Source organism: Nocardiopsis sp. TSRI0078 (genome assembly GCF_001905145.1).
Classification (GTDB): domain Bacteria; phylum Actinomycetota; class Actinomycetes; order Streptosporangiales; family Streptosporangiaceae; genus Nocardiopsis.
Window position 1 is genome coordinate 1 of sequence record NZ_LWLB01000014.1, and the last position, 54,446, is coordinate 54,446.

At 69.9% G+C, this 54,446-nt stretch carries 46 protein-coding genes and 3 pseudogenes; 29 read left to right on the forward strand and 20 right to left on the reverse strand.

Annotation, left to right across the window (positions count from 1 at the left end):
- Positions 1-793 precede the first annotated feature (793 nt).
- Positions 794-979, forward strand: coding sequence for a PCP reductase family protein (locus A6A08_RS13025; RefSeq protein ID WP_073702898.1), 186 nt, complete (start codon positions 794-796; stop codon positions 977-979).
- A 150-nt stretch (positions 980-1,129) separates the two neighbouring features.
- Here the strand turns inward: A6A08_RS13025 and A6A08_RS13030 are convergent.
- The 3 genes and pseudogenes from A6A08_RS13030 to A6A08_RS13035 form a co-directional block, all read right to left on the reverse strand.
- A pseudogene (locus A6A08_RS13030) lies at positions 1,130-1,832 on the reverse strand (DDE-type integrase/transposase/recombinase); the annotation flags it as partial.
- Positions 1,833-1,921: 89 nt separating this feature from the next.
- A complete protein-coding gene (locus A6A08_RS27560) occupies positions 1,922-2,278 on the reverse strand; it encodes a hypothetical protein (RefSeq protein WP_143181754.1) in 357 nt (118 codons plus the stop codon).
- 295 nt (positions 2,279-2,573) lie between these two features.
- On the reverse strand, positions 2,574-3,224 hold the full coding sequence (locus tag A6A08_RS13035) for a hypothetical protein (protein ID WP_073702863.1): 651 nt from the start codon (positions 3,222-3,224) through the stop codon (positions 2,574-2,576).
- Between the two features lie 1,049 nt (positions 3,225-4,273).
- Here A6A08_RS13035 and A6A08_RS13040 point away from each other — a divergent pair.
- A complete protein-coding gene (locus A6A08_RS13040; protein WP_073702864.1) occupies positions 4,274-6,253 on the forward strand; it encodes an AAA family ATPase in 1,980 nt (659 codons plus the stop codon).
- Positions 6,254-6,265: 12 nt separating this feature from the next.
- Positions 6,266-7,924 (forward strand): ABC transporter substrate-binding protein, encoded by a 1,659-nt coding sequence (locus tag A6A08_RS13045; protein ID WP_073702865.1) that lies wholly within the window; start codon positions 6,266-6,268, stop codon positions 7,922-7,924.
- Between the two features lie 60 nt (positions 7,925-7,984).
- Here the strand turns inward: A6A08_RS13045 and A6A08_RS28795 are convergent, their stop codons facing one another.
- Positions 7,985-8,302 carry a hypothetical protein gene (locus A6A08_RS28795; RefSeq protein WP_242422519.1) on the reverse strand — a complete coding sequence of 106 codons (318 nt, stop codon included), beginning with the start codon at positions 8,300-8,302 and terminating at the stop codon, positions 7,985-7,987.
- Positions 8,303-8,382: 80 nt separating this feature from the next.
- Between A6A08_RS28795 and A6A08_RS28420 the strand changes: the two genes are divergently transcribed.
- On the forward strand, positions 8,383-8,892 hold the full coding sequence (locus A6A08_RS28420; protein ID WP_206780074.1) for a transposase family protein: 510 nt from the start codon (positions 8,383-8,385) through the stop codon (positions 8,890-8,892).
- A gap of 387 nt (positions 8,893-9,279) precedes the next feature.
- Complete coding sequence (locus A6A08_RS27970) at positions 9,280-9,429, forward strand: hypothetical protein (RefSeq protein ID WP_158069278.1); 150 nt, start codon at positions 9,280-9,282, stop codon at positions 9,427-9,429.
- A gap of 432 nt (positions 9,430-9,861) precedes the next feature.
- On the opposite strand, the gene A6A08_RS29355 is transcribed toward A6A08_RS27970, so the two are convergent.
- From A6A08_RS29355 to A6A08_RS28205, 5 genes are all read right to left on the reverse strand, one after another.
- Positions 9,862-10,533 (reverse strand): DnaJ domain-containing protein, encoded by a 672-nt coding sequence (locus A6A08_RS29355; protein ID WP_083609098.1) that lies wholly within the window; start codon positions 10,531-10,533, stop codon positions 9,862-9,864.
- Complete coding sequence (locus A6A08_RS27565; RefSeq protein WP_143181755.1) at positions 10,521-11,477, reverse strand: hypothetical protein; 957 nt, start codon at positions 11,475-11,477, stop codon at positions 10,521-10,523. The genes A6A08_RS29355 and A6A08_RS27565 overlap by 13 nt, the downstream gene beginning before the upstream one ends.
- A gap of 2,846 nt (positions 11,478-14,323) precedes the next feature.
- Positions 14,324-15,964, reverse strand: a complete 1,641-nt coding sequence (locus tag A6A08_RS13075; RefSeq protein ID WP_242422522.1) for a PQQ-binding-like beta-propeller repeat protein — start codon at positions 15,962-15,964, stop codon at positions 14,324-14,326.
- Between the two features lie 137 nt (positions 15,965-16,101).
- Positions 16,102-16,269, reverse strand: coding sequence for a hypothetical protein (locus A6A08_RS27975; protein ID WP_158069279.1), 168 nt, complete (start codon positions 16,267-16,269; stop codon positions 16,102-16,104).
- Entirely contained in the window at positions 16,266-16,643 is a 378-nt protein-coding gene (locus A6A08_RS28205; RefSeq protein ID WP_073702870.1) for a hypothetical protein, read from the reverse strand. Before A6A08_RS28205 ends, A6A08_RS27975 begins: the two co-directional genes overlap by 4 nt.
- A gap of 603 nt (positions 16,644-17,246) precedes the next feature.
- Here A6A08_RS28205 and A6A08_RS13090 point away from each other — a divergent pair.
- Complete coding sequence (locus A6A08_RS13090) at positions 17,247-17,888, forward strand: dihydrofolate reductase family protein (protein ID WP_073702871.1); 642 nt, start codon at positions 17,247-17,249, stop codon at positions 17,886-17,888.
- A gap of 170 nt (positions 17,889-18,058) precedes the next feature.
- On the opposite strand, the gene A6A08_RS13095 is transcribed toward A6A08_RS13090, so the two are convergent.
- Together A6A08_RS13095 and A6A08_RS29135 are read right to left on the reverse strand one after the other, a co-directional pair.
- Positions 18,059-19,852 carry a calcineurin-like phosphoesterase family protein gene (locus A6A08_RS13095; protein ID WP_073702872.1) on the reverse strand — a complete coding sequence of 598 codons (1,794 nt, stop codon included), beginning with the start codon at positions 19,850-19,852 and terminating at the stop codon, positions 18,059-18,061.
- 789 nt (positions 19,853-20,641) lie between these two features.
- Positions 20,642-20,773 (reverse strand): hypothetical protein, encoded by a 132-nt coding sequence (locus A6A08_RS29135; protein WP_274534037.1) that lies wholly within the window; start codon positions 20,771-20,773, stop codon positions 20,642-20,644.
- Between the two features lie 643 nt (positions 20,774-21,416).
- Here A6A08_RS29135 and A6A08_RS13105 point away from each other — a divergent pair.
- The 4 genes from A6A08_RS13105 to A6A08_RS13115 all read left to right on the forward strand — a co-directional run bounded on the left by A6A08_RS13105 (position 21,417) and on the right by A6A08_RS13115 (position 24,184).
- Entirely contained in the window at positions 21,417-21,698 is a 282-nt protein-coding gene (locus A6A08_RS13105) for a hypothetical protein (protein WP_073702874.1), read from the forward strand.
- Entirely contained in the window at positions 21,691-22,629 is a 939-nt protein-coding gene (locus A6A08_RS13110) for a polyprenyl synthetase family protein (protein WP_242422525.1), read from the forward strand. Before A6A08_RS13105 ends, A6A08_RS13110 begins: the two co-directional genes overlap by 8 nt.
- Complete coding sequence (locus A6A08_RS27575; protein WP_242422527.1) at positions 22,626-22,973, forward strand: hypothetical protein; 348 nt, start codon at positions 22,626-22,628, stop codon at positions 22,971-22,973. The genes A6A08_RS13110 and A6A08_RS27575 overlap by 4 nt, the downstream gene beginning before the upstream one ends.
- Positions 22,974-23,608: 635 nt before the next feature.
- The gene (locus A6A08_RS13115) at positions 23,609-24,184 is read left to right on the forward strand and encodes a snapalysin family zinc-dependent metalloprotease (RefSeq protein WP_073702875.1); all 576 of its coding nucleotides are present in this window, start codon (positions 23,609-23,611) and stop codon (positions 24,182-24,184) included.
- Positions 24,185-24,389: 205 nt separating this feature from the next.
- Here A6A08_RS13115 and A6A08_RS13120 read toward each other — a convergent pair whose 3' ends face one another.
- Genes A6A08_RS13120 through A6A08_RS13130 form a run of 3 tightly spaced genes read right to left on the reverse strand, consistent with a single transcriptional unit; the run spans position 24,390 to position 27,167 of the window.
- Entirely contained in the window at positions 24,390-25,136 is a 747-nt protein-coding gene (locus A6A08_RS13120; protein ID WP_073702876.1) for a cupin domain-containing protein, read from the reverse strand.
- Entirely contained in the window at positions 25,133-26,038 is a 906-nt protein-coding gene (locus A6A08_RS13125; protein ID WP_073702877.1) for a PmoA family protein, read from the reverse strand. The genes A6A08_RS13120 and A6A08_RS13125 overlap by 4 nt, the downstream gene beginning before the upstream one ends.
- On the reverse strand, positions 26,031-27,167 hold the full coding sequence (locus A6A08_RS13130; protein ID WP_073702899.1) for a Gfo/Idh/MocA family protein: 1,137 nt from the start codon (positions 27,165-27,167) through the stop codon (positions 26,031-26,033). Before A6A08_RS13130 ends, A6A08_RS13125 begins: the two co-directional genes overlap by 8 nt.
- A 115-nt stretch (positions 27,168-27,282) precedes the next feature.
- Here A6A08_RS13130 and A6A08_RS13135 point away from each other — a divergent pair, with 115 nt between their 5' ends.
- The 4 genes from A6A08_RS13135 to A6A08_RS13150 all read left to right on the forward strand — a co-directional run bounded on the left by A6A08_RS13135 (position 27,283) and on the right by A6A08_RS13150 (position 32,972).
- Positions 27,283-28,302: a LacI family DNA-binding transcriptional regulator gene (locus A6A08_RS13135; RefSeq protein ID WP_073702878.1), complete on the forward strand. Its 1,020-nt coding sequence runs from the start codon at positions 27,283-27,285 to the stop codon at positions 28,300-28,302.
- Positions 28,303-28,856: 554 nt separating this feature from the next.
- Positions 28,857-29,864 carry a glycoside hydrolase family 11 protein gene (locus A6A08_RS13140; RefSeq protein WP_073702879.1) on the forward strand — a complete coding sequence of 336 codons (1,008 nt, stop codon included), beginning with the start codon at positions 28,857-28,859 and terminating at the stop codon, positions 29,862-29,864.
- Between the two features lie 350 nt (positions 29,865-30,214).
- Positions 30,215-31,870, forward strand: a complete 1,656-nt coding sequence (locus A6A08_RS13145) for an MFS transporter (RefSeq protein ID WP_073702900.1) — start codon at positions 30,215-30,217, stop codon at positions 31,868-31,870.
- A gap of 130 nt (positions 31,871-32,000) precedes the next feature.
- Positions 32,001-32,972: an Lrp/AsnC family transcriptional regulator gene (locus tag A6A08_RS13150; RefSeq protein ID WP_073702880.1), complete on the forward strand. Its 972-nt coding sequence runs from the start codon at positions 32,001-32,003 to the stop codon at positions 32,970-32,972.
- A gap of 88 nt (positions 32,973-33,060) precedes the next feature.
- Here the strand turns inward: A6A08_RS13150 and argG are convergent, their stop codons facing one another.
- Positions 33,061-34,518 (reverse strand): argininosuccinate synthase, encoded by a 1,458-nt coding sequence (argG, locus tag A6A08_RS13155; protein WP_073702881.1) that lies wholly within the window; start codon positions 34,516-34,518, stop codon positions 33,061-33,063.
- 121 nt (positions 34,519-34,639) lie between these two features.
- Entirely contained in the window at positions 34,640-35,407 is a 768-nt protein-coding gene (locus A6A08_RS13160; protein ID WP_073702882.1) for an enoyl-CoA hydratase/isomerase family protein, read from the reverse strand.
- Positions 35,408-35,564: 157 nt separating this feature from the next.
- Between A6A08_RS13160 and A6A08_RS13165 the strand changes: the two genes are divergently transcribed.
- From A6A08_RS13165 to A6A08_RS13205, 9 genes are all read left to right on the forward strand, one after another.
- Positions 35,565-35,909, forward strand: coding sequence for a UBP-type zinc finger domain-containing protein (locus A6A08_RS13165; RefSeq protein WP_073702883.1), 345 nt, complete (start codon positions 35,565-35,567; stop codon positions 35,907-35,909).
- Between the two features lie 170 nt (positions 35,910-36,079).
- Entirely contained in the window at positions 36,080-37,300 is a 1,221-nt protein-coding gene (locus tag A6A08_RS13170; protein WP_073702884.1) for a cation:proton antiporter, read from the forward strand.
- 236 nt (positions 37,301-37,536) lie between these two features.
- The gene (locus A6A08_RS13175; protein ID WP_242422551.1) at positions 37,537-38,004 is read left to right on the forward strand and encodes a universal stress protein; all 468 of its coding nucleotides are present in this window, start codon (positions 37,537-37,539) and stop codon (positions 38,002-38,004) included.
- A 9-nt stretch (positions 38,005-38,013) separates the two neighbouring features.
- Positions 38,014-39,603 (forward strand): sodium/solute symporter, encoded by a 1,590-nt coding sequence (locus A6A08_RS13180; protein WP_073702886.1) that lies wholly within the window; start codon positions 38,014-38,016, stop codon positions 39,601-39,603.
- Positions 39,604-39,787: 184 nt separating this feature from the next.
- Positions 39,788-40,441 carry a hypothetical protein gene (locus A6A08_RS13185; protein ID WP_073702887.1) on the forward strand — a complete coding sequence of 218 codons (654 nt, stop codon included), beginning with the start codon at positions 39,788-39,790 and terminating at the stop codon, positions 40,439-40,441.
- Between the two features lie 11 nt (positions 40,442-40,452).
- Positions 40,453-40,905, forward strand: a complete 453-nt coding sequence (locus A6A08_RS13190; RefSeq protein WP_073702888.1) for a phage holin family protein — start codon at positions 40,453-40,455, stop codon at positions 40,903-40,905.
- Positions 40,881-41,456 carry a DUF3618 domain-containing protein gene (locus tag A6A08_RS13195; protein ID WP_073702889.1) on the forward strand — a complete coding sequence of 192 codons (576 nt, stop codon included), beginning with the start codon at positions 40,881-40,883 and terminating at the stop codon, positions 41,454-41,456. Before A6A08_RS13190 ends, A6A08_RS13195 begins: the two co-directional genes overlap by 25 nt.
- Before the next feature lie 109 nt (positions 41,457-41,565).
- Positions 41,566-42,585, forward strand: coding sequence for a YihY/virulence factor BrkB family protein (locus A6A08_RS13200; RefSeq protein ID WP_073702890.1), 1,020 nt, complete (start codon positions 41,566-41,568; stop codon positions 42,583-42,585).
- Between the two features lie 526 nt (positions 42,586-43,111).
- Positions 43,112-44,758 carry a glycoside hydrolase family 10 protein gene (locus A6A08_RS13205; RefSeq protein WP_073702891.1) on the forward strand — a complete coding sequence of 549 codons (1,647 nt, stop codon included), beginning with the start codon at positions 43,112-43,114 and terminating at the stop codon, positions 44,756-44,758.
- 128 nt (positions 44,759-44,886) lie between these two features.
- Here the strand turns inward: A6A08_RS13205 and A6A08_RS13210 are convergent, their stop codons facing one another.
- The gene (locus tag A6A08_RS13210; RefSeq protein ID WP_073702892.1) at positions 44,887-45,339 is read right to left on the reverse strand and encodes a GNAT family N-acetyltransferase; all 453 of its coding nucleotides are present in this window, start codon (positions 45,337-45,339) and stop codon (positions 44,887-44,889) included.
- Positions 45,340-45,392: 53 nt separating this feature from the next.
- Positions 45,393-45,560 (reverse strand): annotated as a pseudogene (locus A6A08_RS29360) (YciI family protein); the annotation flags it as partial.
- A gap of 362 nt (positions 45,561-45,922) precedes the next feature.
- Between A6A08_RS29360 and A6A08_RS13220 the strand changes: the two are divergent.
- Positions 45,923-46,717 carry an SDR family NAD(P)-dependent oxidoreductase gene (locus tag A6A08_RS13220; protein WP_073702893.1) on the forward strand — a complete coding sequence of 265 codons (795 nt, stop codon included), beginning with the start codon at positions 45,923-45,925 and terminating at the stop codon, positions 46,715-46,717.
- Between the two features lie 308 nt (positions 46,718-47,025).
- Here A6A08_RS13220 and A6A08_RS13225 read toward each other — a convergent pair whose 3' ends face one another.
- The gene (locus A6A08_RS13225; RefSeq protein ID WP_073702901.1) at positions 47,026-47,994 is read right to left on the reverse strand and encodes a YafY family protein; all 969 of its coding nucleotides are present in this window, start codon (positions 47,992-47,994) and stop codon (positions 47,026-47,028) included.
- Positions 47,995-48,056: 62 nt separating this feature from the next.
- Between A6A08_RS13225 and A6A08_RS13230 the strand changes: the two genes are divergently transcribed.
- From A6A08_RS13230 to A6A08_RS13245, 4 genes and pseudogenes are all read left to right on the forward strand, one after another.
- A complete protein-coding gene (locus A6A08_RS13230; protein WP_073702894.1) occupies positions 48,057-50,351 on the forward strand; it encodes an excinuclease ABC subunit UvrA in 2,295 nt (764 codons plus the stop codon).
- A 329-nt stretch (positions 50,352-50,680) separates the two neighbouring features.
- Positions 50,681-51,046: a hypothetical protein gene (locus A6A08_RS13235; RefSeq protein WP_073702895.1), complete on the forward strand. Its 366-nt coding sequence runs from the start codon at positions 50,681-50,683 to the stop codon at positions 51,044-51,046.
- A 430-nt stretch (positions 51,047-51,476) separates the two neighbouring features.
- Positions 51,477-51,788: a sensor histidine kinase gene (locus A6A08_RS13240; protein WP_338013127.1), complete on the forward strand. Its 312-nt coding sequence runs from the start codon at positions 51,477-51,479 to the stop codon at positions 51,786-51,788.
- Positions 51,779-52,424: pseudogene (locus tag A6A08_RS13245) on the forward strand (response regulator). The gene A6A08_RS13240 and the pseudogene A6A08_RS13245 overlap by 10 nt, the downstream one beginning before the upstream one ends.
- 252 nt (positions 52,425-52,676) lie before the next feature.
- Here A6A08_RS13245 and A6A08_RS13250 read toward each other — a convergent pair.
- Positions 52,677-53,351, reverse strand: coding sequence for a lytic polysaccharide monooxygenase (locus A6A08_RS13250; RefSeq protein ID WP_073702897.1), 675 nt, complete (start codon positions 53,349-53,351; stop codon positions 52,677-52,679).
- A gap of 855 nt (positions 53,352-54,206) precedes the next feature.
- Between A6A08_RS13250 and A6A08_RS13255 the strand changes: the two genes are divergently transcribed.
- A partial coding sequence (locus tag A6A08_RS13255; RefSeq protein ID WP_199866921.1) for a cellulose binding domain-containing protein occupies positions 54,207-54,446 on the forward strand: 240 nt, incomplete at its 3' end.

Sequence of the window (54,446 nt, forward strand, 5' to 3'; positions counted from 1 at the left end):
GCAGGATGAAAAGCGCTCAGTAAGCGCCTTTCCTGAAGTTCTGCACTTAATCTCAGGTCAGGACACAGCGGCGGGCGCATGTTAACAAGCACCCCGCCGGGAGTCGGACCGAGGTTTGAAGACCATCCGACCACCCGGCGAGGTCGTGATCAGCGCGCTCACCCACCGTATTTACCCAAGCCCCCATAAGCGACATCACCCAACTCCATTGCCAGCTCGAAGGCCAGCGGAGGACGACCCTGCCAACAGTGAGGATCCCGCTGTCCTTGCGCGGCCTGCCACCCGACCAGATCCCCGCTCTGCTGGACCACGGCCCCGCCACCATGCGCCGCTGGATCAACCGCGACAGCCACAAAGGCATGAACGGGTTCGCGGTCCGCTCCCGTCTGGACGGATCGCACCTGTCCACACGCATCACCACGCTGCTCCGACATCCCGCTACGAAACACTTCCGGACCAGGCCGTGGCTGAGTGGACAAAAGACGTGGTAGCTCCTTCCTCGTCCATGACGAGTCCGAAGCCGTCCGTGACGACTCGGGGAACGATCTCCGCCTCCGCCACCTCGTCCTCACCGGACTTTGCGTCGAGGAGCACCGGCACGCCATTTGCTTCGCCGTAGACCAAACCCTTGTGTGCAGTGTGCAGCGTGGGTTTGATCCGGCCACCGGTGAACCTCCACAGCTCCTCGTGTGTTGAAGTTGCTTCAGGCGCGGCGAAGCCCCGGTTCAGGTCGGGGCTACTGAGTGGCGAGCCCCCCAGGCCACCTGAGAGACGCATGGATAGGCTGGGTGGCATGAATGGCAAGACGCCCCAGGAGATCTCTGCCGAGTTCGCAGCGATGATGCTCGGCGGCACAGTGAGCTATGACCCTCCGCCTGCCGACTCCCCGCTCGGACGTCTGGAGGCCTACGCCGAGGAGCACGGGGAGGATGCAGTGACCCCGGAGATCGTGCGCCTTGCGCGGGAGGGGAAGCTCTAGGTCGCCGTCGCCCTGAGGCTCATAACAAAGCCCCCGGCCTTCCAGGGGGCACTGAGCTAGCTAGTGGTCACTGGCTCCCGACAGTACGGAAGCGCTCTCGCAGAGCCCCCGTGACAGGCATCGTGAGCTCAACCCTGCCAACGGCAACCCTCAGCGTGCCCCCTTCGGGGTTGGAGTGATAGCCGTCGAAGATGTCCGGCTCCAGCTGTACTGACCTGAGAGGTTAGGAACGCGGGAGGGCCGCCGATCGCGGTGTGGAACCGGTGGACCAGCCACCCCAGGACTCACAGTGATGGTAGTGATGCAGCCACCCCGTGAACGCCTCCCGGCGCTCGGCCCCGGGCCGGTAGGGGCGGGCGTAGGCCCATTCGTCGGTCAGGGTGCGGTGGAAGCGCTCCACCTTGCCGTTGGTCTGGGGCCGGTAGGGGCGGGTGCGCTTGTGCTTGATGCCCTGGCCGCGGAGCAGGTCGCGCCAGGTGTGGGACTGGTAGCAGGCCCCGTTGTCGGTCAGCACCCGCTCCACCGCGATGCCCGCCGAGGCGAAGTAGGCGTGCGCCCGCTCCCAGAACCCTGCGGCGGTCTCCTTCCTCTCATCGGCCAGGATTTCGGTGTAGGCCACACGGGAGTGGTCGTCGATGGCGGTGTGCAGGTAGCCGTGGCCGAGCTTGGGGTTGCCGTGGGCGTTGCGCGAGGTGTCCGCCGCTGTGGCGGTGCGGTTGCGTCGCCCCTGGGCTCGTCCCTGGGTGCGGTCCCCTCCCCCGGTGGGGATGTTGCCGAGCTTCTTGATGTCCACGTGCACGAGCTCGCCCGGTTGGGCGCGCTCAAAGCGGCGCACCGCCCGCCCGGAGGCCCTCTTCGCTTGGTGTCAGGCGGGGTGGGTGTTACCAACCTCCATGGTCAGTACACGGCGATCCCAGAACATCCGGTACAAAACCGTTCCACCTACTCGACGATGCCGTGTTCGATCTTGTTGCGGCACTCTTCCGATAGCCCTGTCTGTTCGATGCATTGCTGGATCTGCTCTTCAACCGAGGGCACACCTTCTGTCACATCTGGGGCTTCGGGCTCGGGCGCAGGTGTTGAAGGAGCAGACGGCGGCTCGTAGCGGCTCTTCCCCGTTGCCGTCGCCGTCGCAGGGGGCATGGACTCTGGGCGCGTCTTGGGAGCAGGCGGGCTCTCGGACTGGGTGAAGAACTCCTCTGGCCTTTGCTCCGGCGCCGGGGTCGTTTCACCATCGGCGCCAGAGCTGCAGCCAGCAGTAAGCAGGGTGAGCATCATCGCGAAGAGCAGAACCCTCATACCTGAAAGACGTCTCCAGGTCAGGCAGCGGTTGCCTGAGCAAGCACCGTGAACCTCCGCTGTGCTGCCGCAGCGGCAGAGAAGACCCTGCCCTATATGTGATCGGTGTCCAACGCTCTTGGAGGAGCCACACGGTTTCTTCGGGTTCCCTCCTGACTCGATCAGGAACCTCGGGGATTTTCCAGGTCAATCGTCCCGCGCAGCCTGGCCGGGGAAACGTAGCGCTGGCTCATCGTCCACGCCTGCGGCCGACCAGAAGCCGTCACCGTGTCATTGACTACCGGGGCGTCCAGCTTCACCGTGTCCGGATCTTCGGGGCCGGAGAACAGGAATACCATGTACCCCTCATCCTCCTCTCGTGCCCCTCAGCTTCGATACGGGCGGTCTCGGGCTGGATGGCCTGCTGAGCGTAGAAACCCATGTGGGCCAACCCATCCCGGAAGGAACGGCGGGATTGGCGGATGTAGGCGCCGGTCTCCAGGTACTCGGCATAGGCCAGGCCGGCGGCGACGATGACCACCTCGTCGGTGGTGAGAAGGCCGTCGTCGTCGAACAGGGCCTGCAGTTCCCGCAATAGGAACCGGTCCAGCTCGGACGGGGCGAGCAGGGCATCGTCCAGGATCGCGGTGATGGCGTCGTGCAACGCGGCGAAGTTGAACCACACCACCCGCTGGCCCTCCGGGGAGGCGGTCACCGGCGGCCGTGTCGCATCGGGGGTGAGGACGAACAGCAACTGCCCCGGCCCCTCCCCCAGAGCTTTCAAGTGGGCGCGCAGTTGTTTCTCGTCGACCGTGCCGCGGGCGGTCTTGACCTCGAACAGGTAGGTGAAGTCAGCGGAGATCCGGGCGTCGGGGACCGAGCCCGTGCCTTCTAATCCGATGGCCGCAGGTTCGAATCCTGCCGGATACGCCACAAAAACCAGTTCAGACGGGACGTGCTGCTTCACTTTCGAGGAACCGCCGCACTGATGGGACCAAGGTGGGACCGAGATGGGACCAACCCCGCCTTCACCCTTCGTGCCCGCCCCCGCTGATGCGTCCCGCCAGAATCGCGCAACAATGGTCCAACCCCAGCGAGACGTACCAGCTCCCGTGCCCCCGCCGCGACAGCGCAGGACATCGACCCTCTCTGGCTTTCGCGCCCCTGGTACCGCAGCATCCACACCGCTTGTACACCCAACCCGGTCCAGACATGGCCAACACCCCTGAAACCAGTCTCCCCCGAGCGGAAGCCAGGAGCAGCCCATGTGTGGGGCAGTGCTGGTCAAGCTACTCCCCCCAGCCTTCCTGACGATTACCGAATGGCGGAAGCGATCCCAGGGCCCACTTCGGTGTCCATCCCGTCCGACCCGAGACACCACCTCTCGCACCGGATGAGCCGGTTTCCACCGAACCGCGGACGAGTCAGCGATAGGGCTGTCCGCCACGGGTCGCCAGCACGAGTGCCCGCACACAGTCCTCGCACCCGCACTGCCCCGGGAATTCCCACTCGGGGTCGTGCGCGGCGTCAGGGCGGGTGAGGAGGTAGTCCTCGACCTCCCGGGCCGTTCCCTGGAGACGCCAGGGGCGTCGCCGTCCATGCCTCCATCTTGTGGAGGCATGGCGGACACGGTTCCGCAAGCGATCGTCTAGCTCAAGGCATCAATCTCGGCCACGAATCCGGCAGTTGCCACCAAAGCATGGATTCCGGTCACATCCGTGTAGCGAGTACCCCAAACAAGCTCTGACACAAATAATCCCCTGGCAGAAAAGTCGACCACCGCGGAGGGCTGCCGCGCCAAGGGCTCTGATGCTGTCCTACGCGAACTCCGCTGAGCAATGTCTGCCGGGGCTGAGGCGATCAAACAGATCGATCCCCTCGTCTTGACCAGGGATCTCGAAGCATTTGCGCGCAGGAGTCCGCGGGTACCGGACTCACGTGATCAATAATCGGCCAGCGAATCCCGCCACCGTGGAGTACCCTCGATCAAAAGCCGATCCAGGAGATCACCCCCAGATGAAACTGCGCCCCATGGCCACCCAGGTCGACGTCTCCGGATCGACCATTCTCCGCGACCGCCCCCTGGACGAAATCCTCGATTCCTGCCGGGACGACTCCGACCGGCCCGGGAGCCTCATCGTCCACGGTCCCTCCGGGAGCGGCAAGACCACCCTGCTCACTCAGTCCAACGAGATCATGCGGCTGATCACCCCTACCGCGTTCGTCAACTGCAACGAATACCGCCCGGAGACCGTGCCGGACCTCTTCCGCGATATTCGGGATCAGTTGAGCGCGAAGATACCGGGACTGCCGCGTTGCCACTTTCCAAGGTTGGACCTGGTGCTCACCGCATTGAGCAAGGATCTCACCCCCGTCAGTGACTACACCAGATTCTGGCCCGAGCTGGTCAGACACTGGAGGCAGCAGGTACGTTCCAACCGCGGAGCCCGACGCGAGCGTCGCGACGGCGCCGCCACGTCCGTCAGCCTCGTGGTAGAGGTGAATCTGGTCTTCGTCAAGTTCCAAGTCGGCGCCGTCCGTCCGGTCGGCCCCGCCCTCGCGCTACCGCGCAGGAAGATCGACACCGCCGTGGAGCAGTGGTTCAAGGCCCGGGCCTGGGGCTCGCTCATCAACCCCTATCCGGAACACGCCGGAACCGAGAAGGCGGAACGGGACCGCGAGACCGAGTGGAGGATCCAGACCAGCCACAACGAGTGGCTCGTCCACGCCTTCCTCGCCGATCTGCGCGACCAGGCCGAAGACGCCGACCAGTACCGGCGCGTGGTCTTCCTGGACGACGTCGACGCTTTGAAGCAGCCGGCCAGCAGAGGCGGCGGGCTGCTCGCACTGTTCCGGTCCGCCCAGTCCTCGCCTGCCCACCAGGGTGCCGGCCGGACACCGCTGCTGCTGGTGAGCAGCAGTCCCGAGAAGCCTCTCTTGACCAGGGCGAAGGCGGTCCCGGCCCCGGACTTCAGTCCCACCGAGGTACGCGAGCTGGCGGACCGCACACCGCACCGCATAGACGACTACTTCCCCGAGCTCATCTTCGGACTCACCGGGGGATACGTGGCCGCCACCAGCTATCTGCTCCAAGACCCGGCGATCGATGGACTGCGCGCCTACAACGGCCTCCAGCACCTGCTCCGGCAGAAGCGCGGCGGCGCCGAGGACGCCCCGACACTGAAGGAGCACCTCGGTGACACCCTCATCAAGGCCCTGCTGAAACACTCCGAGCTCGACCTCGCGAGTCGGACGCTCGAAGCGCTGACGATCTGCTCGCTCGCCAAGGACCTCCAGGACGTCGAGTACCTCGTCCGGACCTACGACCTCGGCGAGGACCTCACCGGGCTCGACGACCGCCGCTGGCTGGCATGGAACGAGAACTCCGGGGCGGCACGCTCGGCCCGGGCACTGATGATGCGGTTGCTGCTGCGTCGCTGGCAGAAGGAACCTACATGGGTACGCTGCGACCGCGACGAAGCGTTCCGCCGACTCGCGAGGCGGTCCGACGAGGGCGTGAGCGGTCACACCCCGAACTGGTACTACTACACGCTCGGGTCCGGCGACCTCATGGCGGTGTGCCGGGAGCTCGACGCGCTGCTCGACCTGCCGGGCCGTGAGTCCGAGGTGCTCGACCTCATCCGCCACACCACGTCGGTACCGCAGCCGCCGATCGACGACCCCGGTGCGGACGGCTTCACTCCGCTGCAGCGATACGGGTTCCTCGTCCGGAATCGGGGGCCTCGTCGGTCGGACGGAGCTCCGCTGGGCCACCGGTTGTCGAGGATCCTCCGCATTGTCGCTGGCAAGTGGGTCATCGAGGATCCCTTCGAGAGCATGTACACCAGGGACGTGCACCTGCGCGTGAGGACCGCGTTCCACGAGCTGGGAGCCGTCTGCGAAGACTCCCGCCCGTTCCAGTCCGAGGCCGAGTTCCACGAGAACATCTCGCTGGAGCGCCCGGTGAATCCGCTCGACGCCGATATGGACTTCTGAGAAGGAGGATTCATGGAACAGGGACGATCCTCCATCGGCGGCCTCGAGTTCCCGCTCACCCGAGCCGAACTCGTGCGCAGGATCGGTTCACAGCTCCAACGGCGGCGGTTCAGGCGAACCCGGGCGGCTGTGGTCCTGTCGACGGCCGTGGCGATCGTCGCCACCGTGGTCGGGGGCGTGTTCGGTTGGCCGCACCTGGTCTGCGGGACGGGCCTACAGCAGATCCGGGGCGAATGTGTCGGCGTCAACGACGGCTCCTATTCCTTCGACGCGGGCCTCGAATGGGTCACCGGCCGGATCCACAACATGAACACCGAGGTCGAGGAGCTCGCCGCCTCCCGGGACGACGTCGAGGCCTTCCGTATCGTGATGATGACTTCGTTCTCGCTCGGCGGGAACACGGACCTGAGCGGGGAACAGATCATCCGCGCCGTCGAGGGGACCTATGTCGCGCTCATGCGACAGAACGGGTTCGCGGAGACCGGATCCGGCGTCGAGGTGGTCGCCGAGCAGAGCCGGATCTTCCAGCTCTACCTGGCCAACGAGGGGAGCGTGCAGCAAGGCACCGATGCGGTCGTCGACGACCTCGAATCGATGGTCGACGACGACATCCCCCTGTCCGTGGTCATCGGGCAGTCTTCGACCACCACCGAGACCGAGGAAGTCGCCCGGGAACTGTCCGAGCGCAGGATTCCCATGGTCGCCAGTTCCTCGACCTCCACCACGATCAACAATGTGCACTCGCCCGGGCTCATTCGATCGGCGCCCAACAACGAGGACTTCGCGGCGGCTCTGCGCGACCACCTGGACCGTCAAGCCGAGTCGGACCAGGAACCGGTCAGGGGCCTGCTGCTCGCCGACGAGAACGAGACCGACACCTTCTCGCTGGATCTGGCCGATCAGTTCCGCCGATATCTCGATCCCTATCTCGTCCAGAACTCGCTGACGTTCCACGGCAGCGCCGGCTCGGGGAACACGACCGTCTACTTCGATCACATAGTCAACGAGATCTGCGCGAACCCAGGGACCAACGCGGTGTTCTTCGCCGGACGGTACTCCGACCTGGGGACCTTCCTTCGATCCCTGGAACTGCGCGGTTGCAGGGCCGAATCCGACACCCCGATCACGGTGTACTCCATGGAGCTCGGGTTGCTTCCGGGCATGACCAGGTCCTACTCCGGCACGGAGTGCGAGCCCGCCGACGACGACTCGGCCCCGGAGCACTACCGCCTCGTCCAAGCGAGTGCCTTCGATCCCTCCTGGCTGGAGGAGCACGCTTGGAGCCCGGCGGGATTCCACGACTACAAAACGGCCATCACCACGACGGTGAAGGCCGAGACGGAAAGCACCTCCGCTCCGGAGGACTTCTACAGCGGTTACAGCCTGGTCTACTACGACGCGGCCACGATCGCGGCCCGCGCAACGCTGCTGGGCTTCGAGGCGAGCGACGAGAGTACCCTGGCCGCGAGCGTCCGGAACCACCTGTTCCGGGTCACCCGTGAACCGACCGGCAGCGGACGTCTGGACTATCTGGAGGAGCTGGAGGGCCGGGTGACGGGCCGACACATCCCGATCCTCAGTTCCGACTGCTCGGTGAAGACGCTGGACGCGGATCCGTTCCGGACACCCGACGTCCCCTACGACGAGCTATACCCGGACCTGGCAGACTGATCGGCCGCCGCTCGTTGCACCCCTTACCGTCGGTTCCGGTGTCCCGAACCCTCACGCTGATCAAGTGGGTGCAGGCCAAGCCGTTTCCCACATGCCCATTCCAGACTGTCCAGGGCCCGAGCGTGGAGTGAGGTCGAGCGTGATCGGATGCACTACAGGAATTGTCTGTTCGCCGCCACAGTTGGCGGCCAACCACGCCCGGTAGGGGACCGCGACCCGTTCAGGGATCGCGACCGCCCGGTAGCGTCCCGCCCCGCAGGCGTGCTCCACCAGGTAGTGGCCGCCCTCCCACGCGAGAATCCGGCGCAGGCGGGCTCCGGCTTCGGCCACCTCCCCGATCGCCTTGGCGTCGTCGTCGGTGAGCGGGAAGTAGGTCACGTCCACACTCGTGGGCGGGTAACGAGTTGGTGCGTGACAGCGGGTGAGGCTTCACCGGAGGGCCGTGGCATCCTCTGGTCGTGACGATCAAGGTCAATCGTGCGGTCCCGGCCCATCCCTGGCTCACCGGCATCTCCCAGCACCACCTGGCCGCGCTCATCGAGGAGCTGGCCCGCCCCTGGGAAGCGGTGGTCGAGGGTCGCCGGCACCGGGTCCGGGGTGGCGAGAGGAAGCGGGCTGCCGGGGCGGGCGCCCGGCACCGCCTGGTCCTCGCCGACCGTCGGATGGCCACCCTGATCCATGTGCGCCACGACCTGCCGCACGCGGTTCTGGGCCTGCCGTTCGGTGTGGACCGCTCCACCATCAGCCGTGCCGTCGGCCAAATCCGAGCTCTGTCGGCCGAACGGGGGTACGCGGTCCCCCATCGTCCGGGGGTGCGTCTGCGCACGGTGGAGGACGTGTTCGCCTACGCCCGAGCCGAAGGAGTCGGGCTTCGGTGGACGCCACCGAGGTCCAGGTACGTAGGCCCCGCGCGGGCCGGGGCGGGCGACGGGCGTTCGTCCCGGGCAAGAAGAAGCAGAACACCATGAAGGCCACCGTCACGCGCACTCCTCAGACCGCATCACCGTCGAGCACGCCCTGGCCGACCACAAACGTTGGAAGCGACTGATGCGCTGGACCCACCGGCGGGAGAACCTCCCGGTCACCTATCGGGCCATCGCCGGTCTGGTCTGCGACCGCACCGCGAACATCTGGAAAGCGCCGCGCGCGGGATCACCATGCCTCACCCGCCTATCACGCACCAACTCGTAAGCGCAGCTGCCATTTTGGACTGCGGCCACCGCCTGGACGTTCATGCCGTGCTGCTCGTGCTTGCCCGGATGGAACGGGCGGTCGGCCGTCTCCGCTTTCGGACCCGAATCGGTCCACGGACTGGCTGCGGCGCGGATCCACGTCCTATCCACACCGTACGCCGGGTGCCTGGAAAGGCTGTGGCGCCGGCCAACGGCGACTATGAGGGCGCTGGCATCGGAGTTGCCATGCCCTTCAAGCAGCCGTCGCACGGGTCCGTCCTGACCGTGGACAACCAGGCCTTCGACCGGATCCAGCGGGTCTGCACTGCCTGAGCGAGCGGGGCTTCACGCTGCTCACCCGGCGGTGAAGGCTGCTCCAGCCCGCCACCGCCGGCCCCGGCGGGACCGACGACATCGCCAAGGCCGCACTCCTCATCACCCATTTCGAACACGGGCGCCAGGAATGGAACTCGCTGAGACCACCTAATTTCGCTTCGCCCCCACCAGCCTGCCCCCATCAATGAAACCTTGAATACAAATCACGATCACGCCACGAATCGGAAAAAGAACCCAAAATAGCTTCATGGAGCCTAAGGTCACTGACATCACGACCTGAACAATCCACCCGCCTCCTCACCTCCTCTTCAATAACCTGCCACCGCAGCTCACGCATGAGGAAGGAAACCAATTCGACCACGCTCAGCCGGGTGACGGGAAGCGATCCTGGCACACACCAGAGTCCCGTCACACCCGGGACGAAGCACCTCATTCCCCACCGTTCATGACGGCAAGGCCGATAGCCACGCCTCCCACCAGAGTGATCACAATGGAAATCCACGCGTAGCGCTCGTACCGGACTGCCTTCTCGTGATCGTGCGACCGGCTGAGAGCCATTATCGCCAAGATGACGCTGGGCACCGCGAAGACGAAGAAACAGCTCAGGACCATCAGAATCGCTGTAACCAAGGCGGCGATCGCGCTTCCCTGTCCTCGCGGAGGGGGTGCCGAGTAGACACGGTACGAAGGTTTGGGGGCGGAGCCGGAGAACGGGTCCCGGTAGCCGCCTGGTTGGGCCGGGCGCGTAGCGTGGGGCGGCCCCTGATCCCACGGATCTGGGGGGGCCTGCGGCTCGGCCCCAGGCGCATAAGCCGACTCGCCAGTAGTGTGCGTTGATCCCCACGGGCTCTCTGGTTCCGGTTCGGGCGGTGGGGTAGGAATGGTGGGCTCGGTTCTCGGCGAGCGGAGCTCCTCCAGGAGAACCTCACGGGCCCGGGTAATACGGTTGAACATCTCCGCTGCCCGTGGATCCGGATTCCTATCGGGGTGCCACTGTGGGGCCCTGAGTCGATAGGCCCTGAGCACCTCGTTCTCTCCGGCATCCGGGCTCACCCCAAGCAGCATCCGCGCCTCATCCGGATCGGGAATCAGGTTGGGCATGTCTCAGCGGTCACCCCACTCGTCCCTCTTTGCGCGGTAACACCGCAGGTTCCGATGGCCGGTGGCTTCTCACAGGCCCACGCGTTACTCGGCTTACGGCCGAGCAAGAGTCCCGTTGGTACGTCCTGGTGAAAACGGTGTCGGCGCGAGTCGGGCTCACTTTGTTGTGAGGCTTCTCCATCCTGTTTCTCGGAGTTGAAGCACCAGCACGGCCTGGGTGGTCTCTCCGGCTCGCTGCGGGCACCACCCCACCCCCCACCCAGTCGTATCGGCGTGACCCGCGTCGACCCGTCCGTGGTGGTTGACACCAGCGGATGGCTCCCAGGAGCGCATATGTCTTCGGAAATCTCGATGAGCCCGTAGACGACCTCGCCCGACCCCCGAACGGCGGACCCGTCCAGATCGGCGGAGACGAAGTGGGTGCCGTCCGGCGCCAGGGCAGTGATGGCTTTGACGCACTCGGTCTCGGCGACGGTGAAGTCTTCCACCACACGGGCGGTGTCGACTTGCAGGACGGCGAGTTCTTCGACCTTGTCGTTGCCACCGCCGGAGATTCCGTCCCGACACCAGCCTTCATCGCCTTCGGTGGAGGTCAGGAACGCCCGAGCCCGGGCACATAGCAGGAGCATGCAGGAGCAGATCTTGCGAGCGGTCTCAGTGATAGCTTCCAGGGCCGTGGCAGCCGCACTCAGGGCTCCCTCGGCGTCGTTTGTGGCCATCGGTTGGAAGACTGCACAGGGGATGACGTCCTCAGGTGCGGAGCAGTAAGCGGAGGGAGCGGACCAGAAGCTGGTGATGTCGTGGCCAGTGGTAGAGACGTCCTCGCCGATGGTACGCAGGTCGGTGGTGTCGGCTTGGAACAGGTGGGGCTTGGTGTCGGGAACGAGAACCGTGTCGAGGTCGATGGGGCTAGTGAATCCTGGTCTACCGTTCTTGCCTGTCACTGATCGCTTTCAGCGGAGAGGAAAAGGGGGGCGGAGTTTCGATGGTGATCCGAACGCACTTTTTGTCTTACCAGCGGTCGGTGACAGATCCGACACTCTGGATGGGCGCACGGGAATGAGCGGAAGGCGGGCACAGGCACGGCTTCGCCCAGGTGGAACCCAGTATCCGAGGAAGTTCCGGACGTACGGGCGGTATCTTGTGTGTCGAGAGCCACCGACCGAAAGCGGCCAAAGATGCGTCCCGGACCGAGCTCGGATCTGCGCTTAGCCCAGCCCCGGAAGAGGTCGAACCCCAGCGGGACAAGAGCATCCTACTGATCCGGCCGCCGAGTCAAAGTCGACCTACCCGAGCGGCCAGCGCAGCGGCCGCGCGATAAGGACCTCACGAGGTGCCATCGGACGCCGCCTGCACACAGTTCGTACTCCGTTCGTGCTCCGCAGCTTTGGACCGGGGCGACAGCGGGCGGCACCCCTTGACACGAAACGACAGCGGTGTTCGGATGGATTGGGACGAAACGGCGCCCTGTGGCACGTAGAGGCACGAAAAAATCGCCTTTCTCATCCGATGGCCGCAGGTTCGCGTCCTGCCGGGTGCGCCACAAAACCCCAGTTCAGACGGGTCATGCGAGCCGAACAGACGAGGCACCGGGTCTGGTTCGGGGCCTGACATGCTCCCCGTGTGCTCCGCAGTGCAGGGTCCAGTACAGGTGGGGGCGCACCTCGCGGGGCATTTTGCCATCCCGTGACCGTGGCGGCCATCGCCCGGGGCGCCCCGTGTCCGCCCGCAGTGCCCCGCAGCCGCACTGAATCCCAGCAGGGGCATACGTGTGCCCCCTTCGGGCCCAACAGCCGCCCACACACCCCAGAACACCCGCCCCGCACCGGGTCAGGCAGTGGCCAGCGCTGTCACCGATCGGCGCTAACCTGCCCCGGCACCACACCCTCCCCCACGATCGAGGCACCCTGTGTCCAGCCCCGACCCCACGACGAAGCGCGACCGGCTCCTCACCGCGTTCCCCGAACTACGCGAGCACGGAAAACCCGCGCTCCTACTCCACCCCCACCTGGGAGCACCAACATCCCGGGACAGCTCGGTCGGTGGCCCGCTTCTGTGGCCCGCCGACGAACCCTGGCCCACGTGCGACCTCGTCCACTACGACTTCACCGCCCCCGGGGGAGCCGAAGAGGTCCGCTTCAACGAACCGGTCGCACTCCAGCCCGTACTCCAACTCCTCGCCCGGGATCTGCCCGAGGGACACACCCTCCCCGTGGAGGCCGAACTGCTCCAGGTCCTGTGGTGCCCCAACCGCCCCCCAGCCACCCGACGCCTTCGGCCACGGCTACACCCCCTGGCTCACACTGCGCTGGCGGGACGACGCCTCCACGCTGCGACCACTTCAGGGCCAACCACACGCGCACACCGCTGAGGAGGAGTACACGCTTCCGCCCTGTGCCCTGACCATCGAGGAGATCACCGACTACCCCTCCGACGACGAACTTCCCGAGAACCTGGCCGACCGCATCCAGGCATGGCAGGACGACGTACCCGAGTCCGGACACGTGACCCCCAAACCCAGCTACTTCTACGATGTCGCCCACCGAAGAGGCATGAAACTCGGCGGCTGCCAACGGTGGAGCCTGACCGACTCGGCTCCCGTGAAATGCGCGTGCGGCACCCCCATGGAACTCCTGCTCCAGATCGACAGCATGGAGCCAGGCGGGCTGGAAAGACTCGTGATCGGCCGCGGCTACTCCCTCAGCGTCCACCGCTGCCCAGCCTCACCGAACCACCCCCACAAGACCGTTATGAAGTGATACACATTAATCACAGAAGTAAGCCAAAGGAAGAGAATAGGATCCGCACCGGGAAGTAGAGCGGTCAGCAGGACCGCAGTCAACATGACACGGATTCTTCTGTAAGGCCATGGACACGTCGTTCAAGAGATCGACGGTTCCAACGACTTCGGCGAAGACTTGTACGTCACCTTCGCCCAAGGCGGGGAGCGAACATCCGACATTATCGCCATCCAAGTCAGGGGGATCATCTTACCGAATGAGAAGGGGGTCCTGAATTCCAGTGGGGAATCACACGCAACAGTGGGAATCCAGCGCCATGCCAGTCATCTGCATCGCGTATGGCCCAGAGTCCCACAACCTCTACTGGACCAATGCCACCGAGACTCTCGAGAACGCACGATTCACAGGAAAGCAGTTGAGGTCGACCCCCATTAGCCGGGAGAGTGTTCTAGACATAGCCGACCCTGGTGCGCGGACGCAGCCGGGTCCGGTGCCCAACCAGTGCTGGCGCCACTCCCCTACCATCCACACCACCAGGCCTGTCGCGTCTGTTTCGACGCCCTGGGCCCCGTGCAGCACCGCGCGAGCGGCCTCACGGGAGGCGAACCCACCACGACGCATCCGGTACCGCCGCCCCGGAACATGCTCCAACTCCACCGAGAAGTGCCAGCTCCCATGCCCACGAGACCGCAACCGCGGACACCCACCCCCGACCTTCCTCGAGGTACCAGGCAAACGACACCCACACCGCTTGAACGCCGAACCAGACCCGAACATCACCACCACCTCCAAGCCCAGCCTCGTCCCACACAGACGTGCCCGAAGAAGGCGAATGATGGGAGACGATCCCGGCACACACCAGGGCCTCCAACGACCTCAGCACGAAACACATGCCGTGTAGAACGTCTCAACACGTTTTGCAGCTTCCGGTCGCCGACTACATCGACTGCGGAATCGGGGAATGGCCACCGCTCCGTGAAGCGTGGAGCCTGCCTGAGTGCCCCACGGAAACCAGGCGTCTCCGCTGCGTTCCGCTACCCGGCCCGGGCTCAGGCCACCGCCACTGCGGATGTGATCATGCCGGAGTCGACCGCGTAGACGATGACACCTCCCGGGACCACACGGACCCCGGCCGCCTCCTCCTCGGACAGCTCCCGGCCCAGGACGTTCTCGACCGTGCGGGAAGCCGCGCCGTCCCAGGGGTGGACCGTCAGTTCCACCGCCCGGTCACCGCTCCCCGGCCATGCGACCGCGTAGAGGTCCTCGTCCGTGGTGGCGAACCTCCGCTGCCCGTCCGTGGAAGGAAGCTCCAGCGTGTACTCGGGTTCTCCGCGGGCATCGGTGAGGGTCAGGGTCGGGTCCGACCCCAGGAGCACGCCGTCCCCGATCACGTCCTCCCAGAGGTCCTCCTCCAGCCGTTCCCCACTCGGACGGGGGTCCTCCCACGTTCCGGCGGCGAGTTCCTCACCCGTGCGGGTGTCGACGGTGAGGTACGCGTCGGAGTGGACGTCGTAGCGGTAGAGCAATGAGCCGTCGGAGGAGGCCGTGATAGCACTGCCGGCGGGGTCGTTGGGATTCGCAGCCTCGTGCGTCCACAGCAGGTCACCGGTGACCGAGTCGAAAGCGTGCACCACGGGAATGGTCCCATCGGCTCCGCCGCCCTCACCGAGGCATCGGAGCGAGGCGAGGACCTGGTCGTGTGTGACCTCAAGGTCGAGAACGGTGTCCTCTCCGTCGGGAACACATTCCGGTGATTCCTCGAACCTCCACAGCAGGGCGCCCGATGATGCCCCGTACACCTCCAGCGGAGCACTCGCCCCCGTCCGCACGGCGACGCTCTCGTCTTCCGGGGGCTCCGCGTTCTCGGAGTCATGTGCCACCGCAGCGACCTCGTCCGTCAGGAGCTTCTGGAGGTCCTCGGAACGGTGCAGGATCCGGCCGCTCATCGCATCGAGGGTGACCCTCACCGTCGCGGGGGCGGGGTCGTCATCGGTCGGGGGAGGATACTCCTCGAGTACGAGCGAGTCTCCGTCAGGAGCGACCAGGATCCGGATGTCCGATCCAGGCGTGCGGTACCGCCACAGTTCGTCACCGGTGAGGGGATCCACCACCATCGCCCCGTCCCCGAGCTGCAACAGCGCTCCCGAGGTGACCGCCTGCAGCCCTCGGACCGCGTCCTGCGGAAGGTCCAGTGCACGCGGCACGCCCTCGATCCCGGCCGGAATCTCACGGGCCGGAGGCTCGACGCTCGCGGTGAGATGTTCCGCCCCCGGCCGCGGGGGCCGGAGCGCCCCCTCGGCCACCACGCCGGCTCCGGCGGGAACCACCAGGGTCGACACCAAGGCCAGGAACAACACCACTCCCGCCCCGGGCACACCGTGTTCCCTGCGGTCGAGCAGGATCGCGGCCGCCGCGAAGAGCATCTGGAGGCCGCCCACCGCGGCGGTGACAGCCACGGTCGGCATGAGCCGATACCGCTCCCCGGGAAGGAGTTCGGCCTCCGAGTAGCCGCTCAGGTGGGAGAAGGCGACGGCCACGACCAGGACCGCGACCCCCAGAGCCGCCCAGAGCAGGACCGACCTCACAGTGGAAGCCTCATCGGCCTCCGCCCGCACGTCCCGGAACCAGGAGACCACGAACAGAACCGTGGCGACCAAAGGCCCGTAGAGCACGTACGGCGGAGCCGACACGTGAGGCGTTCCGACCCACGTGAGGACGAGATGGAGAAGGAAGGGCAGGAGGCCGATCAGGCATCCCGACACGGGCAGGCGTCTACGGACTGTCTTCATGGTTCTACTGGTTCATCCTCGGGCTCTGGCCGGCCATGTCAGTTTCGACGTTCAGGGTTGATGTGCGTGTTGCACTCATCGGTGTCATCCGCTCGAAGGTTCCCTCCCTCGAACGAGCTGCTTCCATCATCGAATTGCTCCGTATATTCACCAGCCAGTTTCTCGTCGCTCTCATCGAGAACCTCGTCGGCGAGGAGCTCGATCAAAGAAGCAGGGCTATTCCCACGGGCATCCACCTCCTCGTATGAGCAGGCCACAGATCTTCATAGAAGGCCACGCCGTAAAGGGGTGACTCGACCTGCTCCTGCACCATGGCGCAGGACCCGTTATCATCGCCGATCTTCTCGGCGGTGAGGAGGTCCTGGTCGATGGTGCGCGACAGCGCCGAGGCGTCGGGAGGGCAGTTCAGCAGGAAGACGGTGCGGCCCGCCTGCGCGCTTTGCGCCAGGTCCTCGTGTGCGCTGGTCCGGAGCACCACGCGGCGGGGCCGGTACAGGTGAAGCCAGGTCCTGGTCGCGTTCACCGCCTCGGCGGTCGCTCGCGACAGGTCCTCGGCCCGAAGGCACAGCACGGGCGGCACCGGGATCCCGAGTTCCGCGGCCTCGCTCAGCCGGGCGGCCTTGAACCCCCGTGGTCGGCGTCCAGTCGTTGAGTCAGCAAGTCAGCGGCCACCGGCACACCCGCCCGAGCCGAGCCGCTTCCCAGCCTTCCTGACGATTACCGAGTGACGGGAGGCGCTCCCGGCACACGTCAGGGTCGCCCCTGGATCCCGAGCGAAACAGCCGACCAGCGACGCGGGCCCGGTCGGTATCACCGAAGGCTGTGACGGCGCGCTGTGGTTCGTGGAGACCACAGCAGGCCGGATCGGGCGCCTCACCACGAACGGACGTATCCGGGAGTTCCCACTCCCCCAGCGGGACTCACGCCCCCACGCGATCATCGCCGATCCCAAGGGAGGGTGCTGGTTCACCGAACGGGGCGCGAACGGGATCGGCCACATCACGGCAGAGGGCGGCATCGACCTGTCCGCCCCTTTCCCACACCCGCCGGCGATGATTTCGCCTAGCCTTCCTGGTCTGTCTACGAGAAGCCGTCAGCGAGGAGCCGTCATGAAGTCCGTGCCGCCCCGCCCTGACTGCTTCGGCCCCATACGCGTCTGTAGAACAAGGAAAGCAGGAAGACCATGACCAAGGTGGTCGTCGACATCTCCATGTCCCTCGACGGATACGTCACCGGACCGGATGCCGATTCCTCACAGGGTCTGGGCCGGAACGGGCAACCCATCCAGGGCTGGGTCACATCTGCCGAGCACTCCCCCAAGGACGCCGCCATCCTCGAGGAAGGCTTCCATTCCACCGGCGCGGTGATCATGGGACGCAGGACCTTCGACTTCATCGACGGCTCCCAAGGATGGGAGGGCGACCGCGGATACGGCTACGAACAGGACCAGACGCAGGCCCCGCACAATTTCGTCATCACCCACCGGGCCCCGCAGCGGACCCGCCACGTGGCCGGCTTCACCTTCGTGACCGGCGGTATCTCTTCCGCCATCTCCCAGGCGGCGAAAACCGCTGGGGACAAGGAGGTCGTCATCATGGGGGGAGCCGATGTGGCGGGGCAGGCACTCGCTCTGGGAGCGGTCGACGAACTCCGCGTCCACCTGTCACCCGTTCTCATGGGATCGGGAACACGACTGTTCGACCACATCACGGAGCAGACCCTGCTCACACAGCAGAACGCTGTCGTCACGCCCTACGCAACGCATCTGACATACCGTGTGGACCGCGCTCCGGGCACACGAACCCATGACCGGGTAGAAGGCTGAGACCTGCAGGGCAGAGCGCCGCGTTTCCAGCGGGCCTTCGACCCGATCGGCCACCGGCCCCGGGCACGGAAGAACCCCGCACCAGAGACGCTGGACCCGATGCGCGGCTGGACAGCCAAGAAGGAGGGCCGTCACCCGCGGGTGGCGGCCCTCCGAACGGCAGGGTCCGGTTACCGTCGCCCCACGACCTCGAACTCGAGGACGTCGGTGAACTCGCGGCCGTAGGAGTCGGTCGCGGTCACCTCGGCGGTGTGCTGACCGTTGCGGAGATTCCTGGGCAGGTCGAACCGCCACAGGTGCATCGTCCGGTCGGCGATGCTGCCGCCGTGGACCAGCTGCTGGGAGACCGCGTACGGGTCGGAGTACTCGGCGCCGACGTTGACGGCCTCGCCCTCCATCCGCTGGGTACGCGCAGCCTCCTCGGCCGGCCCGCCGTCGATGCTGACCTCGACCGTCGAGCCGGTGGAGCCGAAGAAGAAGTTGGTCGTCAGCCAGCTGCCGTGGGCCAGGTCGGCGCGGTCGACCACCAGGGGCTCGTCCAGCTCAGGGGCCTCACCGACGGGGTCGTCGTTCCACTCCTGGCGCTCTTCGAACCACTCGCGGTAGGTCGGGGTGTTGATGCCCAGCTGCGTCTGCACGTCGTCGGACTCACCGGTGACGGTGTAGCGCGCCTGGAACTCGTTGCCCTCGATGTCCAGCGTCACCACGCCAGGACGGCCGCCGTCGCGGCCGATCGCCGCCGGGTAGCCCTCCTCGCCGACCGCGCCGGAGTACCAGTCGCCCGAGATCGCGCCCGCGGTGATGTGCGGGAACGGCAGGCCCTCGACACCGAAGATGTCGCGCCAGCCTTCGACGTCGTCGCCGGCCTCGAGGTTCTCGATGCTGTGGCTGTGGCCGGACAGCGCCACGGCCCTGCGGCCCTGCAGCAGCTCGTGCACGCGGTTGACCTGGTCGACCTGGTGCACCGGGGAACCCTCGTCGGCGTAGTTGAGCAGGCTGATGTGGCTGGCGACGACGATGAGCTTGTCGCGGTCGACGTTGTCCAGGTCGTGCTGGAGCCATGTGAGCTGGTCGTCGTCGATCCGGCCGTTGTACGCCGGGGCGCCCTCCGGGTCGGCGCAGCGCTCCTCGATGCCTTCGGGGCTGTCGTCGGCCGCGGTGCACGGGTAGTCGACGGTGTTCAGCGCGATGACGTGCACGTCACCGACGTCGAAGGAGTAGTACTCCGGCGCCAGCTGCGCGCGGAAGGTGTCGAAGGAGTGCTCGGCGCTCGGGGTGTCGAAGTCGAGGTCGTGGTTGCCCGGCAGGAAGCGGACCGGGCCGTTGGTCTCGCTGACCAGGTCCTTGACGTCGGGGTAGAGCGACAGGTCGTCACCGACGACGTCGCCGACGAACAGTGTGCCGCAGCCGGCGTAGTCGTCGCGGTCGGACAGGTCCTTGATGGCACCGGCGCGCGCGTACTCGATCTCCTGCTTGTCGTAGGTCTGCAGGTCTCCGGCGATGACGCAGCTCTGCGCGGCGGAGGCGGTCTCAGCGCTCTCAATGATCGGGAAGTTGACCGCGGACGGCAGTGGGCCGGTCGGCGCGATGCCGCCGTAGCGCAGGTCCGGGGACCCCTCGGGCAGGTGGTTGTAGTGGAACTGCGGGATGTTGTGCTCGTCCAGCGGCACCTGGTAGCCCGAGGGCTGCGTGATCGACACCGTCATGTTGTCGAACGCGGGCAGCCGATAACGGCCCTCACCGTCGGTCCGCACCACTTCGCGACCGTTGGTGACCATGACGCCGGGCAGGCCGGCCTCGCCGCCGTCGCTGGCGCTGTTCTGGTTGGCGTCGACGAACACCCGGCCGGTCAGCACCGAGTCGTCGGCGGCGCCCATCGGTGTGCGGACGACTTCGACCTCACCGCGGTAGGCGGTGTCGTCGCGGCTTTCCGACGGCGCTGCCGCGGCCGAGGTGGGCACCATGGTCAGGGAGCCGGCGATGGCGGCGGCCGTCGAGACCGTCAGCGCGGTACGAAGATAGCGGTGTGCCCTCAGGGCACGCCGCGTTCGCGCATGTCGTGGATATGCCGTTGGCATGCGGTTGCCTCCGATATGCGGGGGAGGGGAACAGAACCGGCCGGGGGGACCGGCGGAAGGCAACCTTTCTCGACACGGCTGAACAAGGACCCAGGTGCCGACCAACAGCCGACCACCGACCGGTGACGAATTGCGCGGCACACTGAGTTTTCTCAGCGAGTTCTTTCTCCATGGGTTGTTAATGACCGGGGCCGCCTGATGATCGCTCCGATCCGGCCTGGGCCCGGAGGCTGCTTTCGGGATGATCGCGAAGTTCGCCCGTCTTCCCTAGTCACGCACCGCCGGGAAAACCCCGCCGCCGAGTCCAGACATCCGCTTCGGACCGTGTACGCACGTCATTTCAGGAAGCGGAGCGCGACTCCGCCCAGTCCGGAGAACCTGACGAGGCGCCGTCGGATGCCATCAGTCACCGATGTGCGCCCCGGTTGTGCTCCGCGGTGCCGTACTGACACGGGACCATGCGGCATCACACGGCCTCAGACGGCACCACCGATCGGACGAGGTCCCTTCCCTCCGAGGGTCGCAGGAGGGTGACCCACGACTGGATCGCCGCGTCCGCCGAACAACCCGCGAAGCCCTGCCCCAGGGACCGTCGGGGCGTGTCGACCGCACACACGTCCCGGCAACAGCACCGCAGCCCAGACCCGAGCCCGGTACGGTGATGTGCCGTCCATGTCACGGGCCCGCCGGGTCGGGGACCGCGCCCTCGACCAGCCAGGGCAGTCGCGTCGCACCCCCGGTCACTCGAAGGAGATAGTCCACCAGCGAGCACTCCTCACGCCACAGGAACCCGCTGTAAGCGATCACCACCGGCCAACCATCCGGTTCGCCCACAGCATGCCAGTACCCCGTCGCCCCGGATTCGGGGTACACGTCCGGGGCTCGTCCACCACCTTTTCCGCGCAGAGACTCCAGGGAACCCACAGGACGAACACAAAATCCGAGAACAATAAAATCCCCCACATTGCCTTCATCTTAGACAGAAGGGAATGTGAGGCCACAACCCCGGAACGCGGGTTCGAAAAGACTCCCCGTGGCCTGGGCGCGCTCACCCGCACCCGAAGGCGACCGACCCGGACATGGCTTTTCCTCACGTTTCGGACACGCCTCCAGTAATATTCACCCTGGCTTGAACCCTGTTCTGGCGCGGCTACCTCGCCACATGGAGCAGACCCACTGCCTGCGAAGGCACGGACCGGACCAGGGCACCCCCGCGCCCTTGCCGACTTTTTCTCCGAACTGCCCGTTTCTGTCGGGGCCCACATCTTCGCCGAACACCGACAAAGCGAGCCAGACCACATCATCGCGCTGACAAAAGCGGTGATTGCAGAAGATGATCAACCCACAAGGACCCAGAACGGCCCCGGATGCCCGGACAAAGCTCTCCCCGGAACCGCCGCGCGTTTTCCGCCACGGTCCTTTCCGTGTCAGCTGGAGACGGGGGAACGCTGTGTCGTACACCGGTGACGGTGCGAGGAGCGGCCATGCGGGCGAGCCGGTGCTGGTCGCGGCCGGGATCGCCGGCCTGGCGTTCAGTGGTATCGGAACGGCTCTGCAGAGAGCGGGGGAGCTGCTGAGCCGGTCGGGCCTGGCCGAACTGGCCCAGGACGGCAGGGGGGAACTGAGGCAGCGGGGCCGGCTGGCGCTGCGACGGTACGCTCCCGCGTCCGAGTCCCACATGGAACTGCCTACTCGGCGGGCCGCTTCCCGGCCCGGTCAGAGCGATGTCTGAGATCGAGGAGCAGATCCTGCCCCATACCCGGGTGGACTCTGCGTCGCAGGAGTTCGCACGGCAGGAGACGGACCGGCTCCTCGCCATCGACGCCGACCTGCTGCCGGTGGCCGAGCAGCTGGCCGTGGCGGTGGCCGACGGCAAGCGCCTGCGCGCCGCGTTCTGCTACTGGGGATGGCGCGCGGCCGGGCAGCCGGACAGCGATGCGCTGGTCAGGGCCGCCGCCGCGATGGATCTGGTGCACGCCGCGGCCGTCGTCCACGACGACCCCATCGGCGAGAGCCCGATGCGACACGGCGTGCCGAGCGCTCATGTCGCCCTGCGCGCCGCGTTCACCGGCAGGGCGCGGCCGCAGGCCGGGGGCCGCTCCCTGGCCCTGCTGACCGGGGACCCGCTGATGTCGTGGGCCGCGCAGCTGTTCCTCCTCTGCGGCCTGCCCGCGGCCTACCTGTCCCGCGCACGCGAGCTGTGGGCGGTCATGGCCAGGGAGCTGATCGCCGGAGAGTGCCTGGAGGTCCTGCGCACCGGTTCCCGGCCCGACACGGGCCGATCACTCCAGGTCATCCGGCACAAGACCGCCAAGTACACGGTCGAGCACCCCCTGCGCGCCGGTGGCGCGATGGCCGGTGCTCCGGGCACGCTGATGGAGGCCTTCACCGCCTACGGACTTGCCCTGGGGGAGGCCCTCCAGCTGCGGGACGACCTGCTGGGGCTCTTCGGCGATCCGAAACGCACGGGCAAGGCGAACCTGGACGACGTCCGAGGCAACCGGCCGACCGCCCTGCTCGCCGAGATCTGGTCGACCGCCACCGCGGCCGAACGCCGGGAGCTACGCGGCCTGCTCGGCCGACGCGGCCTGGGCGCCGACGGCCTGTCGAGAGTGCGGGCGATCACGCGACGCACCGGGGCCCCGACCGTGTCGAGGAGATGATCGCCCAGCGCGTCCAGGCCGCGACCGCCGTCCTCGCCCACATGGAAGCGCTGCGGCTCATGGGAGGCGAACTCGCCGACGCGACGGTGGACGCACTGTTCGCACGCGGGGAGGCCGGCAAGTTCAACACCCTCATGCGCTACTTCTCCACAGCCGGCCAGGACCTGCCCGACGGACTGCCGGACGTCGCCCGCGAATACCTGCACGCCACCGCCACACCGCCGGCCTGGGTCGACTGGGGCGAGATGGAGAGGGCCCGGCTGTTCTCCATCGACGCCAAGGTGCACATCTCCGCCCACCGCGCCGACCGCTGGACTCCACCGCCCCTGACGCTCCGCACCTGAGCAACGGCCCCTTGCGAGCAGCGGCACGCCCGGCACCGGTCCCGGTCACGTACCCGAGCAGATTCGCGCCTTGCCCGCACCGGGCCTCGCCCTGCCGCCGTGGGGGCCTTCCGCGCGTGTCCGCATCCGTATCGCGGACGCCGCAAGCCTGGCCGAGGCCGACCGCGCCTTGCCCACTGAGCGCACCGACCATCTGGAGCAGCAGGGCAGGGCCTGGGGGTCCGCACTCCTCCGAGGCGCTCCTCAGCCGTGTTCCGCAGGTTCTCAGCCCCAAGGCCGGCGGTGGGCCCGAAGAGGATGACCGGCCGCACACCCAGGGGCGGCAGGAGCCGGCCCGGGGACCTGGGGCACGGCCTGGCCGGAGTCGAGCACGGCCATGGGGAACCACCGGCACCCGGGCCCGCAGTGCCGGGCACGCCACCCCGTGCTGCCCCGGCAGAGCCGGCCGACGGGCGAGCGGATCCCCGCGGAGCAGATCCCAGCAGTTCTCCCCGCCCCGGGACCTCCAGGTCGGTGTACAGCGCCGAAATTAGGCGTTCTGCACATCTTGTGGCGATACGTCACTACACATAGCATCATGGCGACCTCACCGGGTCACCAAAAGAATCAGCACCCCACCCCCAGGGAGACCCCCCATGCTGAGACGCATCCTCACACCCCTCCTGATCGCCCTGAGTGCGCTGGCGCTGACGCTGGTGGGCGCCGCACCGGCCACCGCGGCACCCGCTGAGCAGTCCCAGCCGCTGCGCCAGACCGTCCTGTACTACGACGCCAGCCGCGCCGCGGAGTACACCTCCGCCGTCTCCACGGCCGTGCGCGTGTGGAACTCCAGCGTCGGCAACGTCCGCCTGGAGCCCGCCTCCTTCGGACGGCGCGCCGAGATCCGCATCATCGCCGACAACGGCTGGCCCCGCGCCCACCTGGGCCCGGTGCGCCCGGGCGGGCAGGTCACCGTCTGGATGGGCCGCGAGGGCACCGCCGCAGGCTACGACGCGGTGCGCATCGCCGCGCACGAGCTCGGTCACAGCCTGGGCCTGCCCGACGCCAAGCCCGGTCCGTGCTCGTCGCTGATGTCGGGATCCACCGGCGGCGTGAACTGCACCAGCCCCTACCCCAACGCCTCCGAGCGCTCGCGGGTCGAGGCCAACTACGGCAGCGGCCTGACCGGCCAGCGCGCCACCGACGGGCAGCTCCTGGTCGACCGCTTCTGAACAGGCGCACCGGCTCCGGGCCCAACGGCCTCCGGCGCCGACCCGCACCGGCGGGCCGGCGCCGGAGGCGTCGCGCCCGCGTGAGAGCCGGCCGTCGCGGGCGGCCGACGGCCCTCACCCGCCCGGGCCACCGCGGACACGGTCCACCCGGCCCGGGGCCCAGGGCCGGTGGACCCCCTGCTCGGGCCCGCCCGGTCCGGGGGTCCTACCGCCCCTCCTCCTCCGGCCCGGTGCTCCTCGGCCGCCACTTGCGGAGCCGTCCGCACATACCGAAGTGCCGTGGACCGGGAAGCGGCTCGGTACGCACCACGGCGGCGTCGTGCATGATGCCCGGATCGCCCTGGGCCAGCGACGCGAGCTGCCGCCGCGTCAGCTCCAGCTCCTCTTCCACGCTCTCGCGCCAGATCTCCCGCCACGCCCCGACGCGGGGACGGACCACCTCCGCGGCGAGCCGGTGGAACTCCCGCAGTGCCTCCCCGCCGCCCTCCCCCACCGACTCGACGAGTTCCAGGTAGCCCTCCATGGCGAGGTCGCGGCGGGCCCTGGCACGGTGGGCGCGCTCCTCCTCGGAGGCGTCCTGGGGCAGGTGGGCGGCGGCGTCGTAGGCGGCGCGGTCGGCCAGCACGGCACGCGGGAAGGTGAAGACCGCGTCGCCCGCCTCCGGGAGCCCCGAGTTCTGCATGACCACGGTGATCTCCAGCCCTCCGTGGTTGACCAGGCGGTGCACCGTGCCCGGACCGAACCACAGGACGGTACCGGCCGTCAGCGCGTCGGCCGCGACGCCCTCCGGGGTGACGGTGTGCACCTCTCCGCCGCCGGAGACCACGACGTAGGCCTCGGACGACGCGGTGTGCACGTGCGGCGTGCCGCCGTGCAGACCGTCCGGGGCCTCCCAGTCGTAGACCTGGAGGCCGCTGACGGCGGTGCCTCCGGGAAAACGGGGTGTCCTCATGGCGTGTACTCCCTGGCGAGTCGCCCGATCTCCTCGGTGGCGCACATCCGGTCGACGAACACCAGTCGGTGCCGGAGCCTGAGGACCTCGTCCGGTTCGAGGGTCACCGTCTCGTCGAACGACGGCGAGGGGCTGAACACGGGGATGGGCTCCGAGCGCACGAACCACCTGATCGGGGCGGAGCCGCTGGTCGTTCCGGCGAAGCAGAGGACGGTCGCTCCGCCGTCGATCTCGTCGTGCTGTCCGGTGAAGGCGATCCAGTCCGCCCGGGTGCCCATGACGTCGGCGCCGGTGCGGCCGTTCGCCGCGAGCACGTCGCCCCCGGTCCACGCCCGGGGGCCGCGCCAGAACAGTCCGGTGTAGCCCGCGGCGTCGCGGCCCGCGGTGGTGGGGCTGCCCAGTTCGAGGGCGCTGCCCCGCACGTTGGCCAGCTCGGTCGCGAAGTCGAGCGCCCACAGCCCGCGGTCGGAGTCGACGGAGTGGAACCAGTGCGTGCGGGCCTCGGAGATCCACCGCTCACCCCCTGAGTTCAACCAGGTGAGGCGCTCGGTGAGGATGACCTCGTCGTCGCGTTCGTCGATGCCCTCGAAGTGCTCGTGACGGATGGAGCCGACGTTGTCGAGCCATTCGTAGCCGCTGCCGTGCACATAGGTCGGGCCGCCCCAGAAGTTCTGCCCCGAGACATGGGACCAGGTCATCTGGAGGCCCTTGTGCCAGCGGTGGTCCCACGGCCGCGTGGCGGTCAGCGGGGCTCCGCCGAGTGTGCGCAGCGGATGCAGGAAGGGTTTGGGGGCCTCGACGGCCGGAGCGTCGGGGCGCGGCACGTAGCGCGCGATCTCGGTGCCGCCCACCGTGACGGTGAGCGCGTCGTCGTTCCTGGACAGGAGGGGCTTCTCAGGCACTGGTGCTCGGCTCCGTTCGGGTGAGGGCGGACGCGGCGGCTCGTGCGTCGCCTCCGTACATGGAGTGGTAGAAACCGCTCTCGGGGGTCAGCTCCCGACGCCGTACCGTCTCTCCGAGCACGGCGGACTGGTACATCCCCGCGACGAGTTCGAGTGCGCGCCGTCCGTCGTGGCCGCTGGCGCGGGGGCGCTCGCCGCGTTCCATCGAGTCGAGCAGCGAACCGAGCTGGGCCCTGTGCGAACTCGGCACGTTCTCCTCCGGCTGCCAGGAGGCGACCGCTCCCTCCTGGTCGGCGTGCGGCGCCGGCGTCCAGCGCCAGTGCGCGTTGTCGTAGCCGTAGAGGTGTTCCAGCTCGACCGTGGCGTCCTCGAAGTCGAAGCGCAGGTAGCTGGTCTGCCTGGGCGAGAGCAGGCTGTTGGTCACGGAGATCTTCGCCCCCGACTCGCAGCGCACGATCGCCATCGACACGTCCTCCGTCTGGACGGGCCGCGCGATCGTGGACATCACGGACGTGACCTCGGTCCAGTCGCCGAGCAGCGAGAGCATGAGGTCCATCTGGTGGATGCCGTGCCCCATGCTCGGGCCCCCGCCCTCGGTGTCCCACCGGCCGCGCCAGGGGACCCCGAAGTACTCCGGGTCCCGGTACCAGAGGGTGTTGCACACGCCGACGAGCGGGCGGCCGAGTGTGCCCTGGCGGATGTGGCGGCGCAGGCGCTCGGCACCCGAACCGAACCGGTGCTGGAACACGTAGCCCGCGAAGGGGCCGTGCTCGCCCTCGTGTGCGGCGGCCTCGTCGTACTCGGCGAGGGAGAGGGCCGGCGGCTTCTCGCACCACACCCAGGCGCCGGCGTCCAGACCCGCGATCACCGTGTCCTTGTGGGCGACGGGCGGGGTGCAGACGACCACGAGGTCGGGTGACTCGGCGGCGAGCATGGCGTGGACGTCGGTGTACCGGCCCCGGACGCCCCATGCGTCCGCGGTCTCCGCCACGAGCGCCTCGTCGACGTCGACCAGGGCGGCGAGGTGGACCCGGTCGCCCATGTCGGCGAGCGCGGGAAGGTGGACGCCCCTGGCGATCGCGCCGCTGCCGACGACGGCCGTACGGACGGGGGGACTGGGATCGGACACGGGCACCCCTGGGGACTCAGAGAAAAAGTGAACGTTCACTATTTGTGGTGCGGCCTAAGATAGTGATCGTTCACACTCCACGTCAAGGGTGCCTCCCGCACACGGAAGGGGTCCGATGCCCATGTCCGCGACACCGCGGCGGCGACCGACCATCAAGGAGGTCGCCCGCGTCGCGGGGGTCTCCCACCAGACGGTCTCGCGCTACCTCCGCTTCAGCGGAGGGCTCAAGGAGTCGACCAGAGCACGGGTCGACGCCGCGATCAGGGAGCTCGACTACCGCCCCAACCTCATCGCGCGGTCGATGCGCACACGGCGGACCGGGCGCCTGGCGATCCTGCTGCCCGGCATGAGCTCCTTCAGTCCGGACCGGATGCTCGCCGGCGCCGTCGCCACCGCTCGCGCGGAGGGCTTCGTGGTCGAGGTCCTGAGTGTGGACGGCGGCCCCGGGGCCCGGGCCGAGCGCACACGCGAACTCGCCGACTCGGGGCAGGTGGAGGGCGTCCTCTCCCTGGCTCCGCTCGTCTCCGACGCCGGCCAGGAGCCGAACGCGAGCGCACCGGTCGTCGTCTCCGCCGACCTCGACGACGACATGCGCGGTATCGGCGGGCTCGCCGACGGCTCGGTCGTCGCCGACCTCGTCGAGGGCCTGGCCGGGGCCGGCCACCGGCGCTTCCTGCACGTCTCGGGCTCCCTGGGCTTCGCCTCGGCCCGTGAGCGCAAGCAGACGTACCTGACGACGGTCGAACGCCTCGGCCTGGAGTCGTACGGCGTGGTCGACGGCGACTGGTCGGCCGAGTCCGGCCGCGAGGCCGTGCGCTCCCTGCCGGAGGACGGCGGCGTCACCGCCGTCATCGCGGCGAACGACGTGGTGGCCGCCGGCGTGGTCCGCGGAGCCCTCGAACGCGGCTGGAGCGTACCGGGGGACCTCAGCGTGACGGGCTGGGACAACCACCCGGTGGGCGCCTACCTCTCGCCGGCGCTCACGACGGTCGACGTCGACCGCGAGCGGCTGGGTGCCGACGCCATGCGGCGCCTGGTCGCCGCGGTCCGGGGAACGGTGCCGGAGGTGTCGGACGCACCGCTCAACAGGATCATCTGGCGTGAGTCCACCGGCCCGGGGCCGGAACGGGCGTGAAAGGCGCCGGCCTCCTCCGGTACCGGCACCGTCCATGCGTCCGGGGAGGTGGGTGAACGCCCCCTCCCCCACGGCGGGCACGGCCAGGTCCCGGCCGCCTTCCCCGAACCCCTCTCCCACGGCACGCCCGCCCGGCCCGGTCGGGCACGGGCTCCGGGCGCGAAGGAGCCCGCCTGCGCGGGCGCCGGGTCAGATCAGGCCGTGGTCGCGGGCGCCGGTGGCGGCCCGGATCCCCGGGGCGTCCGGCGCCGCATGGTTCGGAAAGTTTCGGAAAAGTCCAGCGTCCACCCCCGTGCCGCCCCAGCCAGTCCGGGGGCCAGGCAGGACGTTCTTCCGGGAGGACCCTGGAGAAGAATATATCCGGAATCTTCCGGAAATTATTGACAACGCAGCGGAGCCGACCGGACACTGTCACTATCGGCCGATCTCACCCAAGGTCAGCCATAGTCACCCAAAGTGACACGCCTCCGGTCGGCGACCGCACGACAACCGGCCGCCCCACCGGGTCGTGTCACGCCTCCTACCCCCCGACCCCCCACGAGGAGGAAGCACACATGAACGACTCCCCCGCCCGCCCGAGGAGCCGCGGGCGCAGCCCCGCCAGACTGCTCGTCGGCCGTGTCTGCGCCGTCGCGGTGGCGCTGGTCACGGCCATGGCGATGCTCCCGGGCACCGCCGCGGCGGCCATCACCTCCAACCAGACCGGCAACAACAACGGCTACTTCTACTCCTTCTGGACCGACAGCCCCGGAACGGTCTCCATGGAGCTGGGATCCGGCGGCAACTACAGCACCTCATGGAGCAACACCGGGAACTTCGTCGCCGGCAAGGGATGGGCCACCGGCGGACGCCGGACCGTGAACTACTCGGGAAGCTTCAACCCGTCCGGCAACGCGTACCTGACCCTCTACGGGTGGACGAGAGGTCCCCTCGTGGAGTACTACATCGTCGACAACTGGGGCACCTACCGGCCCACCGGAACGCACATGGGCACGGTCACCAGCGACGGCGGCACGTACGACATCTACAAGACGAGGCGGACCAACGCCCCCTCCATCGAGGGCACCAGGAGTTTCGACCAGTACTGGAGCGTCCGGCAGACGAGGAGGACGGGCGGAACCATCACCGCCGGCAATCACTTCGACGCCTGGGCCCGCGCCGGCATGAACCTGGGCAGCCACGACTACATGATCATGGCGACGGAGGGCTACCAGAGCAGCGGGAACTCCAACATCACCCTGGGCTCCTCCGGAGGCGGCGGAGGAGGAGGCGGTGGTGGCGGAGGAGGCGGCGGTGGTGGCTGCACCGCGACCCTGTCCGCGGGCCAGCAGTGGAACGACCGCTACAACCTCGACGTCTCGGTCAGCGGATCGAGCGACTGGACCGTGACGATGAACGTTCCGTCCCCGGCGAAGATCAGCGCCACGTGGAACGTCAGCGCCAGCTACCCCAGCTCCCAGGTACTGACCGCCAGGCCCAACGGCAACGGCAACAACTGGGGCGTGACTATCGACCACAACGGCAACTGGACCTGGCCGACGGTCTCCTGCAGCGCGAACTGACCCCCGGACACCCCTGACACCGCACCCGTGGCGCGGCGGCCCCGGCCGCCGCGCCGCACCTGTGCGCACGCTCCCGGACACGGGCGGCGGGCCGCCCGCACGTCACCGCCGCACGCGCCCCGGACACCGCGTCCGACCGGCTCGTGGGGGCGCCGTGGCCGCGGCGCCCCGTCCACGGCCCCGCGGCCCGGATGCCGTGGATGGAGGAAATCCCGCGCGGACCGGGTTCGGATGTCGGATTCACGTGGTCGAGGGGGTGCCGGCTGGCCCGGTCCGGCGAACGCGGCGCAAAGTGGTGCGGTCGCAGTCGGGCGCAGCGTGTCGCGCTGCCGGGAAGGATGTCCGTGAACATGTCACGTGGGAGTGCGCGGGCCGCGCGCACGCGAAGAGCCACGATCGCGCTGGCCTGCGCGGGGGTCTTCGTCGCCTACCTGCCGGTGACCACCGTCATGGTGAGCCTGCCGGCGCTCCAGCAGGCGCTGGACGCCTCCACCGCGCAGCTGTCGTGGGTGTCCGATGCCTTCGTACTACCGGTGGCAGCGCTGATCCTCACCGCCGGGGTGTTCGGCGACGTGCACGGCCGCAAGAAGGTCTACCAGGTGGGCCTGGCCCTGTGCGCGGCCGGCGCCCTGGTGTCGCTGTGCGCCTCCTCCGTGGAGGCCGTGTGGGTCGGGCAGGCGCTGGCCGGGGCGGGTGCCGCCGCACTGCTGCCGGTGACACTGGCGCTGGTCAGCCACGCGGCGCCCGGTCCGCGCGAGCGCGGCAGGTACATCGGCCTGTGGACCACCTGCATGATGGCGGCCATGGCGGGACCGCCGCTGATCGCCGGGGTGCTGCTGGAGTACGCCGAGTGGCGGTGGGTCTTCCTGCTGCCGGTGCCGGTGGCGCTGCTGACCATGGCCGTCGCCGCGCGGCTGCTGGAGGAGTCCCGCGCCCCGGGCGGGCGCGGGCTCGACTGGCCCGGGCAGATCACGGCCGCGGTGGCGGTCACCGCACTGGTCTACGGGGTGATCGAGGGCGGCGCCGAGTCGTTCACGCATCCGAGGACGGTCCTGGCGCTGGCGCTGGCCGCGGTCGGCGCCGTCGCCTTCGTGGTGGTGGAGAGGCGTGCTCCCTCCCCCATGCTGGACCTGTCGCTGTTCCGCAGCCCGGCCTTCGTCGCCTCCACCCTCGCCGCCCTGGTCAGCTTCCTGGGGCTGATCGGCTTCTTCTTCGTGCTGAGCCTGTACTTCGGTGTGGTGCAGCAGCTGAGCACCCTGGAGTCGGGGGTGCGCATGGTGCTGGTCAACGTGGTGTGCATGCTGCTGGGCCTGGTGATGGGACGGGTGATGCAGCGCGTGTCGGCCCGGGTGCTCATCACCGTCGGCCTGCTGGTGGCGGCGGGCGCCCTGGTGAGCCTGACCGCGCTCGGCGCGGACACCTCCCTGTGGTCGGTGTCCTGGCGCCTGTGCCTGTTGGGGCTGGGCCTGGGCATCGCCTTCCCGTGCATCACGGGCACCGCCGTCGCCGCGGTGCCCCCGCACCAGGCCGGCATGGCGGCCGCGGGCAGCAACGCCTTCCGGCAGGTGGGCGGCGCCCTGGGGCCCGCCCTCCTGGGCACCCTGCTGACCGTGAGGGTGGTGCACGCCCTCCCCGCTCGTCTGGACGAGGCGGGCCTGGGCGGTGACCAGGCACAGCGGATCGCCCGCACCGCCCAGGAGGACGGGCTGGGCGCGGTGGCCGGGTTGGACATGGGCGCGGACACCGGCCGCGCGCTGGAGGCCGTGTCCGCGGCGTTCCTGGACGGCCTGCGCCTGTGCCTGCTCGTCTCCGCGGTCCTGCTGGTACTGGCGGCCGTGGCCGCCGCCGTCCTGCTGCGCCGCCCGCGAAGCGCGGACACCGCCGCACCGCGCGTGGAAACCGCCGCGGCGGAGGCGGGGCGCAACGGCCCCGAGGACGAGGGCGCCGTGCGGGCCACCGCCGCCGCGCACCGGGGCGGGACCGAAGCGGCGGGCACCGGCGGGTGAGGCGGCTTCCGGGGAGGCCGGACCTGCCCGCCGCGGCCGCCCCGGGCTCCTACGATGGCACCGACCGGCCGCACCGTCGTCGCCGCGGGCCGCATGCGCGTTCCGCGGCGACCCCGCACAGGAGAACCTTGTGGCGCCCCAGACACTCGACGTGCTCGACCTGAAGCTGCTGCAGGCGCTGGAGCTGGACGGCCGGGCGCCCTTCAGCCGGATCGCACGGGTGCTGGGCGTGTCCGACCAGACCATCGCGCGCCGGTTCGGACGGCTGCGCACCACGGCCCGCCTCCGGGTGACCGGGATGACCGACGACGGCCGCCTGGGCCGGGACAGCTGGATCGTCCGCCTGGGCTGCACTCCCAACGTGGCCGGACCCCTGGCCCTCGCACTGGCCAGACGCCCCGACACCCAGTACGTCGACCTGGCCTCCGGCGGCACCGAGGTGGTGTGCGTGATGCGTCCGCGCACCAGGCGCGAGCGCGACGAACTGCTCCTGGAGCGCCTGCAGCGCACCCCGCGCGTCACCTCCGTCAGCGCCCACTGCATCCTGCACTCCTTCTACGGCGGCCCGCTGGGATGGCTGCGCAAGACCAGCGCGCTGGAGGCCGATGAGGAGGCCGCCCTGCGCCCTCCGGCCACTGAACCCACCGCGGCGCCGATCGTGCTGGACGCCGTCGACGAGGCCCTGCTGGCCGAGTTGCGCCAGGACGGCCGTGCCGCACTCGCCCGGTTGCGGGCGGCCACCGGCCGGTCCGAGGCCGTGGTCGGGCGGCGTCTGGAGCGGCTGCGTGCCACGGGAGTGCTCTACTTCGCCGTCGAGTACGACCACGAGCCCCTGGGCCAGGGCGTCGAGGCGATGTGCTGGCTGACCGTGGCCCCGCACGCGCTCGCCGACGCGGGACGCGCCGTGGCCGACCACAGCGAGGTGCGCTTCGCCGCGGCCGTCACCGGCCCGGCCAACCTCGCCCTGTCCCTGCTGTGCCGCACCACCGGCGACCTGTACGCCTACCTGAGCGAGGGGATCGGCGCCCTGGACGGCGTACGGACGGCCGAGACCACCCTCACCCTGCGCCGGGTCAAGACCCTGACCTACCCGGCCCCCTGACGCGGGCGGGGACGCGGGGCACCCGCGCCGTACACGGCGCGGTCCGCCCCGCCCGGACCTTCGGGCGGGACGGACCGGGAACCGTGTCTCAGTCGGTACCGGAGTCGATGGCGGCGTGGTCGAGCAGACCCACGTCGCCGTCGTCGTAGTCCTGTCCGCGGGCGGCGATCGCCTCGGCGCCGCCCTCGGGCATCGCGCCGATCAGTCCGGTCGAGGCCGCCTGGGCCGCGCCGATCGACGCCGGGGTGGAGCCGTCGCCGACCATGCCGAGCCGGGCGTACTCCTCCAGCTTGGCGCGGGAGTCGGCGATGTCGAGGTTGCGCATGGTCAGCTGGCCGATGCGGTCGATCGGTCCGAACGCGGAGTCCTCCGTGCGCTCCATGGACAGCTTGTCCGGGTGGTAGCTGAACGCCGGTCCGGTCGTGTCCAGGATCGAGTAGTCCTCACCGCGCCGGAGGCGCAGGGTCACCTCGCCGGTGATCGCCATGCCCACCCAGCGCTGCAGCGACTCGCGCAGCATCAGGCCCTGCGGCTCCAGCCAGCGGCCCTCGTACATGAGCCTGCCGAGGCGCCGCCCCTCGCTGTGGTAGGCGGCGATGGTGTCCTCGTTGTGGATCGCGTTGACCAGCCGCTCGTAGGCCGCGTGCAGGAGCGCCATGCCCGGCGCCTCGTAGATGCCCCGGCTCTTGGCCTCGATGACGCGGTTCTCGATCTGGTCGGACATGCCCAGGCCGTGGCGGCCGCCGATGGTGTTGGCCTCCAGCACCAGGTCGACGGCGGAGGGGAAGCTCTTGCCGTTGATGGTCACCGGCCGCCCCCGCTCGAAGCCGATCGTGACGTCCTCGGCGGGGATCTCCACCTCGGGGTCCCAGAAGCGCACGCCCATGATGGGGTCGACGATCTCGATGCCGGTGTCGAGGTGTTCGAGGGCCTTGGCCTCGTGCGTGGCGCCCCAGATGTTGGCGTCGGTGGAGTAGGCCTTCTCAGCGCTGTCCCGGTAGGGCAGACCGCGTTCGGTCAGCCACTCGGACATCTCCTTGCGGCCGCCGAGCTCGTTGACGAAGTCGGCGTCCAGCCAGGGCTTGTAGATGCGCAGGGAGGGGTTGGCGAGCAGACCGTAGCGGTAGAACCGCTCGATGTCGTTGCCCTTGAAGGTGGAGCCGTCGCCCCAGATCTGCACGCCGTCCTCGAGCATCGCGCGCACCAGCAGGGTGCCCGTGACGGCCCGCCCGAGAGGGGTGGTGTTGAAGTAGGCGCGGCCGCCGGACCGGATGTGGAACGCCCCGCAGGCCAGAGCCGCGAGCCCCTCCTCCACCAGGGCCGCACGACCGTCGACCAGCCGGGCGACCTCCGCGCCGTAGTCGGCGGCGCGTCCGGGCACCGAGGCGATGTCGGATTCGTCGTACTGGCCGATGTCGGCGGTGTAGGTGCACGGGATAGCGCCCTTCTCGCGCATCCACGCGACCGCCACGGAGGTGTCGAGACCCCCGGAGAAGGCGATCCCGACACGTTCACCGACGGGCAGAGAGGTGAGCACCTTAGACATGGAAATAAGTATGCATGCAGATGAATGATAATTCAAATCGAAGGTGGGCAGGGGCTTCCCGTGCCCTCCGGCCGCGGACCCGGCCCCGCCGAAGGGGGTCGGCCGCGCCCGGGGAGGCGGTCTACTCCCCGGTGAAGGTGGGCCTGACGCGGTCGAGGGAGGCGGCGATCCCGGCCTGGTTGTCCTTGGTGCCGAGCAGCCTGACCTGTTCGACGACCTCCCGGTCCAGGGCGGCGGGCAGCGCGGCGAGCAGGTCGGCGCGGAGCGTGGACCTCATCGAGCGCACCGCCAGCGGGGCGGAGGCGGCGATGCTGCGGGCGTGGTCCACGGCCGCCCGCCGGACGGCGCCCTCGTCCACCAGCAGGTCGGCCAGGCCGATGGCGTGGGCCTCGGCCCCGGACACCCGGCGGGCGGTGTAGAGCATGTCGGCGGCCCTCTGCCGGCCGACGATCCCGGGCAGGGACACGCTCAGGCCGAAGCCCTGGTGCAGGCCCAGGAGCCCGAAGTTGGCGTGGAAGCGGGTGGAGGGCGCGGCCACCCGGAAGTCCGCAGCGCAGGCCAGCCCCAGGCCGCCGCCCACCGCCGTGCCCTGGACGGCGGCGACCACGGGTACCGGGAGGGAGAACAGGCGCAGCCCCTGCCCGTAGATGGCGCCGAGGGTCCGGACCGGGTCGTCGCCGACCCCGCCCGCCGCGAAGTCCATTCCGGCGCAGAAGTTCCTGCCCTCCGAGCACAGCACGAGGGCGCGGCAGCCGCCGGAGCCGGCCAGCTCCTCGGCGGCGTCGGCGAGTTCCCCGAGGAGGCCGCGGTCGAAGTGGTTGTTGGGCGGCCGGTGGATCTCCAGGACACCGACGTGCCCGTCGACGCGGACGGACAGTTCCTCGCTCATGGGGAGCCTTCCAGGTTCGTTCGGGAGTGGCCGGCGACGAGGCTACCGGGCCGCCCTCCGTCCGCGGACGACCGCGCCCTCCCCGTTTTCCCGCGCAACCCCGCCGACACGGAGCGTTGTCCGAGCCTGGCGGGGTCCAGGTGAGTAGCGTGGCGCCATGAGCGACGAGATCGACACGACCGTCCCGCCCAGCGGCCCCGGCTGCCAGGAGTGCCTCGCGGGCGACGGCTGGTGGGTCCACCTGCGCCGGTGCGCGGCCTGCGGGCACGTGGGCTGTTGCGACAGCTCGCCCGGGCAGCACGCCACCCGCCACTACCGGGACACCGGGCACCCGGTCATCCGGAGCTTCGAGCCGGGGGAGGACTGGTTCTTCGACTTCCGCTCCCAGAAGGCGAGCCGTGGCCCGGACCTGGCGCCGCCGGCCTCGCGCCCGCCGGACCAGCCGGTGCCCGGACCGGCCGACCGCGTCCCGCCCGACTGGAGGGAGCGCGTCCACCGGTAGCGGGGCGGTCCCACACGCTCCACCCGTGCGGCCCGCCACCCGCCTCCCGTCGCCACCGGTCCGGCGTGCGGAGCGGGGCGATGGGTAGCTGCTCCGGCGGAGGCGGTACCGCGGGGTACCGCGCGATCCCCCATCCGACACGGACGCGAGGCGGCAGAGGAAGCATCCACATGAACTCCCTTCACTTGGCGTACGCGGCCATCGGCACGCTCAGCTTGCTTCTCGCACTGTTCAGCAACCGGATCCGGGAACTGCCCCTGAGCGGCCCGCTGTTCTCCCTGCTGCTCGGCGTGGCCGTGGGACCCTACGTGCTCGACCTGTTCCCCCTCTCCACCGAGACACGGGACTCCCTCCTCCTGGAGGGGACCCGTCTCCTGCTTGCCGCCTCGGTCATGACGGCGGCGCTGCGGTTCCCCGTGACCTCCATACGCGGACTGCTGCCCCAGTTCGCGCTGCTGCTGTGCGTCGTCATGCCGCTCGCGGCGGTCGTGACCGGTGCCGCGGCACTGATGCTCGGGCTGCCGCTGGCCCTGGCGGCCCTGGTCGGCGCCTGCCTGTGCCCCACCGACCCCGTGCTCGCCGCGTCGGTGGTGACCGGGGGCCCGGCCGAGCGCGACCTGCCCGCGCGTGTGCGACAGCTCCTCACCGGGGAGAGCGGTGCCAACGACGGGCTCGCCCTGCTCCTGGTGGGGACCGCGGCGGCCGCCGTGCTCCCGCTCACCGGTCCCGGAGACGCGGTGGGGCGCCTGCTGCTGGAGGTCGTGGGAGCCGTGGCCCTGGGCGCGGTCCTGGGAGCGGCCGCGGGCAAGGCGATGGAGGCGGCCACCAGCCGGCGGGAACTGGAGGAGGGGCCCTCGCTCGTCTTCACCCTGCTGCTCGCCGTCTCCGTGCTCGGGGTGGCGCGCCTGGTCGGGGTGGGCGGGGTGCTCGCCGTCTTCGTCGCGGGACTGGCCTACAACTGGACGGTCCGCAGGGGGGAGCGCGGCCCGCAGCAGAACATCGACGAGGCGGTCAACCGCTACCTGGCCCTGCCCGTGTTCGTCCTGCTCGGCACGGCCCTTCCGTGGAACGAGTGGATCGGCTTCGGGCTGGCCGCGCCCGCCTTCGTGCTCGCCGTCCTGCTGCTGCGCCGTCCGCCCCTGCTGATGGCCTTCACCCGGCCGCTGGAACTGCGGCCGCGCGGTGCCGCCTTCACCGGGTGGTTCGGTCCGATGGGTGTCAGCGCGCTCTTCTACGCGGCGCACTCCGCCCACGAGGGCGTGCACGACCCTCGCCTGTTCGCCGCCGTCAGCCTGGCCGTCACGGCCAGCGTGGTCGCGCACGGCATCACCTCGTCGCCCTTCCGCAAGCTGTACGCCCGCTCCCCGGAAGGGGGCGGCCGGGACTCCTGAGCGGGGGCGTGGTGGGCCGGTGAGCCCGGCCGTGCGCCGAGCGGACCACGGGGCCCTCCCGCGTGTGCGGGGCACCCACGTTCCAGAACTCCTCTCCCCCACGTTCACGGAATCCATGAACACCGAGCGTCATAGCCGTTCGTCGAAGACCTGGACGGGTAGCGTGCCGAACCACTCGGATGTGGCTTCAGTGATCGGGAGGTCCGCTCGTGGTCTCGTTTCCCACACATGTCCTCGTGGCGGACGACGGTTCGCCGGAGTCCGACAGAGCCGTCGACACGGCGGCGCAACTGGTGCGCGCCACAGGCTCGTCCCTGTCACTCGTGCATGTCAAAGCGCTGTCACCGACCGTGGTCGGGGTACCGGCCGCTCCGGCCCATGTCGAACGGCTACGCGAACAGGGCCGGGTACTCGTCGGGCGGCGCGTCGCCGAACTCTCCGCCGGAGGAATCGAACCCGAGCACGCCGAGGTCCGGCTGGGCAGGCGAATCGAGGCGGCGGTGACCGACACCGCCATGGAGTGGGGCGCGGGGCTGCTCGTGGTGGGTGCCCGCGGTGGGAATCCGGGACAGCGCTACATCCTGGGCGACGTGTCCGTGCACCTGGTCCGAGAGGCCCGCTGCTCGGTCCTGGTCGTCCATACCGAGGACTACCGGAGCATCTCCCGGACTCTGCCGGAAAACCCCGACCAGGACCACCGTTAGGAGACTTCCGTGCCGGACTTCCGACTGACCCCCCTGGACATGGCGGCCGTCGTGGTGAGTGTGGCCGCGGTCGTGGGCGTCGCCCTCTGGGTCGGGCGCAAGCAGGAGGGGTCCGAGAGCTACTTCCTCGCCGGCCGCACGATGGTCTGGCCGGTGGTCGGGTTCTCCCTCTACGCGACCCAGTTCGGCGGCACACAGTACCTGGGCCTGGCCGGGGCCGGGTTCGAGTCAGGCATCTCCGTGTGGAACTACGAGTGGGTCGCGACGCTCGTACTGCTCGTGTTCGCCCTGCTGATCCTGCCCTTCTACCTCCAGTCCAGGATCACGACGGTGCCCGAGTTCCTCGAACGCCGCTACGACCGCCGGGCCCGCTACGCCTTCTCCGCGTTCACCGTCATCACGGCCATGCTGCTCGACAGCGCCGGCGCGATGTTCGCGGGATCGCTGGTGCTGTCCCTGCTGTTCCCCCAAGTACCGCTGGGGGTGCACATCGCGATCATCGCCCTGCTCGGCGGAGGGTACGTGCTGGTCGGCGGCCTGAAGTCGGTGATGGTCACCGACACCATCCAGGGTGTGGTGCTGTTCAGCGCCGGTGCCGCGCTCTTCGTCACCGTGTTCGCCCAGTTCGACTTCGACTGGTCCGTGCTGCCCGAACTGGCGCCGGAGGGCGGGTTCACGGTCGCGCCGCCGGCCGACGACGACTTCCTGCCCTGGCCGGGCATCTTCACCGGTGCGATCTGGCTGTCGTTCTACGTGTGGGTGACCAACCACATCGTCGTCCAGCGGGTCCTGGCGGCCAAGAACATCGACCACGGCCGGTGGGGCGCGCTGTTCGCCGGAGCCCTGCAGCTTCCCGTGCTGGTCCTGCTCATCTTCCCCGGGGTCCTGGGGCGCGGCATCTACGACGCCGACGAGGTGCCCGACAGCGACATGATCTGGCCCGCCCTGATCTTCGACTTCGTCCCCGTGGGGCTGCGCGGCGTCATCATCGCCGCGCTCCTCTTCGCCCTGATGTCCACGCTGGACTCGGTACTCAACGGCGCCTCAAGCCTCGTGGTCAACGACTTCATCAAGACGCGCAGGCGTGAGTTCACCGAACGGCAGCTGCTCGCCATCGGGCGGATCCTGGTCGGTCTCTTCCTGTTGGCGGCGTCCCTGTGGGCACCGGTGATCACGACCTTCTCCGGCATCGTGGCCTACTTCCAGTCGTTCCTGGGCTACGTGACCATGCCCCTGGTCGTGGTCCTGCTGGGCGGACTGTTCTGGAAGCGCGCGTCCGTCCCGGCGGGTGTGTGGACCCTGGCCGTGGTCCCGTTCGGGCTGCTCGCGTTCTTTCTCACCGAGGTCTTCGGGATGTTCGACATCCAGTTCCTGTACGCGACAGGCATCATGCTCGTGCTGAGTCTGGCGGTGTTCGTGACCGTCTCCCTGACGACCCAGGCGCCGCCGGAGGAGAAGGTCTCCGACATCACCTGGAGCAGGGCGACCTGGCGCAAGGAGACCGAGGACCTGGCCGGAACACCGTGGTACAAGAACTACCGCGTGCTCGCACTGGCCCTCGGCGTGGCCACCGTCTGCTCGGTCGCGCCCTTCGTCTGACGCGGGAGCAGAACAGCGCTCACACCCGTTCGCGGAGGGGTCCGTCCTCCCGGCACGGTTTCCGCCGCGTTCTCCCGCGGGAACGAAGGGGACCACAACCTCCCGTTTCACATGCATGGCCGGACGGACCCGGGGTAGTCGCGGTCACAACCGAGTAACAGCCCGACTCCAAGGAGGCTTGGTGATGCACTCGCAAGAGGGAACAGGCGGGCTCGGAAACAAGGGCGACCGCATGGCCGGGACCGCTCGCGGTACGGCGAGCGAGGTCGCGTCCACGGCCGGGGAGCAGGCACGCTCCCTCGCCGACGAAGCCCGTTCGGAGGCCATGCACGTCACAGGCGACGTCCAGTCCCGGCTCCGTGAGGAGGCCAGGGAGCAGACCCGGCGGACCTCGCAGAACCTGCGCCAGTGGTCCGAGGAACTGTCGTCCATGGCGGACCAGGGAAACCCGCAGTCCCCGGTGAGCGGCGTCGTGCACCAGGTCGCGCAGGGCGGCCGGGGCGCCGCCGACTTCCTGGACGAGCGGGGTGTGGACGGCCTGCTGGAGGAGGCCAGGAGTTTCGCCCAGCGCAGGCCGATGGCCTTCCTCGCCGGCGCGGCGCTGGCCGGGTTCGCGCTCGGACGCGTCCTCAAGGCGTCCTCCTCCGACGGCGGACAGGCCCAGGAGGGCGGATCGCCCGAGGCGATCTCCTCCGGTGAGAGGGCGGGGCCGCCGATGCCGCGGCAGAGCGAGACCGGCTCCAGTGGTTCCGTTCCACCGTTCCAGCAGTCCGCCGCGTCCCGGGAACACCCCGGGCAGCCGCCCGAGGACCCGGGGACGCCGGGGCGGACCCTCTGAAGGGAGCTGACATGGCAACGATTCCCGGCCCGTCCCCGAGCAACAGGGGTGAGGCAGGACCGGCCCCGAGCAGGGACGAGGCAGGAGAGGACCGGTCGCTCTCCGAGCTCCTCGGTGAGGTGACCGGCGATCTGCAGACGCTGTTCCGGCAGGAGATCGCGCTGGCCAAGGCGGAGGTCCGCGAGGAGGCGCAGAAGGCCGGCAAGGCCACCGGCATGCTCGGCGGGGCCGCGGTGGCCGCCTACCTGGCGGTGCTGCTGGCCAGCCTCGCGCTCATGTTCGGCCTGGCCGAGCTCATCGGCCTGGGCTGGGCGGCGCTGGTCGTGGCGGTGCTGTGGGCGATCGTCGGCGGGGTCCTGTTCGTCATGGGCCGCAGCCGCATGCGCGAGGTCTCCCCCAAGCCGGAACGCACCATCGAGACCCTCAGGGAGGACGCGCAATGGGCGAAACACCCGACCAGATAAGGCAGGACATCGAGCGCACCCGCTCCGAGCTGACCCGTGACACCGACCGCCTGGCCAACAGGGCCGACCCGCGCAACATCGTGGAGCGGCGCACCAGGCAGGTCCGGCACAGGGCCCAGCACCTGAAGGAACGGGTCATGGGCTCGACCCCGTCGTCACAGGAGGTGTCCGGACAGATGCGACACACCGCCCACCAGGCGACCGACATGGCGAGGTCCGTTCCGGAACGGGCCGCGCACCAGACGCAGGGCAACCCCATCGCCGCCGGGCTGATCGCCTTCGGCGCCGGGCTCCTGGCCGCCTCGGTCATCTCCGAGAGCCGTGCGGAGCAGCGCGCGGCGCAGCGGGTGGGCGAGCGCGCCGCCCCGGTGATCGAGCCGGCCAAGCAGGCGGTGACGGAGTCCGCCCAGCACGTGAAGGAGCAGGCGACGGAGTCCGCGCGGTCCGCCGGGGAGCACCTGAAGGGCAGTGCCTCGGAGGCCGCGCAGACGACCGGCGAGCACGCCCAGCACCAGGCGAAGTCCGCCGCCGACGAGATGCGCCGTTCCTAGCGGACCGGCACACGAGGGCCCGTGTCCGTTCGGCACCGCCGGGACGCCGACGGCGGTGCCGAACGGAAGGGGCCGGGCCCGCGGAGGCCCGTGAGAGAAGGAGCAGTCGATGGCCGAACGTCACTCTCCGGATCCGGGCAGTGGCCCCTCCTCCCGGGAGGAGACCCGGACACCGACCGAGCCGACCGACATGTCGGCTTCCTCGTGGGGGTCGTCGCTGCGCCGAACCTTCAGTGAGTTCAGCAAGGACGGCCTGAGCGACCTCGCCGCCGGTCTCACCTACTACGCGATCCTGTCCATCTTTCCCGCGCTCCTGGTCCTGCTGTCCCTGCTCGGCCTGGCCGGGCCCGCGGCGACGCGGATCCTGACCGAGAACGCCTCCGCGGCCATGCCCGCCCAGGCGGGCGAACTCCTGACGACGGTCATCGAGAACCTGCAGGGCAACCAGGCCGCGGCCGGCGTGTTCGGCATCATCAGCCTGGCCGTCGCGCTGTGGTCGGCCTCCGGCTACATCGCGGCGTTCATGCGTGCCTCCAACGTCGTCTACGACGTTCCCGAGGGGCGGCCGATCTGGAAGACGCTGCCGATCCGGGTCGGCGTCACCCTGCTGATGGTCGTCCTGCTGACCGTGACGGTGGTGGCCGTCACCGTCACGGGCGGCGTCGCGGAGTGGTTCGGCAACCTGCTGGGCCTGGGACCGACCGTGGTGACGGTGTGGAGCATCGCGAAGTGGCCGGTGGTGCTGCTCATCGTGGTGTTCATGATCGCGCTCCTGTACTGGGCCTCGCCCAACGCCGAGCGCGGGTTCCGCTGGGTCAGTCCGGGCAGCGTGCTGGCGATCGTGCTCTGGCTGCTCGCCTCGGCCGCCTTCGCCTTCTACGTCGCCAACTTCGCCTCCTACAGCAGGACCTACGGCAGCATGGCGACGGTGGTGGTCTTCCTCGTGTGGCTGTGGATCAGCAACATCGCGATCCTGCTGGGCGAGGAGTTCAACTCCGAGATCGAACGCGGACGGGCCATCTCCGGGGGGCAGCCCGCGGACGAGGAGCCCTACGTGGAACTGCGCGACGAGCCCAAGAAGAAGCACCGGCGCTCCGGCAGCAAGCACAAGGAGGAGCAGCGGGAGTGACGGTCCCCGCGCCGGGGACCCGCCCCGGCACACGGCGCCGGCCGGTCCGCCCCCGTCGCGGGGCGGGCCGGCCGAGCTCTGCCGCCCCGGGTGCTCCGGCCTCCGCGGATCAGCCGAGCGCGTTGAGGACCAGCAGGAGCAGGATCGTCAGCGCGGCCGAGACCACGAGGGACAGGAAGCAGCCGAGTCGGTTGCTGAAGAAGACGAACATGGTGCCTGGTACTCCCCTGCGTTGTCGGAAAGGTCCCGGAAGGGGCCGGGCCCGGCTCTTGCCCCCCCTACCCCGTTTTCCGCTCCCTCCGAAGAGGGCATGTCCGCCTTCCGGCGCGGAAGCGCAATGACTTGGGTTCCCACGCGACACATCCTCACCAAACTGGCGTAGGAGCCTTGCGTCCTCCCGGTAAATCGTGAAGGTTTTCTTCTGGAGGCCGGGCCGGGTGCGGGGTGCGGTGAACGTACCGACACGACACCCCTCCCGTCCGGCTCGACGCCCCTGTCAGCGCGACAGAAGCCGGAAGGAACCACGTTGGCGTACCCGAACCGGAGCCGTCCCGCGTCCCGAGCCGCCGGGCCCCGGGCCTCGATCTCCCGCACCGGCGCCCTGTGCGGCGCCTTCGCCGCGGTGCTCGCCGCGGCCCTGGTCCACGCGCCGGCCCCGGTGTCCGTGGCGGCCGCCGAGGCCGTCGACAGCGGGTCCGAACCGTGCCAGACCGACGCCCAGGCCCCGCCCAAGAGACAGATGCGCGCCGAGTGGATCGCCTCGGTGGTCAACATCGACTGGCCCAGCGAACAGGGCCTGACGCCCGAGGAGCAGCAGGCCGAGCTCACCGAGCTCTACGACCAGGCCAGGGCCGACGGCCTCAACGCCGTGTTCGTGCAGATCCGGCCGACCGCCGACGCGTTCTGGCCGTCCCCGTACGAGCCCTGGTCGGAGTGGATCACCGGAAGGCAGGGCACGGACCCGGGCTACGACCCGCTGGAGTTCGCCGTCGAGGAGGCCCACGCCCGCAACCTGGAGTTCCACGGCTGGTTCAACCCCTACCGGGTGGCCATGCACGAGGACCCGGGGCGCCTGGTCCGGGACCACCCCGCCAGGCTCAACCCGGACTGGGTGTTCCCCTACGGCGGCAAGCTCTACTACGACCCGGGGATCCCCGAGGTCCGCGCGTTCGTCATCGAGGCGATGATGCACGCGGTCGAGAACTACGACCTCGACGGGGTGCACTTCGACGACTACTTCTACCCCTATCCGGTGTCCGGTGAGACGGTCCCGGACCGGGACACCTTCGCCGAGCACGGCCGGGGGTTCACCGACATCGAGGACTGGCGGCGCGACAACATCGACCTCCTGGTGGCGGAGATGGACGAGGCGGTGCACGCCGCCAAGCCGCACGTGAAGTTCGGCATCAGCCCGTTCGGGATCTGGCGCAACGACTCCAGCGACCCGGCGGGCTCGGACACCGGCGGCTTCGAGTCCTACAGCCAGATCTACGCCGACAGCCGCAAGTGGGTCCGCGAGGGCTGGGTCGACTACATCAACCCGCAGGTCTACTGGGAGATCGGCCTTCGCGTGGCCGACTACGCGGTACTGGTCCCGTGGTGGGAGCGGGTCACCGAGGGGACCGGCGTACACCTCTACATCGGTCAGGCCGCCTACAAGGCGGGCAACGCGGGCGCCTGGTCCGATCCGGAGGAGCTCGCCCGGCACCTGGAGTTCAACCGCGCCCACCCGGGCGTGCACGGCGACGTCTACTTCAGCGCCGAGTCGCTGCGCACCAACGCCCGGTCCGCCATGGACGTCGTGGTCGAGCGGCACTACGCCCAGCCCGCCCTGATCCCGGTCAAGGAGGACCTCGGGGGCTCGGCTCCCGAACCGCCCAAGGTCGGCGGCGCCGAGCGGGGCGACGGCGGCGTCCGGCTGACCATCCGCCCCGGCCGCGGTCGGGCACCCGCCTACTACGCGGTCTACGCCTTCGACGGCACGCCGAACCGGGGCGGGGCCCCGTGCGGGATCGAGGACCCGCGCGCGATGGTGGGGACCGTGCGCGCCTCCGGGAACGGTGAGACGGTCTTCACAGCGCCCGGCGTCGGGGGCGAACGCACCTACTACGTGACCGCCCTGGACCGGCTGCACCACGAGAGCGGGCCGAGCAACCCGAGGTACGTACCCTGACGCGGGCGCGTGCCCGGCGACGGCCGCGGGAGCAGGTGACCACCGGTCCCCGCGGCCGTCGCCGCGGCCGGGGCCGCCTCGGGGCCGCGGGGCGGGAGCGGGCCGACGCCGGGAGCGACCCTCCCGGTTCAGCCGACCCGCCTGCCCATGGCCGGGTGCTCCCCGCCGGGATCGCCCACGGCCTCGAACCCGCACGCCTCGAAGAACTCCATCCGCTCGCGCACACCCGTGCCCTCCTCGGGGAACAGGAACACCCACCGGACCCCGGCCTCCCGCGCGACGCGCACGAACGCCTCCATGAGCCCCCTCCCGACCCCCTGCCTGCGTGTGCCGGGGTCGACGACGATCGCGAGCACGTACCCGTGCGGGGGCGGGACCGGGGCGCCGGGTCCGGTGTACGCGTCGTCCACCACCCCCTCCAGCCAGCCCACGAGGCGGCCGCGGAGCTCGGCGACCAGCGCCACGACCCCCTCGGGCAGACGGCCGTTCGCGTAGGCCTTCGTGTCGAGGTGCGGGGCGGCGCGCCCGATGAGGGACACGATCGCGGGAGCGTCCTCGGCGACGGCGGGACGGACAGGCATGGAAGCACGGTAACGCGAGGGGCCCCGCCGAGACGGGATCCCTCCCGGCCGGTTCAGCCCTCGGTGATCTCGCGAACCTCGGCGCCGATGGTCCAGTGCTCCGGGTGGGCCGACAGGAACCGGCCGGTCCACTCCAGGGCCTCGGCCCGGTCCTTGGCCCGAAGGATCGCGTAACCGCCGATGACCTCCTTGGTCTCGGTGAAGGGCCCGTCGGTGTAGCCGAGCCTGCCCCCCGGACCAGGTCACCCGGGTCCCTTCCGAGGTCGGGACGAGCCCGGCCGTCTCCACCATGACCCCGGCTCTGCTGATCTCCTCGAACAGGGCTCCCATGCGCTCCTCGAACCCGGGATCCGGGGTCTGGTCGGCGAAGCCCTGCTCGTCGATACGGATCATCGTCAGAAAGCGCGGCATGTCCACTCCTCGTCTGCTGCGGCGGGTCCCTTCCCCGCCTCTCCTCCTCACGACGAGCGGGAGGCCGCCGGATCGACACACGCCGCGGGATTTTCCCGGGATTCCTCGGAAGGGCCCCTCCGGCGCCGGGTCGGGCCGGGCTCCGGACGCGGAGGACACGTAGCTTGGCCGCATGGACATCGATCTGCGTACACGCACGGCCCTGGTGACCGGTTCGACCCAGGGAATCGGCCTGGCGATCGCGACGACGCTGGCGCGTGCCGGTGCCGTGGTGGCGGTCAACGGGCGCAGCGAGGAGAAGGTCGCCCGCGCGGTGGAGGCGGTCTCCGCCGACGTGCCGGGGGCCGAACTGGTGCCCGCGGCAGCCGACGTGACCACGGAGGAGGGCGCGGGGCGGATCCGGGAGCTGCTGCCCGACCTCGACGTGCTCGTCAACAACCTCGGGATCTTCGGCGCCGAGGACGCGCTGGCCATCACCGACGACGAGTGGCGCCGCTACTTCGAGGTCAACGTGCTCTCCGCCGTGCGCCTGACCAGGGAGTTCCTGCCCGGAATGAAGGAGCGGCGGTGGGGCCGCGTGCTCAACATCGCCAGCGACTCGGCCGTGGTGGTCCCGGCCGAGATGATCCACTACGGCGTGTCCAAGACGGCGCTGCTCGCGGTCTCGCGCGGGTTCGCCAAGGAGGCCGCGGGCACGGGGGTGACCGTCAACTCGGTGATCGCCGGTCCCACCCACACCGGCGGCGTGGAGGACTTCGTCTACCAGCTCGTCGACCGGGACCTGCCCTGGGAGGAGGCCCAGCGCGAGTTCATGCGCCTGCACCGGCCGCAGTCGCTCCTCCAGCGGTTGATCGAGCCCGAGGAGATCGCGAACATGGTCGCCTACCTGAGCTCTCCCCTGGCCTCGGCGACCACGGGGGCCGCCGTACGAGTGGACGGGGGCTACGTCGACTCCATCATCCCCTGACGGCGGTCGAGGAGGAGGCGTCGGACCGGGGAGGCCGTCGCCAGGAGGGTCGCCGCGGCCCTGGCCGGGGCGCCGACCAAGGGGGAACGTGGCCGTTCTTCTCCTGCGGACCTTCCGTTGAACCGCGAAGGCGCGGCTTCGGTGGCAGCGGCGGGCCGCGCTGGTGGTGGACGAAGGCTGCGTGCAACAGCTCGGAGAGCGCTCTCCGACCAGGGTCGCCCGGCGCTCACACTGTGCCGGGACACCGTTGGCGCACGGATCCCGAAGGACCGCCGGGCGGCGTCCCCCCGGGGCCCGCGGCCGTTTCCTCAACCGCCCCCGTCCACGGAACGGTGGAGCCGTTCGGCGAGCGCGGCGGTGCTGCGCGCGAACTCCTCGGGCCCCTCGACCGTGAAGGGCAGGCCGGTGAGCGCGAGGACGATGGCGAGCCACTCGTGGGAGTCCACCCGCGCGGTGTAGCGCGCCCGGTCGGGACCGACCGGTTCGAGGGCGCCCTCGATCCGCACGATCCGTGCCGCCACCTCCTCGGCCGGCGCGGCGAACAGGACCGACACCGTGTGCCGGACCTCCGCGTCGCGAAAACCCCGCTCCAGGTGGTCGGCGAGGTGCTCCTTCGGCGGTTCCCTGCGTGTGAAGGGCGCCCGGGTCGGGGTGACCGCGGAGATCCGGTCCAGGCGGAAGGTCCGCCAGTCGTCGCGCTCGCGGTCCCAGGCGAACAGGTACCAGCGCCGCCCGGACAGGACCAGCCGGTACGGGTCCGCCTTCCGGCGGCGCTCGCGGCCGTCCCCGCCCCGGTGGACCATCCGGACCCAGTGCCCGTCCGCCACGGCCTCCCCCAGGTCGGTGAGGACCTCCGGCCGCACGCCCGGCCACACCTGCTGCTCCGGCTCGACCGCCTCGGTCAGGGCGGCCGCCCGCCGGGCCAGGCGGGCGGGGAGCACCTGGCCGAGCTTGGCCAGGGCGCGTTCCGCGCTCTCCTCCACCCCCTCCACCCCGCCGAGCCCGGCGGCGACGATCCGCAGGCCGAGGGTCGCCGCGACGACCTCGTCGTCCTCGAACAGCAGGGGCGGCACCGCGCGGCCCGCGACCAGCCGGTAGTGGCCTCCCGGTCCCCGGAGGCTCTCCACGGCGTAACCCAGCTCGCGCAGCCGGTCGATGTCGCGGCGCAGCGACCGCGGACTGGTGTCCAGGGCCTCGGCCAGGTCGGCGCCGGACCAGGCCCTGCCGGTCTGGAGCAGGGAAAGCAGGCGCAGCATCCGCGCACTCGTGTCGGCCATGTCCACGATTCTGCCCCGTATTGTGGCCGGATTCTGGCCACAAGGGTCCGTAGCGTGGCGCCATGAGCATCGACACGGCACAGCCACGGCCCGTCGCGGTGGACGAGATCATCGTGGAGGGAGCCAGAACGCACAACCTGCGCGGGATCGACGTCCGGATCCCCCGGAACCGGATCACGGTGTTCACCGGGGTCTCCGGGTCGGGCAAGTCCTCACTGGTGTTCGACACCGTCGCGGCCGAGTCGCGGCGCCAGCTCAACGACACCTACGACAGCTTCGTCCGCAACCGTCTGGGCCATCCCGGCAGGCCCGACGCCGACCGGATCGACAACCTGTCGGTCGCGGTGGTCCTGGACCAGCGGCGCCTGTCGGGCAACGCCCGCTCGACGGTCGGCACGGCCACGGACATCGCGCCACTGGTGCGGCTGCTGTTCTCCCGGATCGGTGAGCCCTCCGCCGGGCTCTCCCACGTGTTCTCGTTCAACGACCCGCGCGGCATGTGCCCGGAGTGCCAGGGGCTGGGGACCGTGAACCGCGTGGACGCGGAGGCACTGATCGACCCGGACCTGTCCCTGGACGAGGGGGCGATCCGATTCCCGACCTTCGCGCCCGGTACGTGGCGGTGGAAGCGCTACGTGCACTCCGGCCTGTTCGACCGCGCCAAGCCCCTGCGCGAGTACACGCCCGCCGAGCGGGAGCTGCTGCTGTACGCCGAGGGTGTCCGCCCGCCCCGCCCCGACCCGGAGTTCCCCAAGACGGGGACCTTCGAGGGCGTGGTGCCCCGCCTCGTCCGCAGCTACCTCACCTCCGAGTCCCCCGGCCTGTCCGAGCGGGACCGCGCCGCGCTCGACCGGGTGGTCGGCTCCGGCCCCTGCCCGGAGTGCGGGGGTGCGCGGTTGAACCGGACCGCCCTGGCCTGCCGGATCGGCCCGCACAACATCGCCGAGTGGTGTGCGATGCCCGTCGCCGACCTGGCCGGGGTCGTGGGCGGGATCGACGTGGAGCGGGTCCGGCCGCTGACCGACGCCCTGGTCGAGCGGCTCGGGTACCTGGACCGGGTGGGCCTGGGCTACCTCAGCCTCGACCGGGCCTCGGGAACGCTCTCGGGCGGGGAGGCGCAGCGGGTGCGGCTGGTCCGGCACATGGGCGGGTCGCTGACCGGGTTGACCTACGTGTTCGACGAACCCAGCACCGGCCTGCACCCGGCCGACGTACACCGGCTGACGGACCTGATGCGGCGGCTGCGCGACAAGGGCAACACGGTGCTGGTGGTGGAGCACGACCCCGACGTCATCGCGCTCGCCGACCACGTGGTCGACATGGGTCCCGGGGCCGGCCGCGACGGCGGCCGGGTGGTCTACGAGGGGCCGGTCAAGGGGCTGCTGGACACGGACACCCCGACCGGACGGTACCTGCGCGGTCCGCGCGCCGTGCGCGGGAGGGTCCGGGCACCCCGGGGGAGCATCGAGATCCGCGGCGCGCGCCTGCACAACCTCAGGGGCGTGGACGTGTCGGTGCCGACGGGGGTGCTGACCGTGGTCACGGGGGTGGCCGGATCCGGCAAGAGCTCGCTGGCGGGCGGGGAGCTGACCCGGGTGCGGCCGGACGCGGTCGCCGTCACCCAGGGCGCGGCCGGGGGCGGGAGCCGGTCGACCCCGGCGACGTTCCTGGGCGTGCTGGACAAGGTGCGGGAGCTGTTCGCCCGGCGCAACGGAGTGGCGGCGTCGTGGTTCAGCGCGAACTCCAGGGGCGCCTGCCCCACGTGCCGCGGACGCGGGGTGGTCACCACCGACCTGGCCTTCCTGGACGACGTGGAGACCGTCTGCGAGGCCTGCCGGGGCACGCGGTTCAACGACCGGGCCCTCTCTTACCTCCTGGACGGCCGGACCATCGCCGAGGTGCTGGGGATGACCGCCGTGGAGGCGGCCGGGTTCTTCGGGGAGCCGGAGATCGGTGACGCGCTCGACCGCCTGGTCCGGGTGGGGCTGCCCTACCTCACCCTCGGCCAGTCGCTGGACACGCTGTCGGGCGGTGAGCGCCAGCGGCTCAAGCTGGCCCGGGAACTGGCCGCCCCCGCGCCGGTGTACGTGCTCGACGAGCCCACGGCCGGGCTGCACGGAGGCGACGTGGACCGGCTGCTCTCACTGTTCGACCACATGGTCGACGCGGGGACGAGCCTGGTGGTCGTGGAGCACCACCTGGACGTGGTCGCGTACGCGGACCACGTCATCGACCTGGGGCCGGGCGCCGGGACGCACGGGGGCCGGGTGGTCTTCGAGGGCACCCCGGCCCGGATGGCCCGGTCGGGGACCGGCGCGACCGCCGAGGCGCTGCGGCGGTATCTGGAGGGGGTGTAGCGGGACGGCGGGCACGAGGCCTTCCCCGGGGACCGGGAGCGCAGCGCGGGCGCCGCGGCGTTCCGCCGACCTGATGCGGAGGCCTCTCCGCCGCCGCCGAGGGCCGGCTCGGGGACGCGGCCGGTGTGATCGTGGACACCACCGGTACTCCCCGGCCCGGGCGGCCTCCGAGGTCGCCGCCCGCCTCTCCCGCTGACCAGCGGACCTCCTGGGGAGCGGATGCGCAGGAGGTGCGTTCCGGCCCAGCCTGATCACTCTGCGCACCTGTCCCTTACCGAGGGTTTATCCGGAGAGGGTAGACAGGGGACAACCTACGGAGTGAGTGATCGATGTTCGACGACGTGATCGACTGGTTCAAGGGCCTCTTCGGCGGAGCCGCCGAGGACGCGGTCCAGGGGGCGTCCGACACCCTGGGCGCGGGGATGGGCACCGCGCAGGAGGCGGCGCAGACCTTCGGCGAGGGCGCCATGGGCGCCACCGAGAGCGCGCAGGCCTACGGCGAGGAGGCCCTCGGCGGCGCCACGGAGGGTGCGCAGGCCTACGGCGAGGAGGCCGTCGGCGGCTTCCAGGACGGCGCCGCCGAGGCCTACGGCGGTTTCCAGGAGCAGGCCGACACCGTGAGCGGCGTCGTGGAGGACCCGGGCGGCGCCGCCACCGACGCGGCGCGGGACCACCTCTTCGGCGACACCCCCTGACGAAGGGCCCTCCCCCGGTGGGAGGGCCCCGCCCCCCGTGCCCGGTGCACCCTCCGGTCGGGAAGGCCGCGGCGACGCCCTCCCGCGGCACGTACGCGACCATGGCCTGCTGCTCCGAGGCGGAGTGGTCGGCGGTCGCCGGGACCCGTCCCAGGTCCCGCGGCTCCTCGCCGTCCGGCACGTCCATGACCGTGTGGTCGCGGACGCGGGGCGCCTCCTCGGTGCGGACCGGCACGCCCGCGTCCACGTACATCCCGTACCGCTCGGCGCCCTCCCGGACGCCGTCCACCAGGAGGACCCGACCAGCCTCCAGCGTGCAGGCCACCGCCTCGGCGCCCGCGGCCGCCTCTCGCCCGGTACCGGCCGGGGTCGTCGACGACGGAGAGGCGTTCGCGCGTCCGCGCCGCACGGACTGGTCGGGCGGTCGGACATGCCGATCGACCTGGAGTACGACCTGACCGGAACGCTCTCCCCGACCGTGGAGACGGCGGCCTACTTCGTGGTCGCCGAGGCGGTGACCAACGCGGTCAAGCACGCGGGGACCGAGCGGATCGGTGTGCGGGTCGAAGGCACTGACGAGGAGGGAACGGAGTCCGTGGTGGTACGGGTGGGCGGAGCGGACCCCGCGGGTGGCGGGCTGGCCGGGTTGGCCAGCCGGGTCGAGGCGCTCGACGGTCGGCTGTCGGTGGACAGTCCCGTGGGCGGGCCGACGACGGTCAGGGCGCAACTGCCGTGCGGGTGATCGTGGCCGAGGACTCGGCACTGCTGCGCGAGGGGCTCGTGCGGCTCCTGCAGGACGAGGGGCACCGGGTGGCCGCCTCGGTCGGGGACGCCGACGCCCTGCTGGCGGCGGTCGGCGAGGAGGCGCCCGGCGTGGCCGTGGTGGACGTGCGCATGCCGCCCACGCACACCGACGAGGGGCTGCGCGCGGCGGTGCGGATCCGCCGGGAGCTCCCCGCCGTGGGGGTGCTGGTGCTGTCCCAGTACGTGGAGAAGCGGTACGCCACCCGGTTGTTCGGTGAGAACACCACCGGTGTGGGCTACCTGCTCAAGGACCGGGTGGTGGAGGTCGACGAGTTCCTCGAAGCCCTGGTCAGGGTGGGCGGAGGCGGTGCCGCCTTCGATCCGGAGGTGGTGCGGCACCTGCTCGCGGACAGCAGCCGCGCGGACCCGCTGGGGCGCCTGACCGGGCGCGAGCGCGACGTCATGGCCCTCATGGCCCAGGGGCACACCAACCCGGCGATCGCGGCGACGCTGTTCGTCTCGCAGAGCGCCGTGGAAAAGCACGCCAACGCGATTCTTCGACAAGCTCGACCTGGGCGACACGGCGGGATACAGCCGCCGCGTCCTGGCGGTGCTGCGCTACATGGGCACCTGAGGCACCGGGCCCGTGTGCCCGGCCCGCCCCCGGCGGGCCTCCTGGCCGGCGCGGGCGCCGGACGGCCCGGTGGCGGCCCCTACCCGCGGCTTCGGGCGACGGTTCGCGTGGTCGGCCGGAGGCGGCGTGAGGCCGCGCGGCGGGGAGTGGTTCCCGCCGCGCGGCCGCGGCTGGGGCCCGTCGGGGGTGAGGGTCCCGACGGGCCCTGTCCGGCGGAGGATTCCGGACAGCCGGCAGGGGTGGTCGGAAGGATCAGCCGAAGTTCACGTCACTGCACAGGTAGTAGACCTGGTCCATGTGGGACGCCTGCCAGATGGTGAACACGACGTGGTGACCGGACCGGCCCGAGGTGCTGACGTCGATGTAGGTGTCCAGGGCGGGCGGACGGGAACCGGTCTCCTCGACCAGTTCGAGGTCGTCCCAGCCCAGTGCCTGGGTGGTCGGGTCGAAGCCCTGCTCGGTGACGTAGACCTTGAAGTAGTCCGCGCCGTGCTGGGCCTGGTCGTAGAGGTGGAGGGTGAAGTCGTCGCCGACGTCGGTGGTCTTCCACGGGCCGACCGCGTCCATCGAGTCGTAGCGGCCGCCCTCGGTGTTACCGCCGCTGCACAGGGTGCCGTCGGGGATCTGGCCCTGGTGGTCGCCGCCCACGTTGTTGCGGTACAGGCCGTTCCAGTTCCACATGGCGTTGGGGTTGTCCTGCCACGCCTGCCAGCACATGGGGTCTTCCTGGGCCATGGCCGGGTTCTGGTGGTCGGAGCCCCAGCGCTCCCAGCAGCCGTAGTTGCGGCTGGCGGGGTCGACGATCGATCCGTGTGCGGAGGCGGGAGCGGCCATCGTGGTCAGGCCCAGCAGGGGCAGGGAGGCCAGGACGAGCGCACGGGCGGCCCAGTGGCGGTTGCGGGTGGTCTGACTGGTCTTGTTTTCCATTGCGATCTCCGTCTTTCTCGGCTTGGTCAGCCGACCGACGGGGAGCGCTCCCATGCCGCATGTTACCCAACGGAGCCGGGTCGAAACAGAAGGGAGGGGAAATCCGTGGCGCCGACCGGGTAACCGTCACCGCCGTGTCGGCACCCGCGCGGCTCGCCAGCAGGAAGAACACCGGCGAACACCACCGCCGCGCCCCCGACCGCCCCTCCCTCCCCGACACGGGAGCCGCGACGCGGGCGGCACGGCCGGCGGCCGCACCGGATCACCGGCCCCGTACTCCCCGGGCACACCCGCCAAGGCGGGCGATCAGCTCCACCGCGCCCTCGGCCCCGGCCTCGTCCGCCGGCGGTGCGCCTCGCCACCGGCCGGCACCACGTACGGTCCGCCCTCGCCGCCGGGAATCCACCGTGACGCGCCGGCCCGGGAGACGCCGCGCGCCGGGACCACCCGGGACGGGCCCCGCCGCCGACCGACTGTGACACAGGCCACTACCTGCGAATTCATTCAAAGGGAACGGTGTACCAGAAATACTCGCTTCATATGGTGTTTACATATCACCATTGGCGGGCTACCGTTCAGGAAAGCGTTGGGGTTCCGTAACCCGGAGTCACGGAATCCGGCGCCGTCTCGCACACCTTGTTCACACCTGTCTCCTACAACCCGCTCACCTTCGACTGGGAGCGCTCCCACTCTTCCAGTTCTTTCACTCGGCTTTATCCCCGGATCTAAGGCACGAGAATGCCCCGCTCACCTCCATAAACGCATGGAATTCCCCTTCATTCGTCTGTCGGGCCGTGGCCCCGGCACCTTCCGAACGCTCCTTCTGGCGACCCCCCTTCCACAAGGAAAGAAGAGATGAGCACACCCCCCCGTGGCGCGAACCTACGTTCGTGGACACGACGCGGCCTCGCCGCGACATCCGCCCTGGTGCTCGGCACCAGTCTCGCGGCTATCACCTCCTCACCGGCCAGCGCCGCGGCCGGCTGTGAGGTCGACTACCAGGTCAACGACTGGGGCTCGGGCTTCACCGCGGCCGTGAGCATCACCAACCTCGGCGACGCGGTCGACGGCTGGACCCTGGAATGGGACTTCGCC

Excerpts from the sequence above, each read along its gene's own strand:
- A6A08_RS13235 (WP_073702895.1), top strand. The coding sequence starts at position 50,681 with ATGTTCGACGACGTGATCGACTGGTTCAAGGGCCTCTTCGGCGGAGCC.
- A6A08_RS13115 (WP_073702875.1), top strand. The coding sequence starts at position 23,609 with ATGCTGAGACGCATCCTCACACCCCTCCTGATCGCCCTGAGTGCGCTG.
- A6A08_RS13110 (WP_242422525.1), top strand. The coding sequence starts at position 21,691 with ATGTCTGAGATCGAGGAGCAGATCCTGCCCCATACCCGGGTGGACTCT.
- argG (WP_073702881.1), bottom strand. The coding sequence starts at position 34,518 with ATGTCTAAGGTGCTCACCTCTCTGCCCGTCGGTGAACGTGTCGGGATC.
- A6A08_RS13040 (WP_073702864.1), top strand. The coding sequence starts at position 4,274 with ATGAAACTGCGCCCCATGGCCACCCAGGTCGACGTCTCCGGATCGACC.
- A6A08_RS13195 (WP_073702889.1), top strand. The coding sequence starts at position 40,881 with ATGGGCGAAACACCCGACCAGATAAGGCAGGACATCGAGCGCACCCGC.
- A6A08_RS29355 (WP_083609098.1), bottom strand. The coding sequence starts at position 10,533 with ATGCCCAACCTGATTCCCGATCCGGATGAGGCGCGGATGCTGCTTGGG.
- A6A08_RS13200 (WP_073702890.1), top strand. The coding sequence starts at position 41,566 with ATGGCCGAACGTCACTCTCCGGATCCGGGCAGTGGCCCCTCCTCCCGG.
- A6A08_RS13095 (WP_073702872.1), bottom strand. The coding sequence starts at position 19,852 with ATGGTGCCCACCTCGGCCGCGGCAGCGCCGTCGGAAAGCCGCGACGAC.
- A6A08_RS13240 (WP_338013127.1), top strand. The coding sequence starts at position 51,477 with ATGCCGATCGACCTGGAGTACGACCTGACCGGAACGCTCTCCCCGACC.
- A6A08_RS13140 (WP_073702879.1), top strand. The coding sequence starts at position 28,857 with ATGAACGACTCCCCCGCCCGCCCGAGGAGCCGCGGGCGCAGCCCCGCC.
- A6A08_RS13025 (WP_073702898.1), top strand. The coding sequence starts at position 794 with ATGAATGGCAAGACGCCCCAGGAGATCTCTGCCGAGTTCGCAGCGATG.
- A6A08_RS27575 (WP_242422527.1), top strand. The coding sequence starts at position 22,626 with ATGATCGCCCAGCGCGTCCAGGCCGCGACCGCCGTCCTCGCCCACATG.
- A6A08_RS13090 (WP_073702871.1), top strand. The coding sequence starts at position 17,247 with ATGACCAAGGTGGTCGTCGACATCTCCATGTCCCTCGACGGATACGTC.
- A6A08_RS27560 (WP_143181754.1), bottom strand. The coding sequence starts at position 2,278 with ATGAGGGTTCTGCTCTTCGCGATGATGCTCACCCTGCTTACTGCTGGC.
- A6A08_RS13135 (WP_073702878.1), top strand. The coding sequence starts at position 27,283 with ATGCCCATGTCCGCGACACCGCGGCGGCGACCGACCATCAAGGAGGTC.
- A6A08_RS13210 (WP_073702892.1), bottom strand. The coding sequence starts at position 45,339 with ATGCCTGTCCGTCCCGCCGTCGCCGAGGACGCTCCCGCGATCGTGTCC.
- A6A08_RS13220 (WP_073702893.1), top strand. The coding sequence starts at position 45,923 with ATGGACATCGATCTGCGTACACGCACGGCCCTGGTGACCGGTTCGACC.
- A6A08_RS13225 (WP_073702901.1), bottom strand. The coding sequence starts at position 47,994 with ATGGCCGACACGAGTGCGCGGATGCTGCGCCTGCTTTCCCTGCTCCAG.
- A6A08_RS13045 (WP_073702865.1), top strand. The coding sequence starts at position 6,266 with ATGGAACAGGGACGATCCTCCATCGGCGGCCTCGAGTTCCCGCTCACC.
- A6A08_RS13145 (WP_073702900.1), top strand. The coding sequence starts at position 30,215 with ATGTCACGTGGGAGTGCGCGGGCCGCGCGCACGCGAAGAGCCACGATC.
- A6A08_RS13170 (WP_073702884.1), top strand. The coding sequence starts at position 36,080 with ATGAACTCCCTTCACTTGGCGTACGCGGCCATCGGCACGCTCAGCTTG.
- A6A08_RS13185 (WP_073702887.1), top strand. The coding sequence starts at position 39,788 with ATGCACTCGCAAGAGGGAACAGGCGGGCTCGGAAACAAGGGCGACCGC.
- A6A08_RS13165 (WP_073702883.1), top strand. The coding sequence starts at position 35,565 with ATGAGCGACGAGATCGACACGACCGTCCCGCCCAGCGGCCCCGGCTGC.
- A6A08_RS13160 (WP_073702882.1), bottom strand. The coding sequence starts at position 35,407 with ATGAGCGAGGAACTGTCCGTCCGCGTCGACGGGCACGTCGGTGTCCTG.
- A6A08_RS13230 (WP_073702894.1), top strand. The coding sequence starts at position 48,057 with ATGAGCATCGACACGGCACAGCCACGGCCCGTCGCGGTGGACGAGATC.
- A6A08_RS13190 (WP_073702888.1), top strand. The coding sequence starts at position 40,453 with ATGGCAACGATTCCCGGCCCGTCCCCGAGCAACAGGGGTGAGGCAGGA.
- A6A08_RS13250 (WP_073702897.1), bottom strand. The coding sequence starts at position 53,351 with ATGGAAAACAAGACCAGTCAGACCACCCGCAACCGCCACTGGGCCGCC.
- A6A08_RS13120 (WP_073702876.1), bottom strand. The coding sequence starts at position 25,136 with ATGAGGACACCCCGTTTTCCCGGAGGCACCGCCGTCAGCGGCCTCCAG.